Origin of the sequence: Paenibacillus sp. NAIST15-1 (assembly GCF_001894745.1) — a bacterium.
Taxonomy (GTDB): domain Bacteria; phylum Bacillota; class Bacilli; order Paenibacillales; family Paenibacillaceae; genus Paenibacillus_B; species Paenibacillus_B suaedae.
Genome location: NZ_BBYF01000014.1, coordinates 1 through 57671, shown reverse-complemented (window position 1 = coordinate 57671; position 57671 = coordinate 1). Strand labels below are relative to the sequence as shown.

Here is a 57671-nt window from a genome sequence, read left to right as displayed (position 1 = left end):
CTGTCACCCACTTATCATGTAAAGTTCAAACTCTTACACTTAATTTTGAACATCTACAAAGTTTACTTTGTCTTCGCTATCAGGATACACACTTCTGACTTCATCCAAAATCTTGTTCACCTTCTCTTTATTTTTATAATCGTAGCTGTATCTTTGGAAATGAATTAATGAGAGCGTTGACTCTGCTTCCTTTAATTTGTTGTAAGTTTGGTCGTCAACAATAACAAGATCCATAGTTGGCATATACCCGATCCACGCCTGATGTTTCACATACTGTACGGGCACCATCTGACCATTCAAATCAATTTGACCATTCTTCGTTTCGTCAAATAAAGAGAATAACAGATTTTGACCATCCGATAATTCTTTGATGGAGGTAACTGGATCTGAAAGAATAGACACACTGTCAGGTTCTTTTCTGGCTCTAATAATCCCCTTCTTCATGAATTGCTCAGCTGTAGAACGAGTAATAACCGAATACTTCTCAACTCGAGTATCAAATTCCATACCCAATTCCTTCTGATCCTCCTCTGACAATTTCTTGGATATTGTTGTTGTTACCAGCTTCAGTTTGTAATCGATCATTTCTTTGCTTATATCTTTGTACTTCTCTTTGACTTTGCTCACATCTTGATTCGTTCCAATCACTACAATTCCATCGGCCGGTTGCGATGGTCCTTCTATATATCGTTTTACCCCAAATCCTATTCCTGCAAAAATAGCGATAACCAACACGAAACCAATTATTTTTTTCATCATGTCTGCTCCTTTTATCAAATTCATCTGATGTCTGGATTATAGATGACTTTGCTTCTCAAGTTAATGACTCTTGTCTAACCATTTTCATCATCTTCCTTACTTTTTAGTAAGAATCGAAATGAACACGTGACTTTTCCAGATAAAAATAGCGACAGTCATGGACCAAAATCGCCAGACTGCCGCTGTTTTATGTGTTTACGGACTTCTCTATTGAATACCACGCACATCAAATCGAACTATTCACTCGGCATAAAGCCAGATCCAAAAGCTTTCCTCATCTTCTGTTGAACAAGAAGCGCATCTTCATAAGAATCAGCCGTGACAATAAAGTCCACATTCTCCTTCATCTCTTTGAAACACTCTATGTTTATATCCTGAAAATCATCATCAAACCAAATCATGCCTGCCCAGATAGCTCCTTCCGCTTTATACTTTTTTAGGTCTGGGCTATGATAAAGCAAACTTCCTGAATTAATCCCTTTTATTTTTTCAAATATATACGTATCTAATGATATATACTTGTTCGAAATATCGATGCCGTCAATTCGAATGGAACCTACGAATTTATGTTGTCGTAGAAAAGGCCGAACGAATGTCCCGGATATGTAAATCGAGGTTTTCTTAAAAGATGAAGGGTCTTTCTCATTATAAGTTATAGCAGATCGAACCACATCGATCTTCTTAGGAAATTGGTAGACTTCTAAGAATATGAACGTTGGGATTCCAAATACAATTAGCACTGATAACAAGATGATTAAGGTAGTTTTGAATGTATCATTCAAATGTGGTTCAACTCCTATATGAAGTAATATAGATGAAATAAATACATATTTAACTATTCCGCTCAGAAATCGGAATCCCTTCAACCTCACTGTTTGATTAAGATCTATATGCTAATCATTTGGTCATATGAAAAAAAGCAAAAGAAGCCGATTTTCTATTTCAGAAAATCGGCTTCTGTCTCTATGCAGTAGCACTTCTAGTTGCTATGCGTTTACATTGCTTACTCACTCGAAATTCGTCTGCTCACGATAACCATAATAGCTGCCAGCACGAAGAAGTACATAGGCATCGTCACTAATGAGTCATTATGCAAATAGCTCATTCCGCTCGTAATCAGACTCACGATGAGATAATACCCTAATCCAAAAATAGCTCCTGCTGTCCCCAATACATCGCTGTAGCGCACTAGCGCTAAGCTTAGGCAGTTCGGAATGGCCATACCAATCCCAAGCAGAAGGATGAAGACGCAGGCGACAAATACACCCATGCACAACAGCGACGAGCTTAATCCACTAAGCGTAAAGCCGACCAACGCTCCAGCACCGAGTGCAGTTACGAGGCAACCGATCAGAATGATCTGCTCTGGCTTGTAAGTGGACAATAGTCTTTTCGACAGCATGGCTCCTATTATTGAAGACAACGCTACAAAAATACCAAAGAAGCCATAGATGCCAGGCGTCATCTCAAAGTATTCAATAAAAACGAAAGGCGCTTCTGCATAGTAACTGAACAGAATGCCATTCGTTGCGCCGATTAGAAAGCCAAATGCCCATACTCTGCCGTCTGCAATGAGGCGCTTGGCGACAGCTATTGTACTCACATTCGAGGTCGTCGTGGCAACTCTCGTCTCAGCTAAAGAAGCGAACGTGTACGCGAATATTGCCACACTCATCACGATAAGGGTTAGAAATACAGCCCTAAAGCCTAGCGACTGGTCAACCCAGCCCCCAATCAGAGGCCCAAGAGCCGGTGTAAAGGCAAGAGCTGCTGAGATTTGAGCAAATACAGCATGACGCTTCGAACCGTCGATGCTTTCTCGCAATATCGTTTGCGTCACAACCGACCCTGTACTTGCACCGAATGCCTGAATGAACCGACTTACCAATAGCCATTCCACGGAACCTGACAGGTAACAGCCTAGGCTACCGATTCCATATACGAAAATGCCCCACAGCATAGCAGGACGTCTGCCAATTGCATCCGATAACCTTCCCCAGCACAACACGCCAAATGCAAAACCAAGAAAATAAATGCTGAGCGTAAGCTGGATCATGTTGTTGCTTGCCTGCAATTGACTAGCAATGTCCGGCAAGGAAGGCGTGTATATCGTTTCACTGATTTGTGGAAATCCCACAAGAATAATAAACAAAAGCAATGATGGAGTTGAGATTTTTTGTGCCAAGTTGCATTCCCCCTATAATTTCGGAAATCTCAATTACATCATCGAAATGTCAGGGTATCGGGGGTTTGCATTTGATTAATCTTGCAAATGAGAGTGCCATAATAAGTGATCACCTTACAATGTTATAGGGGGGAATTCATAATATAACCCCCATTATAGCAAAACTTCTTAGCAAGAACCACCTATATCTACCCGTTCTAACTCCAATATGCTAGGCACCATTTAACTACGTTTCGATTTACCAATATTTACACAGGACAAATATGATAAAAATCACTCTATAATGTGAAATATGTCACAATCATTGTATTAATAATTGATTAAAATTGAAATGAGCATCAAACACATACCCTGTCAGTACGGAACAACACCAGAGATAACCGTAAAACAACGGAGATATTGAGTACATAGCTCACCCAACATCTGGTTTGCTTCGTCTGATTTCATTCGGGGGTATTGAAATTATGTTCATTTATAAAGAGATAGAAAGTGGAGGTTTTCACATGAGAAAGAAAGCAACAGCAACCATGATTCTCCTTCTGTCGCTCATGCTTATCATCGCAGGATGCGGCAGTAACGGGAACCAAACGCAGGGTCAAGACAATGCAGCAAAAACGGAGAAACCAGAAACAGAAGCTGTGTCCGGCGCTTCTAAAGCGAGCTATACCCCTATCGATCAATTGAAAGACAAATATGACATCATCATCATCGGTGCTGGCGGAGCGGGAATGACGGCTGCTCTTGAGGCCAAAGCCAAAGGCATGAATCCGGTTATTTTCGAAAAAATGCCGGCAGCTGGCGGAAATACGATGAAATCCTCTTCGGGTATGAATGCATCTCAGACCAAGTTCCAAAAAGAGCAAGGCATTGAAGACAATAACGACCTCTTCTTCGAACAAACATTAAAAGGCGGTCACGGTACGAACGACAAAGAAATGCTTCGTTACTTCGTAGACAATTCCGCAAGCGCAATCGACTGGTTGGATTCCATTGGCATTCGCTTGAACAACCTTACGATTACTGGCGGTATGAAGGAAAAACGTACACACCGTCCTGAAGACGGATCTGCTGTTGGACAATATCTCGTCAGCGGCTTGGTCAAGAATGTACAGTCCAAAGGAATTCCGGTTTTCGTAAATGCGAAAGTTACTGATATTACAGAAAAAGACGGAAAAGTGAACGGCGTTAAAGTCCTCTTCGAAGAGAAGGATGAGAAGAACATTGCCGCAAACGCAGTTGTTGTCACAACAGGCGGTTATGGTGCTAACATGGACATGATCTCCTCTGTTCGCCCTGATTTGAAAGGTCTCGTAACAACGAACCAAATCGGCAGCACTGGTGACGGCATTACGATGATTGAGAAGCTCGGCGGCGTAACTGTAGATATGGATCAAATTCAGGTTCACCCTACTGTACAGCAAGAGAAGTCCTATCTTATCGGGGAAGCAGTTCGCGGTGAAGGTGCAATCTTGGTTGATAAAGACGGCAAACGATTCACGAACGAGCTGGATACTCGCGATAACGTAACGGCAGCAATTAATAAACTGTCTGACAAAGCAGCTTACCTTGTATTTGATTCTGGCGTGAAATCCCGTGCAAAAGCTATTCAACAATACGACAAAATGGGATTTGTCATCCAAGGCGAAACGGTTGAAGATTTGGCCAAAGTAATGGGCGTTCCGGGCGACCAGCTCAAAGCTACACTTGATACATGGAACGGCGCGGTGAAAGACAAAAAAGATGCTGAATTCGGCAGAACAACAGGCATGGACAACGAATTGTCCGCTGGACCATTCTATGCAATCAAAATTGCTCCTGGTATCCACTACACAATGGGCGGCGTAAAAGTCAACACAAACACCGAAGTTGTAACCAAGGATGGCAAGGCTATAACAGGTCTCTACGCAGCAGGTGAAGTCATCGGCGGCCTGCACGGCGAGAACCGTATCGGCGGGAACTCCGTTGCAGATATCATTATCTTCGGTCGTCAAGCAGGTATTAAATCTGCTGAATTTGTAAAAGCACAATAAAGCTAGTATATCTCCCCCCTCAAACGCTTGGGCTCTTCGTAGTCCAAGCGTTTTATTTATCTGTACACACTCTCCTTCCAATGATCACCCCCTCTTGACGCTGGGAAAGTGACAGTTTGCTCGAATAATAAGCAATTAGAACTATTGATTGTAGACCTTTGTTCCTCTACTATCTAGCTATGATTTCCTTTCATTTGTGTGAATAAAAAGGAGTGGGATGAATTGAGAAAAGCACTAGTCGCTTCTCTAACTAGCGCTGCATTACTAGTCGGCCTAGGCACTGGCGTGTATGCAGGCACCAACCTGAAGAAGATTGAGGCTTACTTGGACAGCACTGCTAAGGTGAAGGTGAATGGAAAGGCAGTTCAGTTCAATGATGACAAGGGATTGGCACTGCAACCGATTAGGTATAACGGCAACGTATATGTACCGGTTAAAGGCATTGGCAGCGCATTGAATGTTGCTGTTGCCATCGACTCGAAAACAAATGAAATCATTGTGGGCGAAAAAGTAAACGGCACTCCTCTAAATGCAGAAATTTTTTCGAACTCTTACTACTCCAAAGACCCTGCACAAACGACCTACAGTGGCAAAAATTATAAGGAAGTCATCTATGATCATTCTGATAGTTCGCAAGCGCCATCCATCATCGTCACTCCTAACAAAAAATATCAGAAGATCGTCATCAAGCTTGCTGCAATCGATCAAGAGTTAACGAATATCGAGATTTCCGATCTCGACAAAAATGCACTGCTAAAGAAAGTAGATTCGATTCTTCCTGAAGATGGACTCAAAGAAATTGAAGCCAATATTGGCGGTGTAAAAAATGTTGTTATCAGCTTCCAAGTCAAAGGCGGCGGTGGATACTTTATTCCACTCATCGACTCCTATTATAAATAATCGTATACATAAAGGATGTGCTGCGGCACATCCTTTTTCTGTACATAATGTTTTCTGCTCCGTTTACAAAATAAATAACCGGCCGCTATTTTCTAGCAACCGGTAATACAATGAAATCCCTATTCTACATGCGTTTATAGCTTAAATCGATTCACCATCTCCTGCAGTTCTTCCGCCATTTGCTTCAACTGCCCGATCGAAGCAGAAATGGTCTCTACAGAGGCAAGCTGCTCCTCAGATGCAGCCGCCACCGATTGTACGGTGGAAGACGTATCTGCTGCAATCTTCGCCATTTCGTCAACTGAAGCAGTAATCTCCTCAGTACCTGCTGACATCTGTTCTGTCGCAGCTGATGTCTCCTGTACTTGCCCTGTCACTTGCTGCACCAGCGCCATGATATGCTCGAACATCTGCCCTGCCTGCGCAACAACCTTCATACCTGACGCAACATCCTGACGTACATAAGCCATTGCATTTACCGTTTCCTGCGTGCTGTTTTGCATTTCCACAATAAGCTCGGCTATTTGCTTGGCAGATTCACTAGACTGTTCAGCCAGCTTGCGTACCTCTCCGGCAACGACTGAGAACCCTCTGCCGCTCTCCCCGGCTCTTGCTGCTTCAATCGACGCATTGAGCGCAAGAAGATTCGTCTGCCCTGCAATATTCGTAATAACATCAATAATGTTCTCGATTTGCTGAGAATGATCATGCAGCTGTTCAACAGCAGATTCCGTTGTTTGTACGGATTGGTTAATTGACTTCATCTGCTCCATCGCATCGACGATCGTTGCATTGCCCTGCTCAGCTTGTATGGCCGAATGATTGGCCAATTCTGCAACGCTCGATGTATTTTCGACAATCGATTGAATACCGCGTGCAAATTCTTCAAGCGCAATTGCATTTTCCTCCGATGCTGTCTGCTGCAGCTGCGCACCCGATGCGACCTGTTCCATTGAAGCAGCAATATGCTCTGTCGCTTGCGCCGTTTCATTCGCATTGTCAGAGACTAAGCGTGAATTGTGAAGCAGTTGCACCGAACGCTCATGCACCGTGCTCATAATCGAGGACAAACCGTCTATCATCTTGTTGAAGTCCTTCATCAGCACCCCGATCTCATCCTTCGAATCATAGGAGCCGCGAACCGTGAGATCTCCTTGTTCTGCTTGTTTCATCAAGGTTTGCATTTGTCGAAGCGGCTTCACAATCAGATTGGCGATTACATATCCAACCAGCACGCATACAAGCAGTGAAATCATTCCGATGATTACGTTCGTCGTGGTGGAAGCTTTCGTTAGCTCCGTTGATTTCTTCGCTTGCTGCTCCGCCAAATTTTCATTCCACTTTACAAGCTCGGTCAACACTTCTTGTACCTTGCTGCGAGACTCGCGTACATTGCTTACGTAATAGTCATATGCCTCTTCGTTCTTATTCGCGATTGCCAACTCTATAGCACGAATATTACTATCGCGATATGGCTTTAGCGCCTTCTCATACGCAGCTACGAATGTTTTTTCCTCATCCGTTTGCAAGACTTCCTTATATTTCTTCATGAGTGTATCACTTTCACCACGGAAACGAGCAATAGATGCTTTGAGCTCACTATTCCGCCGATCATCACTGCTTGCCATTAATTCGAAAATGGCGGAGTCAATGGAACGGTTATTCACCATAATCTGCTTCACCCACATGATCGACATCAGATTATGCTTGAAAATGGTGTCGTTCTTATGATTGATCTCATTCATGGCGCGATACGAAGTCAGCGTACTTAATGCCAGCAGCAAAATGCCTACACCAACCAGTATAAAAATTTTAATTGAAATACGCAGATCCCTAAATCTAAACTTCATGCTTTCTCTCCCCTCTATTTAACTTTATCATTATCGACAAAATCAGACATAATTTTTATAGATGCTATGACTTTTTATCTGTTTTTCTGAAAATTTACTGCAAATACATCATATTCAAGGTACTCTGATCGTCAAATAAACACAACAAAAAACCCATCATTGAATGTACGCTGCCAGCCGCTGCAATCCAGCTCACGCACGTATATTCATGATGGGTCTCGTCTACAAAAAGAGAAGTACATTTGAATTTGTGATCGTAGAGGATCATGTTCCCTTGCTGCATCTTCATTCAGGTGAAGGACGGTCTTTTCATTTGAAATGAAGTCGTCGTCTTCTATCCATGCATCCCTGCCGCATACTTAAGCTTGATCGACATATTGTGCACACACCGCAAGTACCGTATGGTTCCTGTGTTCGCACGCATGATGACCGAGTGCGTCTCCACACGCTGACCAGGTAAGTTACGAACCCCATTCAGCAAGTCGCTATTCGTGATGCCTGTCGCTGCAAATATGATATCGCCTGTACCTACAAGCTGTTCCATTCGAAGCAATGAATCAGGCTGTTGAATCCCCATCCGCTTGCAGCGCTCTAGCTGTTCTCGACTCTGCACCATGAGCCGACCCTGCATTTCTCCTCCAAGACAGCGGAGAGCTGCTGCAGCCAGCACGCCTTCCGGTGCTCCGCCAGAACCGACGTACAGATCAACGCCACTCTCGATAATTGCCGGTACAATCGCACCGGATACATCCCCATGATCAAGCAACTTAATCCGAACTCCACTGCTGCGTAGGGCTTCAATAAGTTCACGATGGCGATCTCGTTGAAGAATCATGACCGTGAGATCTTCTACAGACTTGCCCAGCCTTGCTGCGGACTTCTCCAGTGTTACCTCAATCGGATCATCTAAATTGACGTGGCCTGCGAGCAGCGGGCCTACAGCTAGCTTCTGCATATACATATCTGGAGCGTGCAGAAGATTGCCCCTCTCTGCAATAGCGATGACTGACATTCCGTTATTTAATCCATTCGCAACAACTTCTGTTCCTTCTAGCGGATCCACTGCGACATCAACATCCGGCCCGAAGCGGCTCCCAACCTTCTCTCCAATATAGAGCATTGGTGCCTCATCCATTTCACCTTCACCGATTACAACCGTCCCATTAATCGGAACGGAATCGAACATTTCCCGAATAGCAGAGGTAGCGGCATAATCCGCGCCATGCTTGTCACCCCGGCCGATCCAGGAGGCTGACGCCAGAGCGCCTGCCTCTGTAACACGTGCGATTTCCAGAGCTAGCTGACGATCCATCTCCACTTCTCTCCCTTTTATCTACGACAAGTTGATTTCACTCACGTAATCAAATCCATGACAATGCCTGCAGTTTCCTCAATTGCTTTATCCGTCACATCGATGACAGGGCAACCTAATCGGTCGAACAATGAACGGGCATATTCCAATTCCTCGACGATGCGATCGAGCGAAGCATATCTAGCTAAGACAGGAAGCCCCATCGTCTTCAGCCGCTCAGAACGGATCTTCAATAGATGCTCAGCGTTCATCGTCAAACCGATTATTTTACTTGGGGAGATGCTGTACAAGTGCTCCGGCGGCTGAATTTCAGGCACTACCGGGTAATTGACAACCTTCTTCCCCTTATGAGCCAAGAAGACGCTCAATGGTGTTTTGGAGGTGCGAGAGACCCCTAACAGCACAATATCCGCCTTCAGGATCGCATGCAGATCCTTGCCATCATCACACTTGACAGCGAACTCCACGGCTTCAACGCGCTGAAAATAATCGGCATCCAAACGATGCAGCAATCCTGGCATTCGCTTCGGCTGATCCGCAAACGTATCGACGAAAGCTTGAATCATCGGCCCCATAACATCCACAGCTCGAACATTTAGACGGATTGCATGCTCTTTAATGGCTTCCCGCAATTCAGGCTGAACGAGCGTATACGCGACAAATCCTCCGGATTCGGCAGCCTCCTCCATCAACATGCGGAGCTCTTCCTCATTGCGCACATTCATATAGCGCTTAATCCTGATTTGCGGCGCTTCGAATTGGCGTATTGTCGCCTTCACTACAGCCTCTGCCGTCTCCCCGACGGAATCTGAACACACGGTTATCGTATATGACGCGTTCCCCATACGCTTCGTCCCCCTGCTAATCCTGGTCTACTTTGTCGAGCATCAGCTTGATGATCGTCGTCTTCGTTATTCGTCCTACGACATTCCCTTCCAGATCAGAACGATTCTCTGGGTAAGATACGACCGGAAGGCTGTCTACTTGGTGATGTATCATTTTACGCGCAGCTTCCAATACAGATTCCTCTGGCGTAATCGTTACAATATTCGGTTGTCTGGTCATCACCATGCTGACAGGCATCGAGGACGCATTCGGATTGCCTAATGTAACCTTAAGCAAATCCTTGCGCGAAATGACACCTGCAAGCTTGCCGCCTTCATCGGTTACAATGAGACTGCCGATATTCTCTAGGAATAAGGTGACAACCGCATCCTGTACTGTCGTCTTCACATCAACCACAACTGGCATGCCCTGAACCTGTCCGACCTTCATGTTGCGCAGGACGTAGGAATCCGACTCCTTCTTCTCCGCCTTCTCCCCGAGAAAATAGCCTACCTTGGGCTTTGCCGCAATATAATCGAGCATGACCAGCAAGGATAAATCCGCACGAATCGTAGGTCTACTGACCGTCAACATCTCCGCGATTTGTTCTCCCGTAATGGGGGCATGCTTCTTGACGATTTTAATAATTTCTAACTGTCTCGTTGTTAGTTCGATAGCGCATCCCTCCGTTTCATGCTATAAAGGTCGCCTTGAATCACGATCCCTGCCCATACGTGAAATACGTAGGATTCTGTTCATCATCTGACAAGATTATAGCATTCTGGGCGGACAGTGCGTAACTCCTGATTGCAGAAGATCACGCACTCCGCCCCGTAAGTCATGCGCAGGGTTATAAAGTCAAGCTAATCATACCGCTGCTTCTTGTGATGATTGATCTACTGGCCGTTCTCCTGCATGTGATTCTGCTTGTCGCCTTAATGCGCCTCCCAGACGGATCTGCGCCTGTGCCGCTGCAATACGAGCGACTGGAAGCCGATACGGAGAGCAGCTAACATAATCCAAGCCGATCTGATGACAGAACATAATGGATTCATAGTCACCACCATGCTCCCCACAAATGCTGGTCGTGAGCATCGGGTTAACGGAGCGGCCTTGATTGACCGCCATCTCAATCAGCTTCCCAACACCTTCCGTATCCAGCACTTGAAATGGATTATGAGGAAGCAGCTTATTTTCCACGTAATGCGTTAGGAATTTTCCCTCCGCGTCATCTCGACTGTAGCCAAATGTCATTTGCGTCAGATCATTCGTACCGAAGGAGAAGAAATCCGCCGAACGAGCAATTTCGCCTGCTGTTAATGCCGCGCGAGGCACTTCGATCATCGTTCCTACCTTATACATGCAATTACGTCTCTCTTCACCCAATACCTGTTCCGCCACGAGATCAACAATGTTACGCAGGAATTGCAGTTCATTAACGTGACCGACAAGTGGGATCATAATCTGTGGCTGAACTGCAACACCATCACGAAGACAACGCAGCACAGCTTGGAATATTGCTTCTACCTGCATCTCATAAATTTCGGGGAACATAATTCCAAGTCTACAGCCACGCTGTCCAAGCATTGGATTCGTTTCTTCCAGATCCCGAACTCGGCGGATCATCCGTTCAAGCTCCTTGCGCTCATATTCCTGCTCACGTTCTTCTTCTCCCGAGGAACGAAGTGCATCCAATCGCTCTGTAAGCTCCTCAAGATTCGGGAGGAATTCATGCAGCGGAGGATCAAGCAGGCGAATGGTAACCGGCAATCCGTTCATCTCACGGAACATATCTTCGAAGTCTGCACGCTGCATTGGCAGAAGCCGATTCAATGCCAGCTGACGATCGATATCCTTATCTGCCATAATCATTTGTTGTACGATAGGCACTCTTGCCGGTGACAGGAACATGTGCTCTGTTCTGCACAGGCCGATACCTTCCGCACCGAATTCTCTTGCTTTGCGGGCATCAGCTGGTGAATCCGCATTCGCGAGTACCTTCATCGCACGAATCTCATCCGCCCATTGCAAGATGAGCAGCATCTCGGGTGATACATTGGCATCTTGAAGCTCAATTCTCCCCGGTATTACCTGTCCACTGCCCCCATCAATCGTAATCCAATCTCCCTCTCGAAGGACATTCCCCTCGGCGATCAGCTGACGCTGCTCCTCATCAATCTGCAGCGCTTCACAGCCGCACACACACGGCTTACCCATCCCCCGAGCTACAACGGCAGCATGACTGGTCATACCGCCACGCAGTGTTACGATCCCTTCTGCGGCAACAATACCATGGATATCTTCCGGTGTTGTCTCCATCCGAAGGAGAATAACCGACTTCCCTAGTCGCTTCCACTCATCTGCTGTGTCGGCGTCGAATACCGCTTGCCCACATGCCGCGCCTGGTGAAGCAGGAAGCCCAGTCGCGATTGCACGATAGCCCACAGCTGTATGAAGCGAACGATGAAGCATATGATTCAGGTGCTGCACATCAATTCTCATTACGGCCTCTTCCTTGCTAATCAGGCCTTCCTTCACTAGATCGGCTGCAACTTGCAGGGCAGCTCTAGCATTGCGTTTGGCATTGCGGGTCTGGAGCAAATACAACTTCCCGTTCTCGATCGTAAACTCAATATCCTGCATATCCCGATATTGAAGCTCTAACTGCTTAGCGCATAAAGCCAGCTCCTCATAGGCATGTGGCATCGTTACTTCGAGCTGCGAGATAGAAACTGGCGTTCTTGTACCACCAACTACATCTTCACCCTGCGCGTTCATGAGGTATTCACCAAATAAGTCGGGTTCTCCTGTTGATGGGTTGCGTGTAAACAACACGCCTGTTCCACTTGTCTCCCCCATATTTCCGAATACCATCGACTGTATATTGACAGCAGTACCCTGATCGTGTGGGATGTGATGCACCTTCCGATATACCTTCGCTCTTGGACTCGACCAAGACAGAAATACAGCCTCAACTGCTTCTTGAAGCTGCTGCTTCACATCCTGAGGGAATAGGCGTTCCGAACGCACTTCAATGAGCTGCTTGAACTTCTGAACAAGAGAACACAGCGATTCTTCCGTAAGCTGTTGATCCTCGGTGCACCCAGCGAGCAGCTTTTCTTGCTGAAGTATGCGTTCGAAATGGACAGCCTCGATATTATAGACAACAGAGCCATACATTTGAATGAAGCGGCGATAACAGTCATAAGCGAATCTGCGATTTTGCGTGAGCTTAGCCAATCCTTCTACTGTCTGATCTGTAAGCCCAAGATTGAGTATCGTATCCATCATTCCAGGCATTGATGTCACAGCGCCTGATCGAACCGATACAAGCAGCGGGCATTCAGCACTGCCGAATCGGCGCTGCTGCACTCTTTCCAGTTCCACCATTGCACGCATTACTTCATCCATTAATCCCACGGGAAGTCGGCATCCATTGCTGTAATACTGTCTGCACATTTCTGTCGTTATGGTGAAGCCTGGCGGGACTGGGAGTCCCGCCTTCGTCATTTCAGCCAAATTAGCACCTTTGCCGCCCAGCAGCTCAGCATCCTCTTTGCCACCATTTCGGAACGAATTCACGCGCACACTTATCAAGCCGTAGCACTCCCCTCTTGCTCGCGGCACGCTTCTTTGTCACACACCATATATTTTGTCTTCACGCCATTCGTAGGCAGTGTATCAATAATGTCATCACAATATCGGCAAATGATTGTGCCCAAGTCGTTCTCTTTTACATACTGATCAATGAGCTCATCGATTTGGTTCCGCATGATTGTTCTACCTCCTCGGATTGGACGAACATATACTTAACGAAATCCGTTACACGGCATGCGTATGCCCATTCATTGTCATACCATGCCAGCAGCTTCACCTGATACCCTGATGTTTGAATTGATAACCCATCAATAATTGCAGATTTGTTGTTGCCAATATAATCGGAGGAGACAAGCGGCTCCTCATTGTATTCTACATAATGCCCCATGCCTTCCTTAATCGCATTTGTAAATGCGCGGACGATGTCTTCCTTCGTAACTTCACAGTGCAAATGAGCAGTAAGGTCGACTAAGGATACATTTTGCACGGGAACTCGCAAGGACAGACCCTGAACCCGCTCCGCCAGATGGGGCAGAATATCCTTCAAGGCTTTGCCAACTCCTGTTGAAGTTGGAATAATGGAGCTGCCGCAAGCACGGCCTCTTCTCCAGTCCGAATGTGCATTATCCAGATGCTTCTGATCATTCGTATACGCATGGACCGTCGTCATCCAACCGTAGCCCAAGCCAAATTCCTGATCAAGTACATGAAGAAGCGGAGCTAGACAATTCGTTGTGCAGGAAGCAGTAGAAATAAGTGTATGCTCCTGCGGATCATATGCGTGCTCGTTCACGCCCATTACGATAGTACAATCCAGATCCTTACCTGGGGCTGTCACGACAACCCGCTTCGCTCCCGCTTGCAGATGCAGGGATGCTTCTGAACGACTCTTAAACTTCCCTGTTGCATCAACGACAACATCAATTCCGTGCTCTCTCCATGGCAGCAGTTCTGGGTTGCGTTCGCTTACTAACGGAATCCGATGTCCCCGAATGATAAGGCATTGATCTCCCGCTTTAATATCTTCCTCCCAGCGACCGTGAATCGAATCATACTTCAAGAGATGCGCCAATTGATCAGGTGCACAGGTAGAATTAATAAGGCCAAGTGATGCACCGTTTCCATTCATGAACAGACTGCGAATAACTAATCTGCCGATTCTTCCTGTACCACTCACACCGAGTCGTTTCAGCATATATCGTTTGAACCTCCTTTGCTCAACTCATATATTACGTCATAATAAATTGAATTTCAATATATAATACACACTATATTCGATTTTATTTCCGTAATCAACGGTTTAAATGTGTATTATAATGAAAATTGGGTGCATATAATACGCATTATACACAACATTAAGCATGTCTTAATGACCACAAACAACCGAACATTCCTAGCCATAGGCTAGATCCCACAAAAAAGATGACCTCTGATCCATTCAGAAGTCATCTTTTGTGTATTCCATAGTAAGAAAGTATATTTTCCGTCTGCTTCTCTAGCCTTTACTCACAACCGCCGTTACCTTCTCTTGTTCAAAATACAAATGATCGTGGTTCTTGCATCCTGGGTTAAATGAGGTTCGACATATCGGGCACTCATAGTTACAACTAAGATACTCATGAATCGTGAGCTCCGTATGGCAATTGCCACATAAAATCGCCTTCGTACCCCATTCCGCTATTGGCCATACCATAGGCTCGTGATCCTCTGCCTCCTCATGACAATAATAGCAGCCATAATATGTATCACAACATTTGAACTTAATCGCAATTACGTCCACCTCTGAATGATAATGACGGCATCTCGTATTCGCGTCAATTGCGCCTTTCACCTGAATCATGCTCAACCCTCGCTTTAGGCTTTCTTCCTATTACTTTCTTATTGCTATCTTCAAATTAGCATGCTTCATATCTATCGCAAACATCATCTATCGTGCTAGCCCCTTGTATAGTACCTTGTCTCGTTTCTTCCTGTACAAGCATACCATATCTGTGAATGTTATTCCCTTAACCATAAGTAAATTGAAGAAAGACGGTTTTCTTTCTGAAAAATAGGTGAACACTGTTACCGACACGATATAACTCAAGGAGGTCAACATGAAGAAATTCGTATTCGCGTGCCTGCTGACAAGCTGTCTGCTGCTTAGCGCATGTGTAGCTAAGGAAACAATGGCCGGAGTGAAGTCTCCCAGTGTAAACGTAAATATAATTAACACGAAAGGAGATTCCATCGGTACGGCACAGCTATCTCAAGTCGGCAATAAGGTTCAAATGGCGATCGATGTCCAAGGTCTGTCACCAGGTAAGCATGGCATACACTTTCACGCGGTAGGCCGTTGCGATACCCCTGATTTCAAGACCGCCGAGGCCCATTTGAACCCAACTCATAAGGAGCATGGCTTTGAGAATCCGAAGGGCTACCATAGTGGCGATTTGCCAAATCTGGAGGTAGGCGAAGATGGCAAAGCTCAAGCCACCTTCACAACTGAGATGGTTACGCTGGAAAAGGATAAGCCGAACTCGCTGTTGAAGTCAGGCGGCACAGCGTTAATCATTCATGCACAGCCCGACGATTACAAGACAGATCCAGCAGGCAACTCAGGTGATCGCATTGCATGTGGGGTTATTCAATAGCAACTTGGTCATAACAATAAGGGGCTTCCATCCGTCATCCTTGATGATGTAATGGCAGCCCCTTATTATTTGCTAGACGCCATCTCCTATTTATGTGTAAATAGGTTTACCGCCTCATCCAACGATTTAAGCTGGCCAAGGGCCGAGTAATCTAACCATGGCTGCTGTTCAATCGCATGAACATTGCCGTTTTTAACCGCCTTTAGATGTTTCCAGATGGAGCTATCCTCCAACTCTTTGAACAGCTGCTGCGCAGCCTTGTCAGCAGATACCTCAAGCAGAATGTGATCAGGATCGAAATCCGGCAGCAGCTCGCTGGAGATGGATTGCGGCCCTTCCTTTCCTCGGCCTATACTTTCTAAGCCCTTGGCGGGTTTAATCCCCAAATCTTGATAAAGCAACGAGCCATAATTGCGATCTAATCCGTATACTCTGAGCTCTTTTTTCATGACGCGCAGCACTAACACCGTCTCGTCACCAAGCACTTGCTTGATCGTTTCTTTTGCTGTAGCGGCTTTTTGCTTATAATCGGCAATGAACGCTTCGGCCTCCTTTTCTTTGCCTAACGCCTTACCGAGTTGCTGCAACTGTTCTTGCCAGGTCGATTGCTTGAAATTAAGCACAATTGTCGGCGCAATCTTCTCAAGTTCATCCTTGCCCTTTATCAGCTCTTCCTGCGCGATGATAAGGTCTGGTTCCACGTTCACGAGCGCTTCAAGGTTGGGATCTTGGGAATTCCCTAAATTTTGCGTATGTGGCAAGAGATCAGTTACATGTGGGAGAAAATCTTTACCTTTTTGCGTTACCGCTCCTATCGGGGTAATTCCTAAAGCAAGCAAGTCGCTCGTAAAAGGAATAGATAATACCGCAATCCGTTTGTCTGCTCCTGCAATATCAGCTGGCGGCTTCGTATCGGAAGTGGCCGTTTGAACCTGTAATGATTTCCCCGATTCACTCTGTTTATTTGAGGGCACTTGCCCGCTGCATGCTGCAGTAATCATTACGAGTAATGTGCAGATACAAGTAAGTATCTTCATGCGATGACGTGTAATCATGATGCCAAAACCCCTTTATATGTTGTTTAAATGAAAATGATAATCATTATTATGATCGAACTCTATCCATTAATCCATGCCATATCTTTAGATATCTATTTGTATAATTTTTATTTTGCAGCCATGAGCAGACTTACGGCCTCGCTGAGTTGACTTTCAATTGACCGTGGAGAATACATCATCCATTTGTCCCAATCCAACACATGCACATTACCATACTTCACGGCAGGGAGACTGCGCCAGCCTTCGCTCTGCTGTAACTCTTTTATGGAATCTCTCGCCCACTCTCCAGACTTCGTTACAAGGAACAAATAGTCCGTATCGCAATCAGATAAATTTACTGTGGTCGCAGACATCCAATTAAAGACCGTTCCAGGCAAGTGCTTATCTATTTCTCTTCGAATTTGTTCAGGTGGTGATAAATTCAAAGATCGATAAAACACATGTCCAATGTTGCGCGCGCCATATAGTTTTACTTTATGATCGACAAATGTAAGCAGCCCAACCGTACCTTCCCCGATCATTGCTTTTACTTTTTTTTGGTCGCGCTCGACTCGTTCTTCGTGACGTGCTATCCATTCATAAGCTTCATTTTCTTTACCCACAAGACGGGCAATCTCGCGCATGTGTCCGAACACGTCTAAACGCTTCCAAGGAATCGTTACAATGGGAGCGATATCCCCAAAATACCTGTTCATTTGCTGGGAAATGTGATCCTTGCACAAAATCATATCGGGCTTGTTCATCAATAACGTTTCTCGATATCGTTCCCACATTCGATCATAGACTGGCATAGACATCATTGGCGCTTCTTTATCGATATGTATGGCTAATGGCTTCACGCCCAGTGTTAAAAGATGATCTGTGTATGGCTGAGAGAGTGACACGATATGCATATGCTGCTGCTTCATATATGCGGTTGGTGCGATTCCGCTGTATGTCTTAAATCGCCTGCTGAAATAAAACTCATCCTTGTATCCGACATCTTGGGCAATGTCGCGTATTTTACCGTTTGGCTGCAGCAATTGCTTCTTCGCCTGATTCATGCGCAGATCGGTCAAATACTCGATTGGACTCTTCTTCATTTTCCGTTTGAATAGTTGAGAGAAATAAGAAGGATTCATACCAGCCTGATCTGCTAGCTTGGCCAAGGTAATTTGCGTGGAAAATGCCTGCTGCATGTACTCAATTGTGTAATCCAGCAAATTGTCGGTGCTCTCTAATTTCGTGGACGTCCTGTTGTCAAATATGACGCTTAATATATCATGTAGATAAGACTGATAAGGGGAATGAGCCATACCCGTTATATAGGGGCTGTCCTTGCATAATAATCCAATCAACCGTCTAATGCGATGCTGCTCGACCCGTATTTCCCCGCTAACAGGCAAAGTCAACTCCTTCTCATATACTCTTCTCTTATCGCTCCATTCCATTGCGCGATAGATGTCGAACTCGATTTTATAGAGGTGCAGTCCATGTTCCGCGGCGCATTCAGCTGCAAGTACGGATCCGACCGGCAATAGAAAAACAGTATTCGGCAGCAGCTCGGCAGCATCACATCCGTCGTTCATGTACAATTTTCCCTTACCGTTCACCACATACAGTAACATATGAGATATAAGCTCTTGTTTCGCCCATCGACTACCATCGTGAATCTCAACCTGCTCCATTTGTTTGATTTCCAACAAGGTCTTATGTAAAAAGGCGTTGTGTATATCCTCTTTCACTACTTTCCTCCTACTCCTATCATTCGTTAACCACGAATGTTTAATTAATAATGATTCTCAATATCAGGGACTTATTTTCTCATGTTCGTTTTCATTTGTCCATAGATGATGTATGATGACCGTTCAACAAACGTAAAAAGGCTGCCCCTTGTCACACTAGTGACTTGGGCAGCCCTTCGTTATTCAATTTAGAAGTCGAAATTGTCAGGATCTGGACCGACACGATGATGTTGATTCAATCCGTCAATGCGCTCCATCTCTTCTGGTGTCAATTCAAAATCGAAAATGGAGGCATTCTCTACGATCCGATGTTCCTTAATCGATTTCGGAATGGTAATGACGCCATGCTGCAAATCCCAGCGCAAGATTACTTGCGCAACCGATTTTCCGTGTTTGCTAGCAATTTCTTGCAATTCAGGTTGATCAAGCAGTTGTCCTTGCATAAGCGGAGACCATGCCTCAAACTGAATGCCTTGCTCCAAGCAAAATTCGCGCAGCTCTTGCTGTGTCAAGCGTGGATGGAATTCGACTTGGTCGATCATCGGCTTGATTTCTGCATCCTTCATTAAATCTTGCAAATGATGAATGTGGAAGTTGCTCACCCCAATTGCTTTCACGCGGCCAGCTTTATAAAGGGTCTCCAACGCTCTCCATGCGTCTTTAATCTTACCTTCTACCGGCCAATGAATCAGATACAAATCCAAATATTCGAGACCGAGCTTCTTCAAGCTTGCATCATAGGCTGCAAGTGTAGATTCATAACCCAAGTCCGCATTCCACACTTTCGAAGTGATGAACAAGTCTTCTCTCGCGATACCCGCTTCTTTCAATCCGATTTGGATTCCTTGTCCTACGCCTTCTTCATTTCCATATATAGCTGCAGTATCAATACTGCGGTATCCATTCTTGATTGCTGCCGCAACGGAATCAACAACTTCGGAACCGTCATTCACCTTGAACACGCCAAGTCCGAACCACGGCATTGTCACTCCATTATGCAATGTAACTCTATCTTGTAAATTCGATGCCATTTCACGTTCCTCCTAAGTCTTCTTCATAAGAATCCACCTGTACACGTCATGTGATCGGCGAATTTCGCCATAACGTGATACATGCATTATGGCTTACATGGAATCGAAATGGAAGTACGCACTTTGAAGTGTTCTAGTAACCTAAAAGTAACCTTGTTACCTTCAAGTAACTGTAATTGGCTCTGCCTGTTTTCTTTTAATTTCTCGGGTATACCTAACTATAGCATCAACATACCTACATAATTGTACGATTAATGCCATAAATCAAGAATTCCAAATTACATTATTTTGGTATGGTAATAACTATAAAATTACACATTGTGCTAGTATTGTTATGGAGAGGAGAATTCATATGGATGTCATGGATGTGGAGTCTTTTTTGCAGCGTGAGAACAAGATTCTTAAAGAGCTAAGCGTAAAGATTGGTCAAGCAGGATGGATGGTAACTTCTACAGGTGAGGAATCATGGAATGATGCGTTGGAGGTTGCTCAAAATGAATGGAAGCGTTATTTATCAGATACAGAGCGGTTCGCCCTCATTACGAAGCACCTAGAGAATAAGCAGCTTACATCATTACAACAACGTCAGCTTACAGAGCTTCACCACTTGATGATCAATCAACAGTTAGATCCGCAGCTGGCTGAACGCTCTACTCGCATGACGAAGGAACTAGTGGACATTTTCAATTCCTACCGTCCTACCATACAGAACCAGCATGTATCGAATAATGATATTCGCACGATTCTGGAAACGAGTCTTGATCCGGAAGAACGCAAGCAGGCATGGCTCGCTAGCAAGCAAATCGGCAAGCAGGTCTGCGATCGCGCACTGCAGCTTATCCAGCAGCGCAATGAAGAGGCTCGCACACTTGGTTACGACAATTATTATCAGATGCAATATAGCGCGCAGGATCTCGATCTTGACGTCGTGTTTGCCTTAATGGATGAGCTGCTTGTCCAGAGTGAAGAACCGTATCGGCTCGTGAAGCAGCAAATTGACGAGGAACTAGCTCAAAAGTTTCGTATTACGGTATCGCAGCTTAGGCCGTGGCATTATTCAGATCCGTTCTTTCAAAGTACGCCTGCCGTCAGTGAATGGAGTATGGCTGAGTATTTACAAAATGAAAGGATGGAAGCCATTACAGCAGAGACGTTTCAAAGCATGGGGCTCAATATCACAGATGTAATCGCACGCAGTGACCTATATCCGCGCGATAAGAAATATCCATATGGGTATTGCACGGATATGGGACGTACGGGCGAACCACGCGTCATGATGAGCATGAATCCGAGCGAATTTTGGATGAGTGTGATGCTGCACGAGTTCGGTCATGCGGCATATGAGAAAAATATTGACGCAGCGCTGCCTTTCCTTCTACGCAAGCCTGCCCATACGCTTACTACCGAAGCGATTGCGATGCTCTTTGGCCGAATGACAAAGGATCAGGATTGGATTACCCGCTTCATCAAGCCGGAACCCACCGCCTTTTCATCCCATGCCTCTGCCCTGCGCGATACTCTTCAACGCGAGATGCTGGTCAGTATGAGATGGTATATTACATTTGTGAAGTTCGAGCGGGAGCTGTATGAGCGTCCGCATACCAATGTGAATGAACGTTGGTGGCAGCTCGTAGAAGAGATCCAGCACTTGCAAGCGCCAGAGGATACCCGGCATCCGGACTGGGCTGCCAAGATGCATTTCACGCTCGCTCCCGTAAGCTATCAAAGCTATATATTAGGTGAGCTGACCGCTTCCCAACTGCATCATTATATCATGACGAACATTTCGCGAGACTTGTTCTCTCTAGAAGCTGGAACTTATGTAAAGGAGCAAGTTTTCTTCCCTGGCGCGACATGGACATGGAATGATCTATTGAAACGTGCAACGGGCGAGCCACTTCATCCTAAGTATTTTGTCCAACAGTTCGTAAGCTCGCACTGCAAACAATAATACAACAATCGTACTCGTACATATGGGGAATGCAAGAGAGAATAATATCTCGCTGCGCATTCCCCTTGCACGTTCTAATGAGAAGTGATGTTCACCGGGTTCACTGGACTTCCTATTTGAACCGGATCAACTCGGCGGAATAAAAACGACGAATCTTGCAAAAAGGCATGCAAATACGTTTGTGCAAATACCTGTTCGGATTTCAGATTTTCCGTCTCTTCCGGATTTGCAGCATGATGACAGTAGTTCTCGATCATAAACATGATAAAAAAACACTCCACCTGCTGAATATAGCCGCTAGACAGCTTTTTCACATTTTCATATCCTGCAATAAACTGCTTGCGCTGCTTTACACCAAGTCCTAATAGTGCACCCGCCATATCATAAAGATAATAACCATAACCGCACCGACCAAAATCAATCGGACGTGGCTCTTCCCCGGTATATACAACATTCCCTGTATGCAAATCAGCATGAATCAGACCATATGTGTCAGCACTTCGTTCCATCCCGGCAACTTGAGCAATAACCTTATCGGCCGCTGCTTGATAGAGATCCCAACCTTGCTCGGCTAAAAATCGAGGGTAATATCGTTCGAGCTTCTTGAACTCCTTTCTAAAACTGTCAATGCCCCAGGCGGGACGTGTGAAATCAGAGGAAGGAACATAATGTGCAGCTTCCTCATGGAGTCGTGCCATCATCGTACCCGTTCGATACGCTTGGCTATCCGTTAATGCCATAGCATGCTCCCCTTCTACCCATCTCATCAACGTGACATCGGGCCTGCAATAACCCGTTTCCGTTTCCACTTCAATTACATAGGATCCATCCTTGCTCGCCACCCCAGTCGGCACTGTCAGCTCCGTCGAATGATGCAACATCTGAAGAAAGGCGAGTTCGGAAGCAATCTCATCTCGACTGCACCGATCCGAGTGAATACGCATTAGATAACGTTCTTGAGGAGTCGCTTCAATCATATACGTAATCGTATCCGACAACTGTATGAACTGGATTTTTTCCCATGCGATGTCATACTTCTGAATAGCATTTAGCGCCACATTTCTCGCACGTGCCAGCAGCACATGTTTCTCTTCGTTCTTGTCGAATTGAAAGAATGAAATCATTTTTCTCCACTCCAATATTGAGCATATTCGAGCACTTTGCCACATGAAGTTCGTGTCGAAGCTTGGATGTTCTTGTCGAACTATTTCTCGGTCGACACATTCATAAGCTGCTCTTACAGCCTTTATTGTAGTAGGTGCACTCCAAGCAACATAGGGAATAAATCATTTAAAACAAACATTACAAACACGCTGCAAGAAGCTGCAACATGTTGCTAATAAAAAAGACTGCACCAGATCCCTCTGATGCAGTCTTTACATCCAAATCACTATGATTTTGTATATACAATCTTCTTAATGGTGTCCGAGGATAAGCAATATTGCTCTGCAAGCTCATCTACCGTTGAGCCCGTTGCAAAGGAATGACGAATAGCCGTGTTCCGCCTGTTCAACATCTTCCTGCTTCCCGATTGTTCGCCCCATTTCTTATGCTGCGACTTCGGCGCAGGGACATACAGCAGTCCGCCTTGTATATATTTTTGAATCTCTTGTATCAATGAATCGGGTAATACTCGATCTGCATTTACATATTTCATCTTCGCTCTACTCCTTACAGAAATGTACTGTGAAGAGAGCAAAGTCTAAGCTATCAACTTCATAACTTCATTTGAAGTCATGGCGGTATCTATATCGTTCAGGCTTCAGCTCTATACAAACAACCGCCGTTGTTCATAGTTCAGACTTTGCATAGAGCGCATCTGTAACCTACCGTTATCAGTCATGGCGATTCTCCTTATCAAAGAAAATAAAGAAATAAACTAGCGATAGCCCTTAGCTGATTTTCCCCATATATTACTCCTCGCTTTGTAAGAGTCTCTCGTTTATATGATGTACCTCCATATAATTGCGTCCATGATCTGCAGACTACTCTTCAACCCGCTTCAGCACTTGAATGAGCAGAATCATCAGTAGCACCGCATATCCAATAGATAACCCGATCGTACCAACAGTTGATGCCATCGTATAACTGCTATAGTTCAGCAGCATATTCATCGTATGATAGGCAGGCGGAAATACCCATGATAGCAGCGCACCTGCTATGCCTGCTTTTGCGATAAGTGCTCCTTGACAGAAGGACAGTGCAAGAATAAGCAGTATCCCGCCAATTGCATAGCTAGCACGCTCCACCCGCTTCGCGAAGTACAGCGATATCGCAATTCCGAGGAGTGCAGAGCTGAGGTGCGTGAACAGCCCGACAATGAGATGCTCGAACCGAATAGGCTCGTCAAATTTATTGAAAACGATTGGGTAAGCAATTGCAACCACAACAATGAAACACATGATAAGCGCAACCGAACAAATAAGCCCGATCAGATAGAGTGCTCGGCTCTTCACATGCAAGATCGTCAATTCCTCCTGAACCGAGTGCTCCGTCTTCAGGAAGCTGTAACTGAACCAAGCTGCAATGACATAAATCAGCATCGTCGTGAACGAGAAGCTGCCCATAATCGGGTTCGGTGTATACGTATAGAACAATCCCAAACTAATCAAGAACGTAAATAACGGCGGTATGTAGCGATATGATCGACTGTAGTTCCGCAGCAAGTACCTTATGGTTGCTTTAAACATATTCGCGTCCCTCCTGTCGAGAAGGCTGCTGCGCATAATTTGAACCAGTATATCCATGGGTGGCACTTGCTTGAACGGATACAATCGAACATTTCCGCATTAGCAGCTCTAACAGCACGTGATCTGAATCATGCTGCCTCGAACGTATGACATACCTGCCCGAGATTGTATCATGATCTTTATAACCGAGAATCCCTTCGATTTGACCGATATCATCACTTATAGACAGAGATGTCGGTACCATCACCTCAATCCGCATATCTTCCTCGAGCGGACGAACCTCTGTAATTGCAATAGATCCACGGTGAATGCTTACGCATCGATCCGCCAGCTGCTCGACCAAAGATGCCTCATGACATGACATTACCATTGCAATGCCTTGCTGCTTCATATGTCTGAGCAGACGAATAAGCTCTCGCTGTGAGTCCGCATCCAATCCGGATAGAGGCTCGTCCAGCAGCAATATATCAGGCTTATTCAGTACAGCTTGCATGAGGTTTACCTTTTGCAGCATCCCTTTGGAGAAAGTATTCATTCTTCGTGCAGCTGCATCCTCCATTTTGAACAAGGCAAACAATTCATCCAGCCGTGCAGATATGGCTTCCTTGCTCATCCCTTGCATACCACCCATGGAAAATAGGTACTCTTCCGGTGTAAGCCGCAGCTTCGGCAGTCGATCAGGAACGAAGCCAATACGCTGCTTGCTGCCCCCTTGACGATGAATCATCCCGCTCGTCGGCTTTGCTAGTCCGGCAATTAAGCGGAGTAGCGTACTTTTCCCCGAACCATTCTTTCCTGTAATCGATACTGCTTCATGCGCCCCGATAGACAATTCTACATGTTGCAGGATGACACGACGATCATAGCTCTTTGTCACTTGCTCCAACTTTACTAACCCTTCCAATCAGATATCCTCCCGAATCTATCATTTCCACTAAAAACAAACATGCACATCCTATATAATACCAGTATTTTCACAGGTTGTAACAGCAAGTATGGACGAACATACGTTGTCTATCCACAGCACTGTCATTCGATATCCAGCTCATGACCGAACCGTTGACAAAACACTTTGTTCTGTTCGCTATTTTCCATTGAGCATATGAACATCTTCTTTCTTGCCCGCGTAAGATTACATCGTCAGATGGAATCAATATCCTTCCTGCGATTGATGTTGTTAGCTTTAAGGTTCGCTACAATTAGATGTTGTAGCTACTAATTGTGACGTACGTTGATCAAAGAAATCCTTCCCGTTCGCTCGGAGAGTGTGCGGAGAACTAAGCAAGCAACCCTCATAATTCTTGTAAATTACGATAGAGAGGACTACAACCTATGCTTACGATCATCATGACAACTTTGGGAACGGTAATGCTCCTCGTCATTATTTTTGCTTGTGTATCTATACACTGGATACGTAGAAGCTTTCGGATTACACCTGCAAATCGCAATCGTTTCGATTTCCCTCACCCAGAACCAATGACGAATCATCAAGCGAAGTACGTTTTACGGACGATACAGACAAATGCAATTGCAGATTGGGAACGACGATACGAAGCTCTTCTACTGCACATGATCTCGCATGGAGATTTGGTAGAGGCATGGGGATTCCGTACCTCTCTCGTTGTACAAGGAAGAACGAACAAATCACAATGGAGCGATCTTTTCATTTACAAGCTTCCTCCGGACATGAGCGCAGCGGAATTTACGGCGAAGGAACAGGCGTATGTAAAGGATGTCGATCCTTGCATGACTGAACAGCTCCGCTCACACAGCCGAATCGTACAGGCTCATCTTATCCCTAGCTGTGTAATCGGAGATGAGTCGAACTTGCCGCCAGAATGTGCATTCTATGTTGAATATATCTCGGTACAGCCTGACGCTATACAAAACTATACGCACAGTATGAACGAAATTACCGCACCAGCGATGTCTATGCTCAGCAAGCAGGGAGATATACACTCCTTTACGGTATTTGAAATGGATATCGATACGGATGTTACAACTACTGCTACCCACAAAAGGTGGAACCAAATTCATATTACCGCCGGTTCACCGCTCTCGTTCATTCCATTCAGTTCCCGCTTCAACCGTGCAATTACAACAGTGCATCCGCAGGTCGGAGGAATAGAAGGCGCAATCAAACAATGGGAGAAATGGTGCTTGTATGAGCGGGTTGATGTAATGAAGCTATTATGGCACTGTCGCGACTCCAAGCAAACCGAATAATACACGAACAGAGCCCATGATGCATACATGGGCTCTGTTTTACCTATTTACTATCCACAATTTTCGCGAAACGACTTCCCTGAACCATGGTTAGGCTCGTCATAAGCGGCTGCAGCAGGGTGAAGATTAACACGCACAGTACAGTGGTGAATACCGTAATCTGAAGCGGCATTCCCGTATATAACAGATGAAATAAACTTGTTGTCAGCGTCAATGGAGCAAGCGCGAATACAAGACTCACCCACGGCCGCTGCAAGACCATAACCGGATTGCGCTTATTCAGTGTACACCCGATGACGATGCAGTGAATAAGAAGCGGGAGCAGGAATAGGTAGCTTGCTCCAGGGATAAGCCCTAACACAACGATTAGAAGCAGGAAGTAGAACAGCATTCCGGTTAGGATCATTTCCAAGACGTTGACCCTATGCCTAGTCAGACGTGTGAATACGAGATGAACTAGCAGTGCGATCAGTACAAAAGCAAGATTGACCTGAGCCGGTATGAAAGCCGATTGCAATGGCATCCCCGCCACTGAGCTTCCAATATACATAATCCCTACAAACAGCAAGTAAGCGACCACAACAGATGTAATGATGCTTCCTAGTGTAAGCAGGAAGCTGAGCGCCATTCCCTTCAATGCAATTGCCTTCTTCCTGAAGAGCACCACGATACAGAGAAGCCACCCTATACCAATGAGAATGGACATCGGGATCGTCCAGGAAGCAGGATAATGAAGAAGCATCGTAAACCAGTTAAAATAGACCCGATCGGAATCATTCACTTCCTCTAAATCCATACTTCCGAACCGCATAGCTGCCCCAAGTGCATTCTCGCCATGGTGCTGTAGTGTTGCTAGTGTTACATTGTCGGGCGTATCTTGATCGGTATGGTATTTGTCCCAGCCATCGATATATGCGAAATTAAGACCTGGTATGCCAGCATTCAGTGAGACGGTCAAATCCGTATCATTCGGCATCGTCCGATACAAGTCGCCTAACAGAGAACTGCTAACTGGAGACACCGCGAACGAGGCAAATTCAGAAATAAGCTGCCCATTATTTCGGCTCGTTTGGAACATGATTGACGGACCTCTCGAACCTCTCGCCTCGAAATTCACGACAAGGCCGATCTGTTCACGAACTTTATTGTCAAACCAGAAAGCCTCTGCTCCAAGCATCCCTTTCTCTTCACCATCAGTCAGCACGAACCAAATGTCCCGATCCATAGGCGGACCAGCCTGTAGAATGCGTGCCGTCTCCAAGAGTGCCGCAACCCCAACCGCATCGTCATTAGCCCCTGGGCCAAACGGTGTAGAATCGTAATGAGCCGTCAGCATCAATGCTTTACCTGGTTTGGTTCCTTTATGTACTCCAATGATATTGTGCAGCTCAAACGACTCGGAGATGCCTCTATACTGCCCTGTCCATGGATACGTGTTCACATTTGGCTGCAGCCCTAATAACTCCATTTGCTCAACTAAATATGTTCGCACCCTCTCATTCTCTACCGAACCTGATGGATGCGGCAGCTGTGCGATGGCCCTCACATGCTCCATAGCTCTAACCGCTGAAAATTGTTCTATCGGTGCATTCTCTCCTTTTGGCACCGGCGGCTGCTCAGACCATAGTGTTGCGAGAACAAGCATTATACAGATGACGGCAATACCAAGCGTACTCCATCTTGTCTTATACGTCTGTTTCACTCTGACCGTCTTCCCCACATTCGACTACCCCCTAATCATCCTTTTATTTTTACTTTTAGGAATAATTTACCTAGTAAGATAGAGCTATCATATATGACCTCCCCTACAAGTACAAGACTTAAATCTGAGCGCGTACTACTTCAAATTCATTAAGAAATTTCTGTTTTTCTGAACTTAGCAATACTTACAAAACAACAAACCTTCTTACCGCCTACCTCTCAGCAGCTTAAGTACCGATTCTTGTCTTACATTCATTTGTAAATCATTTATTAACATACTATGTATTATGTAAACTACTACTACCACAATGTGCAAGATCGCTATATAATACAATCTGTGCTATGCACATTCTATTTTACAGGCCTTACATAGGAGAGTGACTATCGTTGAATTGGTGGGACATGTTTGTTGGATTTATTTTAGGCGTGGTAGAAGGCCTGACTGAGTTTGCTCCGGTCTCTTCGACCGGGCATATGATTCTAGTGGATGATTTTATGCTTCATTCAAAAGAGATATTCAGCCCTCAAATGGCGAATATGTTCAAGGTCGTGATCCAGCTCGGCTCCATCCTTGCGGTTGTTGTTGTGTTTTGGGATCGTTTTTTCCAGCTGCTTGGGTTGAAGCGCGCTCCAATTGATCCAGAGCTAGGTAGAGCGGGACATTCCAGATTGAAGCTCACACAAGTGCTCGTTGGATTAATCCCAGCAGCAGTGCTTGGATTACTGTTCGAAAAGTATATTGATCAATACTTATTTTCCATCCAGACTGTGCTGATCGGCCTTGTGCTCGGAGCAGTGCTCATGATCGCAGCAGACTGGTTCCGCCCTGCAAAGCCAACGGCAAAGACGGTGGATCAGGTAACATACAAGCAAGCATTTGGCATCGGCTTGTTCCAATGTCTTGGCCTATGGCCAGGATTCTCCCGTTCCGGTTCTACAATCTCAGGCGGGGTACTGCTGGGGATGAGTCACCGTGCGGCTGCTGATTTTACATTCATTATGGCCGTACCTGTCATGGCTGGAGCGAGCGGATTATCCCTGCTGAAGCATTGGAAGGATTTCTCTATGGATGCGCTGCCGTTCTTCATCGTCGGCTTCATTAGCGCATTCCTATTCGCTCTCATCTCTATCCGCTTCTTCTTGAAGCTGATTAATCGAGTGAAACTCGTACCATTTGCTATCTATCGCATCGTATTGGCAGCCGTCATTTACTTTGTCTTCTTGTAAGAAAACACATGTGACTTATACAAGAACAAGCCTTTGACCCTATTGTCAAAGGCTTGTTCACTGTTATAGCATCTATATTCATTATGATGTCTTTATTCCCTATCTGCCGCACATTACCGTGTGACCTTCACTACGAATCCATCCAACTCGGCTTCTGCATCTTGGAACAAATGCAGCACCTGCTCGCAATACTCTCCCAATTGCCTTTTGCTTGCCTCATAATGGCTCCAATGGATTGTTAACGGACGTGCAGTTGATTCCGTCAAGCAATCCCACAGCGCATCCAGATTACGTCCATAATGTTCAGGGAGCTCTAATTCCTTGCTGAGGACATCATGCAGCATCGTACGCGAGGCTAAGAGTCGTCCATCCAATTCAATAATTTGTCTGGTCATCGCTCTCCATCCTTCCCTTTCATCTGCTGGAATGTATCATAATGATCCTCTGTTTTATAGATCAGCCCGTCATTTGAGAAGAGAAGGCGATCTTTCCCACGGAATCCCTTGGAGTAGTTTATATCTGCTTCATACCAAATGCGTCCCTTCTTCTTCGGCAGCTTGCCTTCCCGATTGCGGAAGATGTCTCCGCCAATACTCTTGCCTGGAGCTACTTCATTTAGATTTCCTTCCTTCGCATTCCAGCCCAGCTTCTCTGCATCCTTCTTCGTAATGAAATTATCAGGCAGAGAATGATGCTTCCGTATATAACTCGCCACTTCCTCGAAGTCTGTAAGGGGCTTCGATTGGACTGGTTCGTTTGTTTCTACTGTTGTCGAAGGGCGATCTGTCGCAACCTTCTTCTCATTTCCAATCTGTGTCGTGCCGCAACCTGCCATTACCATCAAGGTAAGGAACAGGACAAACAGCGATTTCATCCATCTCAACGTATTATTCCCTCCATATGCCTATCTTACAGCTAGTGTGATCAGGCACTATTGTAACATGAATGAGCTATGAGAATAAAATTCTCTTAATTCTTATTATGTAACGATATCGAAGCAGAGATTTGGACACGGGTAATGTATAGATGTTTCTCATGTAAGCGAACAGAAGGCATGTCTATTTGCCAAAATTAAAAAAGAAAGTCCAGCAAATTGCTGGACTTCCCGAGAACATCATCATGTTCGATTATTGAATTTGAATAGTAGGAAGAGAATAAGTGAAATCGTTGTAAGGCGACATATCGAAGCCTTGAACACGAGCGTTCGTTGCGAACATATCACGACGTTGGTACATGAAGATATAAGGAAGATCTTCATTCAACTCTTTATAGATGGAATGGAAGATTTCTTTACGCTTCTCAACATCAAGAGTCGAATTGGATTGCTTGAACAGATCATCGATCTTCGGATTGCTGTATCCGATATCGTTCTGGAAGCCCTTCGTTGTGAATACACCTTCAGAAGATTGTGGATCTGGTGTCAAGCCCCATGCCATGAACAGCATGTCGAAGTCGCCCTTCTTACGCTTATCGATAACGGCATTGAACTCCATTTGGTCAGCGACGAACTCAATACCGAGATCGCCGAAGTTCTTCTGTGCAACTGGAATAATTGCATCGTTAACTACGTTAGGTGTAGATGCTGTAAAGTGGATGACGAATTTCTCGCCATTCTTCTCACGCTTGCCGTCAGCGCCGACTTTCCAGCCAGCTTCGTCAAGCAATTGCTTTGCCTTCTCCAGATCGAAGTTGTACTTCGTTACATCGTCTGTGTAAGACCAGGATTGCTTCGATTGTGGAACATCGATAACATCTGCATAGCCTTGGTATACAGCATCAACGATCTCTTGACGGTTCAATCCGTATGTCAGCGCTTGACGAACACGCTTGTCCTTGAATTTATCAAGCTTGTGGTTGAATGCGATGTAGCCGTAGCCATTTGTACGGTACAATGTGGAATCCAGAAAGGCCATTTCCTTCAATTGCTCAACTTGGTCTTTGGATACTGCAGGAGCATCCATATCCGTCTCACCTGTTTGCAGCAATTGAACGTTTGTTTCGTCAGTTGTAAATTTATAGATAAGCTTCTCAACCTTAGGCTTGCCCAAGTAGTAGTTCTCATTCGCCGTAAGCTGAGCTTCTTGTCCTGCTACGAACTTATCCAGCTTATATGGACCAGCACCGACTGGCTTCGTGAACAAGTCGTGCATGTAGCCAAGGTTGCCTTGCTTATAGTCCTTGCCATAGTAAGCCTTGGACATAATCTCTTGTGTACCTATAGCAGCGAGTGCTGTCGCGCCCACTTCTGTAGTTGTGAATTCGATTGTCAACGGATCGATTACCTTGATCCCCTCGATGGAAGATACTTTACCGTCGCGGTAGTCTTGTCCACCCTTAATATGTGCATCCTTCACGATATCAGCCGGACCGTCGTAGGATTTATCATGGAAAACAGTGAATGTGAACGCTACGTCTTCTGCCGTAAGAGGCGTTCCGTTGCTAAATTTCAAGTCTTTCCTCAGCTTGAATGTATATTTCAAATTGTCAGGAGACACTTGATACTCTTCCGCCAATGCTGGCTTCACTGTACCGTCCTTATCATATTGTAACATCCCTTTGAACAAGGAGCGCATAACGTATACATCATATGCAGACTCCGAGTAAATTGGATGGAAAATCCCCTTTGGAGCTGTAATGCCGATAATCACCATATCTTTACGGTTGTTCGCCAATTCTGGAGACTTGGAAGGATCTGTAGCCTTAATGACACCCTCAGAGACGATTTCGCCTTCTCCAGCCGCATCATCCTTCTTCTCTTCTTGGCCAGAACCCTGTTCATTCGATTGTGCATTCTTCTCTGGTTCCTTCGCCTTGTCGCTGCCGCACGCAGACAACGCGATCGATACAGCAAGAAGCGTACTCAAGAACAAACTCCACTTCTTCTTCATACAAAACTCCCCCTATTTCTGGAATAAATCCAATGATGTGATGTTTTTTTATGCACTATTTTAAACATGGAAGCAGCGGCAAAAAAACGAGAATTCCGAGTGTTCTCCAAATGATTTTTTGCATATATATCCACTTACCATAAATAGGCATCTCAATATTTCTCACTATACTACTTTATCTATTTTATTTTGTAAAGTAGTTTTTTAGATTTTCTTGCAGGAGTAGTCGTGGAGAGGATTTTCATACAGATCGATATCCCCACGGAAGACATATGAATAATTAACCATATGTCTGAAAACAAAATACATTATTACATAAAAAGGGATCTTGATATACAAGATCCATAATAGTAATTTTTTGTTGTGATATTATCTTCTTACTCACGTTCCGAATCCATCTCAATGGATACGGCATGAGCAATACATGGTATGCTCTCACCTTGTTGATATGAGAGTGGCGACAGCAGTGAACCGGTGGCCACAATTAACATTCGTTTCAATTGTCCTCGAATCATCCGCTTCATCAAGTGCCCATAGGTGACAACAGCAGAGCAGCCGCAGCCGCTCCCTCCAGCTTGTACGGCTTGCTTGTTGCGGTCAAATATCATTAAGCCGCAATCATCGAATACGGTACCCTCCATTGACACCCCGGACTGCCTCAATAAGTCTGAAGCGATAGGATGGCCCACGGCAGACAAATCCCCGGTTACGATCATGTCGTAATAGCTAGCCTCTCTCCCGGTGTCTGCGAAATGCGCCCGCAAGGTATCCACTGCGGCTGGGGCCATAGCCGCTCCCATGTTGAACGGATCAGTTATACCTAAGTCAATGACCTTCCCAATTGTAGCGGCGGTTACCCGCGGTCCACTCCCGCGATTGCACAATACCGCAGCGCCTGCCCCGGTTACGGTGAATTGCGCAGTAGGCGGCTTCTGGGAACCGTACTCCGTAGGGTAACGGAACTGCTTCTCCGCTGTGCAGTTATGACTGCATGTTCCTGCAAGAGCATAATGCGCATTCCCGGAATCAATAATCATCGCTGCAAGCGCAAGTGATTCCATGGAAGTTGAGCATGCACCGAATACGCCAATATAGGGAACAGACAGCGTTCGAGCCGCGAAGCTGTTACTCGTAATTTGGTTCATCAAGTCCCCACCGATAAAATACTCGATATGGCTTGTGTTAACGTTCGCTTTCGTGATCGCAAGACTCGTTGCTTGTTCAAGAAGCTTGCGTTCTGCCTTCTCCCAGCTCGTCTCGTAAATATCAAGCTGTTCGTGGATAAGGTCATAATCAGCGGCAAGCGGCCCCTGCCCTTCCTCAGGCCCAACGATGGCCGAAGTGCCTATAATATAAGGAGCTCGCTCGAATTTCCAAGATTGCTTACCTACCAGCATGTAGCCACCTCACTTTATCGCATACCTTCGATTATTGGATGAGTAATGGTCGTACCTTCTCAATAATGTGCTGCATCGTGCGAGAGCACTGTCCATACATTTGTTTTGCTTTCTCATCTTCCGTTGACAGACAGAACATTTCCAGATCAGCTTCGCACTTTTTCATCGTTGCTAACGTATTAGCCCTCTTCTGCGGGACCGTAACTTTAATTTGATCGTTGAACAGATCGACATACAACTCTCCGAAACTGTCCACTTGTGCCAAATATACATCTTGAACAGTCTTCACGCCTAGCGCTGTCAACTGTTCGCTCAACCACTTATTATCACGGCCAATCGTAGCAAGCGGCTGCTCCATAACCTGCCCGTCCATAATAACTGCTTGCGGTTCATACTCAGGAGCAACCTTAATCCCTAGATGTTTTGGAGTAAATGGCATATTTTCGCTTTTGAGCAAAACACTTACGTCACCGCTTGATTCCATCATCGCAAATTCAACATCAGCCACTTTGAATACATCCTTCTTTCGAAGCAGCAGCAGCAATTCATCGGAGGTCAGACGTTCCTTTTTCAAGTTGTCTTCAAGAATTTTGCCGTTCTTAATCAAAACTGTTGATTTTCCGTCTATCCAATCCCGCATCGTCTTACTCTTCAGTTGCAAGAATTCAATGCCGAACGAGACCGTGACCCATACACCCAGCGACACAAGCCCAAGATACCAGTTGTCCTCTAAATCCAGAGAAACATAAGCAGCTAGGCTCCCGATCGTGATGCCGGTTATGTATTCAAATACAGATAATTGGGTGACCTGGCGCTTCCCCAGCATTTTGGTCAGCAGGAATAAGGTTACGACTGCAACCAAAGTCCGAAGCATTATCTCTAGCCAAAGTGGCATCATACATCCTCCTTGATAAGAAAAAGTTCCATTCCACTACGTCATTATTTGTAAATGCTCATGATTTTATGAAGTGAGTTAATTTAATTATTTGAGGTATGGCTGCTCCTCTTTCGGGACAAATTATCCTCTGTAGTTCGGAGGAGGAAGGGAGGTGTACAGCATGACCGTTGGATCTCAAGTGAAAACATGCTTAGCTTCGTTAAAAGGTGTACAAGCTGACTTGGAGTCTTTCGCATTGGCCACTCAGAACCAAGAAGCAAAGCAATTATATACGAATGCCGCACAACAAACGCAGCAGATCGTCGACCAAGTGGAAAACCGAGTGCAGCAATTAGAAACGGAGGAGCCTCAATATAAAGGCTTCTAATCCTAACAGAACATACAAGCCATGCAGGAATTGCATGGCTTATTTACATAGCAGACGCGATGCAACCCGTCAAACGTCCAATCAACTCCACAGTTTCCTTCATACAAATATACGGTAATACATCATTACCAAACGAAAGGGGATTTGAACATGTCTGATGTAAGAGGCTGTGGAAGCTGCGGTTTCGGTGGATTTGGCTTTACAAGCACTGGCGTTATCTTGGTACTTTTCATTTTGCTCGTAATCATAAGCCGTTCTTTCTGGTTCTAAGAGCTGCGCCCAGGCGACCACCCAGGCATTGCTTGGGTGGTTTTCCTTTTGCCATCGACGTCATTATCCATTTTCCGGAGCAGACCAATACGGATAAGATGAATCATAATATTCTTCAAGCGTGATCCCCTGTGCTGTCAATAGAGCGGACAATTTCTTCCCAACATAACGGATGTGCCATGGCTCATATTGATACCCTGTAATATGCTCTTTTCCTTTTGGATACCGAACAATATACCCATATTCATGTGCATGATTCTGCAGCCATTTTGCCTCTTTCATGTCCGCGAAGCAAGCTTCCGCTGCACATCTTCCATCGCTGCGCGTGAGGTCTACGGCGAGCCCTGTCTTATGTTCGCTATGCCCCGGTTCCGCACAATACAACTCCGCCTTTTTCTTGCCATAACGCCGTACATTGCTATGATATATGGCCGTCTGAGCAGCATGAGATCGGAACGCAGATACACCTGCCAAATAAATACCGTCTTGTCTAGCACCAGCGATTAGCTGCTCCAGAGCTCTAGCTGCTTCCTTGCGCAATTTGCGCTTATCTACCCGCTCGTCAAAAATAAAGGGTGCGTTTGGATAAACCAGATCATCTGGCCGGTAATCAAGAGGGAGTTCGTGAAATTTATTAACTAGGATCCCGATACTGCCGATTTGAGCCTTATCCATTTTGACATTAAGTTCACTTGGGATCTGATGCATCTTCAACTTCGTATGCTGGAATGACTTCAAATCATCCAGTTGCATCGTGACAACATCTATTGCTTGTCTTGGATGAAGAGCGTTCATCTGTGTATCAGTCACTGTCACTTCATATCTTGGGTGTTCCATCCCTTGTATCCTGCAGCTGCTGCATAATGGAATCAATAACAGCATGGACATTACTCGTGCAAATCGCAATCCATCACCCCCATCGCCTATCGTTAGTATGGATCGATGAGACATGATTCATGTGAGCCAATTAGCAGTTGTATACCATGAAAAAAGAGCCTGCTGTGTGCTCGTCCATTCGCACTTGGCAGACTCTACATTCTGTTTACATTTAATTTAGTTAAATGAAATAAAGTGCTATGCTTCGACAGAAGCCGGTGCTGCTGCCGCTTCTGATTCTTCATCCTCTACCTCTTCAATGCCCCGCTGTGTAACAATGGAAACCAATAGCTCATTCTTATGGGACAAGAGATGGATATGTTCTGGAATTTGTACGTCTTCCACCAACATCTTACCGCCTATGCCCAAATGGGAAATATCCACTTGAATCACAGAAGGAAGATGTGCGGGCAGACCCTCGATTTCCAAACTTGTTTCTTGTGTTTGCAAAATACCACCTTTTTTGACCCCAGCAGGTGTACCGATATATTCTATTGGCACATGAATACGGATTGGGTGATTTGCAGATACCTGTTGGAAATCTACATGCGCATAAGCACCATCTTGTTTGACAACGTCTTTGATTAGCGCTTGGACTGGCTTCATACCTTCCACCTGCAGTTGGAACACTTCTGTCCGGCCAACATGTGCAAGCTTGACGAAGTCTCTTGAATCGACATGCAATGCAGTACTCTCGATATCCGCACCGTATACGACGCCCGGGATCCGGCCTTTCTGACGTAATTCACGAAGGGAAGAGCGAGTAAAGTCCGTTCTTCTCTCTGCTTTCAGTTGATAAGTTTTGCCTTGTGCGTTCATATGGAAACTGCCTCCTTGTAGCAATCCTCTCACTTCACCAGAGTGGCGTCCTGCGATGTGTGTTGCAGGACATGTCTATTATTAACCTCGTTAATCTTATTTGAAACAATTTTTCAGTATTTTTTCACAATTTTCTGAAAATAACGATATAGCCTGATCGCAACTCCTTTTCTGTCATTGCACATAAACAATGCCAGCATTCGCAAGGAACACTGGCACTGTCTCTCGTATGCTTCTATTTCCGCTGAATATGCTGTAACGAATATCGTGCTGTGATATGTCCGACTACTTCTGTGACACTTTAATTTGCATTGTGCTCTGCAAGAAACTTCCATACTTTACGGTCACAACAGCGGTACCCGATTTATTCGCCTTCACCATGCCTGCCTCGTTAATGGACAACACCGAAGGCTGATTGGATGTAAAGCGAAGATCATTCGTCAACTCCACTCGATTCCCACTCTTGCCAACTCCGAACACCTTCAGTTGCTGTTGTTTCCCCGCTGTCATATTCGTATCGCCCTTCAACTCAATTGAGACAAGCGGTTCATTCCAGATCCATTTGGATTGGCTAGGCGCACTCTCGTTGTGCAGACGGTCAGCCGCCGTAACCGCATACGTATATTGTTTGCCTGGCTCACCTGTCGTATCTAGGTAAAATTGATATGCGCCGTTCATTTTACGGATAGTCTTCACGATTTGCTTCGGATCATTGACATTCATCGACTCGCTGCCCTCTGCCCGATAGATCACATAGTAAGCAGCCGAGCTGTTCGAAACGTCCTCCCATGACAGGTGAACTCCTTTATCGGTGACATGTGCAGTTGTAAGCTTCGGTGCAGATGGAGTATTGGCTGGAAGCCACGGCATCTCTGGCACAAGGGCTTTATACCGGTAACTGTCCCCGCTTAGTCGATCCTTCAACCCAAGCGGATTATTGAGAATATCGACGGTGCTGAAATGCATGCTCCCCTTCACCGTATCGAAGTTGAGCAGGTATTTCAATTGATTTGGAAGCTCATCGGGATTGAGCCAGGCTGGCGTGTTCGGATCATTCACCTTGTAATCGGCGTGACCGACATAGAGCTGGGTATGTGTTCCTTCTGTTTCCTTCACCCACCAATCCACAAGCTTCTCGAAGGCTGCAGGAGTAAAGCCAAAATACCAGTATATCTGTGGCGTAATGTAATCAATCCATCCCTTTTGAATCCACAAGCGTGTATCTGCATAGAGGTCATCATAATTCTGAACCCCAGCTGTTGTATCCGAGCCTGTCGGATCTGTCGCTTTGTTGCGCCATACGCCGAATGGGCTAATGCCAAATTTCATATAAGGCTTCGCCTGCTTCATTTCATTGGACAATTCCTCAATGAAGGTATTCACATTATTGCGTCTCCAGTCCGTAATATCGGAGAAACCAGCTCCATACTGCTGGTAGGTCGCGCGATCAGGGAACTCTACCCCATCCACCTTATACGGATAGAAGTAATCGTCGAAATGAACCGCGTCAATGTCATAATTGTTGACGACCTCCATGATGCTGTCCATTACGAATCGCTTCGCTTCCGGCACCCCTGGATTGAAGTAGAGCTTGCCGCCATAAGAAACTACCCAATCTGGATGCAATCTTGCAGGATGGTCGGGAACTAACTTGTTGATATCTGGCTGCATACTTACACGATACGGATTGAACCATGCGTGGAATTCCATATTGCGCTTGTGTGCTTCATCAATCATGAATTGAAGCGGGTTATAGCCAGGATCCTTGCCCTGTACGCCAGTGAGCCACTCCGACCAAGGTGCATATTTAGACGGATAGAAGGCATCTGCAGTCGGTTTAATTTGCATCACAATAGCATTCATGCCTGCTGTTTCTAATTCATTGAGAAGATTTACAAAGTCTTGCTTCTGCTCTCTTTCCGTAACTACGCCTTCACGCGGCCAATCAATATTGACGACGGAAGCAATCCAAGCTGCTCGCAATTGCCGCTTAGGCAGGATTGTATCCTTGTTCACGACAAGTGTGAAATCAGCAGTCTTGCCTCCGTAAGCAGCAGTTATGGAGCTAATGCCTACTTGAAGAGCCATGACGTTCCCGCTAGCATCTATCGTTGCATTGTGCGGCTGACTGGATTTGAACACAACGCCTGTCGATACTTCTGAGGAAGAGCCATCGGAATAGTATGCTGTCACCTTCCCTTGCAGCGACTCACCGATAGTCATTGCATGCAAGCCGGTCAGCTCAAGTCGTTCCAGCTTCGGCTGAGGCACGGATACCTTCAATTCATAAGCGGAGGAGAATTCGCCATATACCGCCCGCATAACAGTCGTTCCGTTCGCTTGTGCAGTGACCATACCAGCTGCATCAATGGAAGCAACCTCCGGATTGCTGCTATTGTAGCTAACTCCTTCCAGCATGGATACAGGCTTCGCAGCACCTTCATATCGCGCAAATGTATGGGTCTTCACGCGCTCACCTATCTCCATAGCTGGTGCTCCATACAAGTTCAACTGCTGAATGACTGGAGCGGCTTGGCTGACGACTACATCAACTACGGATTCTGGTGCTTGCATGTAGCGAGCCGTTAGTCTTGTGCGCCCTTCGGCCACAGCAGTAAGTGAATTGTCTGGATTTACAGCGACAATGGAAGGATCATCACTGATAAGTACGGCTTCCTTCGTCACATCTACTTGTTCTGCTTCACCAGCAGAAGTCGCTAACACCTGAACCCGTTTTGTCTCTCCTACCTGCAAAGGAGGCAAGCCGATCATCGTTAGCTCATATATATTTGTCGATCCATAGAAAGCTCGCAGGCTATCAAAATAAATAGCGCCGCTATTTTTATTCCGATCATTCGTTTCTACCACATAGAGCTGATTCAATTTGATAGGCTGAACAAGATTAGTAGGCAAACTCGCAGTAACGTACTTCCAGCCATTCCAGCTGAGCCCGCTGCTAGTAGTAAGGTCAATCGTGGGCTTCGCTCCGCTTGCATCCTGCAGTTGGCCTCGCAGCCAGTGCTTATTTCCATCCCCATACACCCACACTCCGATTGAAGATGGATATCCTTTTATCTCACGCCCTACTCCCCCAGATGCGTTCAAGAAATTCAGATAAGCCGCTGATGTTCCCGTCGTTTCCGTGAAATTATAGGTAAGCTTTACTGCATGTTCATCATGTTGTACCGGTTCCGGTCGTGAGGTTAGAACCGCCTTAACAGAACCAGGGACTACTCTTACTGAGGTTGCAGACAGCTGTTGAAGCTGCTCGAAGTCTTCAATAATCTGGGATGAAGCCGTACTGCCTGATGCGAGCGGTTCTGCCTGCGCTTCAGATGACGATAAGGATGAAGAGGACAAATCAGAGGAACTCATTGCGGAAGCGTTTACAATTGTGCTGAACATAAGCACGACCGACATCATCGACATGAGTAAGATACGAGCCCGGTTCTTTGCAAAATACAATGTTAATTCCCTCCCTTTGGATATCGAGTAATGAGAACATCATCGTATGTCGGCTCTAGATGAATGAAATTTTATTTCAATCTTTGAAGCAGTTTAAGTTTAAAATATTTCAAACCGAATGTATATAGCGACAAAAGTATACTTTTGTCTAATGAATAGGACTGGGGACGTAATTCTATATCACTGTTCTCTGTGGCTGAGAATTAATAAAAATACCCCAGCAGCTGGCAGTGCTAACTCATAAGTACCGTTACGACTTACGAACCAGCCTAGCCAACGCTAGGGTATTACTTGAGTATCGAGGTATCTGGCTATTGAAAGCAACCACGTTAACAAGATTGTTCATTCGTAGATTGCATCCTTCTATTGTTACTCCACGCGGTACCATCGCTGTCCTGTGCGCGGATTGTAATAAACCGTTACCTTTTTCCCTGTTGACGGGTCGATACTAACTTCCGAAGTCTTCTCGAAGCCTTCCGGCACATGTTCATGTTCATTCGCTTGGTGACGGCGATCTCGGATAGCTGAGACAATAAGAAATACGATAAAAAAGAACAGCTGCAATGAAAAATAAACAATCAAAAACGTTATCATCTTACTTCACGATTAGGCCGAAGCGTTACAGCCGTGCCGTATGCAACAATTTCACTCATATTGGTTCCGACTTCACCAGAGTCAAAACGCACCATAATGACAGCATCCGCACCCATCGCTTGTGCGTTCGCTACTAAGCGATCCAGCGCTTGCTTCCGTGCATCCTCTAGCATTTCCGTATATTGAGTGATTTCGCCTCCTACCAATCCTTTGAATGCAGCAGCGATATCCTTCCCCAACCCTCGTGCGCGAACGGTCAGTCCGAATGCTGTACCGAGTACTTCCTTTACTTCATAATTGGCCACTTGCTCTGTTGTTACGATAATCATCGTCAATACTCCTCCTCAACCGCCTTTTCTAGACGGAAACCCATAATGAATCATAAAGTATCTATAGTACGGTTGAGACGATCCTTACGTTCAATCTTCATCATTATTTATTTTAGTTTACAATAATTAAGTTTATATGATTAGATAAGTGACCCTATCTCATCGATTTTTCACGGTAATTATTACATCACTTTTCGCTTATAGTAGACGCGTGTCCATAGGAAGATGGCGTTCCCGATTAATAGGATAGTAAATTGCAATCCGCTATTCCCCTTGACAGTAAAATCATACAGCCCCCACAGCAGCAATGCGATCGTATAGAACATGTAGCCGTTCTTCGCTGACTTGTCATTATGATAACGTTCCATTTCATCTTGCTTTCTCATCGTGATGCCTCCTCATAAGTAAACAGCTGATCGACTGTGACCTCTAACGTTCGTGACAGCTTGAACGCTAGCGCTAAGGTTGGATCATACTTATCATTCTCAATCGCGTTAATCGTCTGCCGACTCACTTCACACCGCTGAGCCAGTTCTTGCTGTGACATGCCCATTCGCTTGCGCAGCTCTGAAATCTTGTTTTTCATAACGAGTTCTATCTCCTCAAATGTAAAAAACATTTTACATCTTTTATTATAATGATCAATAGTCTTATGTCAAATACTTTTGACACCCTATCATTCGGTGACATTCTTATTCTTTACCCACATCGCAATCAAATGGATAGCTCGCTCCATTTCTTCAAAGCTTGCGTAAGCGTACGATAGTCGGAGTTGATGCTTGCTTGAGCGATCATAGATATAACCTGGATTCAGCAGAATTCCACAAGCAAGTGCATGCTTGAACAAGGCTTCGATTGCAATAGACTTATCCATGGTCACCCATATGTAAAAACCGCCTTGGGGAACTCTCCATGCTGCAAAAGATGACCAATGCTGTTTCAACTGATCAAGCAAAAAGTCCCTTCGCAAACGCAGCTGAGCACGAATGTATTGAATGCGCGCCTCGTGAAGGCCCGATCGGAGCCACTCCGCTGCAACTTGTTGCGATAATGAGCTGGAGCCGTAATCCATCTGCATTTTAATATCTGCCAAGCGCTCTATCACCTGCTGCGAACCAACAATCCAGCCCATTCGCAGGCCAGGGCAAACACACTTGGACATCGTTCCCACATAGAGCACTTGTCCATGCTCATCCATAGACTTCAATGATCGTGGCGCCGGGGCATCCAGCCATAACGCTTCGTAGGCACTGTCTTCAATAATCGGCAATCCAATGCGATTGCTGATGTTCATTAATGCTTCTCTTCTGTCCTGCTCCATCACCGTACCCGTTGGATTATGGAAGCTTGGTATCGTATACAGCAGCGAAGCCTTATACCGTAATGCATACTGCTCCAGAGCATTCACTTGTATACCGCCTTGATCCATTGGTACACCAACCATTTTTAGTCCGGCCGATTGGAAGGCATGAATAGAATATAAATAGGAGGGCTTCTCTACGAGCATAGTTGATCCACGACCAACGAGGCCTGCTGCAATGAGCTGCAGTGCTTGAAGTGCCCCCGAGACAATCAGTATCGAATTAGGCGCGGCTTCGATGCCTTGCTCCGACAACTGCTTGCTGAGCTGTTCTCGCAGCGGATAGTGCCCAAGCGGCTGTTCATACCCAAGTGATATTCCATGATCGATTGCACCGCGTATCGTTTTCTCCATCTCTTTTGTTGGCAATAAGTCAGGGGCAAGCTCCCCCGTGCCCATGCGAATCATTTGCGGAGAAAACTCCATGTTATTTATCGTCTGAATAATCGGTAAATTGGGATAATGTGAGCCTTCTTCCACATACGCATTCCAATTCGGCAGAATAGGAGACATGCTATCGACACGATGAGCCATGTCCGTTATAACCGTCCCCCCTCCGCTATTCCCTTCAATAAACCCCGCATCAGTCAAGCAATCCAAGGCCGCCACCAGCGTGCTGCGATTCACACCCAATTGCTTCGCAAGCTTACGCTGTGCAGGGAGTCTCGCCCCCTCTTCCCATTCCATAGACAAAATTTTAGATTTCATATAATGCTCGATTTGTTTATACAGCGCGATCGATGAGGATCGTTCGAGTCTCCAATCGCTGTAGTCAATGCTGCACGTCTTTGGCATATGTTCCTCTCCTGCACCATGTTGATTGATAAGCTTATTATAGAATTTGGTTGGTCTTGAACTCAACCAAATGGTCGGGGACAATTGTAAATTGCTGCGTTATGATATTGTCTTAGAACCGGTTCTATGGATGATGACATACGGAGGTAGATATCAATGGTCGAGGCATTCGTTCACGGAATATTGCTCGCACTTGGCCTTATATTGCCGTTAGGCGCACAAAATGTGTTTATTTTCAATCAAGGGGCTTTATCTAAGCCGTTCATAAAGGCCATCCCTGTCGTGATAACAGCTGCATTATGCGATACCCTGCTTATTCTAGCCGCAGTTCAAGGTATCTCGCTATTCATCTGGAAGTGGAAATGGCTTCAATTCGGGCTGTATCTATTGGGATTCTTCTTTCTGTTATATATGGGTTGGAGTCTGTGGAAGTCGTCAAGCAAGTTAAATGGCAATCAGGGGAATGCTATGAGTATCCCGAAGCAAATGATGTTCGCCATGTCCGTCTCTCTTCTGAATCCACATGCGATTCTCGATACGATTGGCGTTATTGGAACGAACTCTTTGCAATATTCCGATGAACTCAAGTGGATGTTTACGATAGCCTGTATCACAGTATCGTGGCTGTGGTTCCTGGGACTAGCTGTAGCAGGTCATTTTACCCGCAAAATCGATGCTGACGGCCGCATCCTCACTTGGCTGAACAAAATATCCGCGATTACCATTTGGTTGATTGCGCTATACATGTTGGTTCAACTGCTAACCGGTAGCCTGACTGTAATTGGATAACTGCGATCCATTTATGAGGAACGTAATACAAGCAAGACTCCCTGCTCTTCCAGCGAGCAGGGAGTCTTGTTCATTTTTAAACCGTAAAGATTCGAAGTTCTTCTTGCAGATCTTGCATTTTGCGATTCAATAAGGTAGCTGTATCCGATATTTCTTCCACAATAGCAAGCTGCTCTTCGGTCGATGCAGCAACACTCTGTGTATTCAGTGAGGAATCCTTTGCTAGGGTAGCAAGGTTGTCCAAAGTGGCAGCAACCTCCTCACTTCCAGCAGACATTTCTTCAGCGGCTGCCGATACCTCTTGAATTTGCTCCGTGACCTGCTGCACGGATGTCCATATTTTGTTGAAATGCTCCCCAGCCTCCTGCACAATCAAGGTACCTTGTTCAGCCTGCTCCGTATTTTCTCCCATCGCTTCGGCCAGTTCCTTCGTATGTGCAATTACCGTATTCAGCATCTCAGCAATTTGTTCCGTAGAGTCCTTCGTTTGCTCTGCAAGCTTGCGCACCTCTTGGGCAACAACGCCGAAGCCTCGTCCATGTTCGCCTGCCCGTGCCGCTTCAATAGATGCATTGAGCGCCAATAGATTGGTTTGCACCGCTACATTGCCAATGATACTGACGATATGCTCTATCTTCTCGGATTGTTTCAACAAAGACTGCGTAATCCCTTCAGAACGACTGACGGAATTTCTGATCTGTGCCATTTGCTTCACCGTCAGCTGGACAACCTGATTGCCTTGATCAACCGACTCTGTTGCGTCGATGCTCAGTTCTGATACGGCAGAGGATGATTCAGCGATCCGCTGGATGCCGATTGCAATTTCCTCCATAGCAGCCTTACTTTCTTCAGCCCCTTGCATCTGCGATTCTGAACCAGTTGCAACCTCTTGAATAGAATTGGATATTTCATAGCTAGACTGAGACGTTTGCGTGGCGATTACCGTTAGTTGCTGTGACGATTCCGCGACCTGATCAGCTGTCGTCTTGACATTGGTAACCAAGTGCTTGATTTGAGCAATCATCGTGTTAAAACTATCAGATAGAACGCCGATTTCATCTTTCGAGCGAACCGGAATAGATACCGTCAGGTCACCGGCCGCCACTCTCGTGGACAGAACGGACAGCTGTGTAAGCGGCCGAACTAATCGGCGTATTAAGAAGGCAATCACGATAATGAATACGATACCTATCGATGAGCCAATACCAATAATTTCCCACAACATGGCATTCAGATCGCCGTCAATCTTCTTATTATTGAAATCTACGGCAAACACCGCTATCGTCTCATTCCTGTCATTATTGATCGGCTTCAGCACCGTAATCCATTCGCCATCAAGATCTTCATAGATGTCACTAAAGCCAACACCTGTCCGCTCCATCTCATGGATCGCATCGACAAGCTCTGGCTTGATCTCATACTCGCTTCCTGGCGCATTTCCTAATTCAACGAAGGAATCGTTGCCTTGAAGCACCTTCAGATAGAACTTTCCATCACGTTCCGTGAAACCGGGAGCAAGCAAGTACGAATTCGATATGAAATTGTCGCGTACCATGCTGTTCAAGCTCTCCTGAATCCAAACAATATTCTTATCCTTTGCATATTGTGAGGAATCCATTGACTTGAGCTTGCTAGCAGCTCCTGCAATACCCTCCTTTTCTATCTCGATATTCTTCGTAAGCGTAGTATGAAGGGATAGTAATTCATCATTATAGATTCTTCGCTCCATCATATATGAGGATGATATGAATACAATAGACATGACCATAAGAAGAACGGTCACGACGATGATAGATTTCATCACTAAGCCTTTGTTTTTCATTCAATAGCCCCCTAGTTGACTGACAAACAGGTTATATACAGGAGTTCTTTCCATTCGAATCCTTATTGCCTATAAACCTTGTCCGTATTTACTGACCAATCAGTCTATGTCAATGAGCTATATATCGTCATTTTTCGACAAAAATGAATAGACACGTTTAAAATTGTTGTAGAATTTTTCAGAATACAAGAGCATATATATCCGAGTAAGGAGAAAAAACGCCCCCTTTTAAACGAAGTCATCTACAAAAAAACATCCTTACCTAATCGGCAAGGATGTTGATGGTAAGATTCTGCATGCACAGACAGCATAACTACTAAGTCACTAACCACTAACCAGATAACGCCATATCAATTCGATATTGAGTCGCTTTTACACATTTTTTGCAAACTTTAAGAGATGTGCCATCGCTTTTTGTTTGCGTGTACAATACTTTAATCCGTGTGCTTCCACACACTGGGCATGTTCCCCGTCCATGTGATGGAACGTTCCATAATGCTTTACCGCGTTTTGTTTTAGCCATTTCGTTTCCCCTTTTTCGTATCTATTATCGTAAATGTGGTGTGGCTCCGCGCGCTTCGCGAACGTCCTTCACCACCTGTTTCATAGCTTCTATAGCATCTTTTTCAATTTGTTGGGCAGAGATAAGAGTGGTCACCATCTCGTGACATAGCCCCTCTTCATGCGCATCATTCCAGTCGTGTCGTAATCTTCGGAGGATTGCAACAATATCATCGTATAAGTCAGCTAGAACTCGATATTTCTCTGCCAGTTGCTCCAGCCCATCCATCGATTGCTTCATATCATGCAAATAACGAGCAATGTAATGCTTGAAGGTACGATACATGGACAATGTTTGCTCCGCCCCATTCCAATCCGCCGTACCCGACTGGATTTCCTCTATCATTGCATCATAAGCTTGTTCGCCACATGCAAATTGCTCAGGCGGCAAAATGCTATCATGCTGCTCCCATTTATAAATCGCCTGCACCAGCGATTCCGTAATCAGATCACGTACATCTATGGAAATGCTGCGTTTGGATATCCGCTGTATAAATACAATCGACGAATTTCCCGTTTGCCCAAGTGTCTGATAAGACTCCTTGCATCCGCTATTCCCGCACGAATCTACTGCGAAAAAACACTGCTGCGCTTCGTCATAGCCATAGATCGTGTAGTACTGATCGTGCCAATAAATGAGTCCGACACCTTCTTGTAGAGAAAGCTTCATTTCTTCGATTGCATACTTACGAGAGACCGGGAAGACCGGATCTGTATTGTAGCCTGCATACGTCTCTGAGTAGAGACCAAGCAAATCCGCAGCAACGAAGTGTTCGGCAGGCCAGTTATAGGCCGTCACAGATATAGCATCCAACTGACGATGAACGGACATACGGAAGGCCAATGATGACATACACGCAATCGTATGCTTCGGATACTTGGTTAGCCCGCCGGCCAGCAGTACACTATGGATATGATGTATAAACGTTTTTGTTTCCGGTACGATTTTCATATTTTCAAGGATAATAGACGTCATCTCTTCACCTGCACCTATTCTTAGTTGTTGACCACAATTATCTTGGCGCCGCCGATCCCCAGTGGAGACTGTTGGAACGCGAACGCATGACTTCCTCGTAACCGATTTCAGTGCGCAGTATTTCAATCGCTGCTCGTTCATGTTCCATCGCAAGGTGAGCCTGCTCGATTAGCTGTGGTACATGGTCTGATTGGATGCACAGCTCATGTCCCGTACCATTCTGAACCGTCGCTTTCATGACTTGAAATGCCTCATCTACAAGTTGATAAAGTTGAACAACCTCTGCAGATATGCCAGCCTCTTCTTGGATAGAAGCCAAATACTTCATCATGTCACGCTTGATACCAGCATAAGAGCTAATGGTATAAGCGCTACCATGCGGATGATATTGTTGACTAGACAGTGCGGCAATCATATAATCGTATGCTTTACAGCCTGCAGCAAAGTCCAGATCCGGCAAAGTTCGATGCGGCGTATCCCAATCTGTAACTGCTGTAATTAGCGACTCTCGGTAGATTTCTTGGTACGGCATGTCCACTGCACCAATAATCGTTTGATAGTACCAGAATGGCGTAGGATTATCGATGATGCCAAAATTCCGATACAGCAGCACTTGTTGTTCCTTCGAGTAACCGTCTAGATAGAAGAACACTTCGTCCTCATCGTCATAACCCGTAATCACGGCAAACTCAGGCTTCCAATAGACGACGCCTATTCCTCGATCGATGCTGTGCTGAATATGACGTATCGACTCCTGCTGCGCCAATTCAAACGTACGTTGACGCGTATGCCAAGCAAATTGATTTGATTCAATCCCAATTCGAAGGAGCGCATTGCCATGTTCTTCTCCCAAGTTGCCGTACGCTGTAACTGAGCTCCTTGATAACTCCTTGTGAATAACAAACTTAGATAATAGACCTGTCATTCCGCCTAGCATATATTTCGAACCCTCGTACAGACCAGCACCCGTGAGAACAGCATGCAGGGCATCCACGTAAGAACGATGTTCAATTTGAAAAGAAAGAGATAGAGTAGTTCCTATACTCATGAGCGGCCGCTCCTCTCTTATCGCGATAATCCAATTATAGTAAAGAAGGTACGACATATAATGTCATACCTTAAAATTCGTATTGTTTTTTGTCTTTCCTGTTATATTTACGCCTATTCGCTAAGCATCCCCATTATTTGTTCACATCTTGCTTTTACCTTCTCTTTCAGCCATTTCGGTTTCACAATCCTTGCCCAATCTCTTGTTGACATAAATAAGGACACATCGAAAAATTGGATCTCGAATACCACCGAATCTTCTCGTTTCATAAGATTGTAATCTCTCCATGCTTCCGAAGGCTTATCTATAAACTCTATGATTGCCGTAAATGGCTGAATAGGAAGATTCGATGAACCGAAGGTAGAGGGCAGTTCACCATTTAGCCAAGATATTCCCGCTGCTCGTTCCATTCGGATGATTCGATCCAAGCGAAGCATCTTCTGCTCCTCCTCCTGCTCGCACCATCCAATGACGTAATCGACGTATTGCTTGTAGCACAGCTTATAGGGGTGAAACGTATACGTCTCTGCTCCTTCCATGCCGTCATATTGAATGGTAAGCACTTGGTTGTTCTGAATGGCCATGCTTAGTTGATTTGCTATGTCAATGATCTCGACATTGATCTCATAAGCTGGAATTTGCTGAGACTGCAGCTCATTAACGTCTGACAAGCGACGGAACAATTCTGATATTTGCAGCATAATTGGCAATTTCGCTTGGTATTCATCATAACCGCCATAATTGTAATCCTGATAACGATGAGACAAGAATGCTAGCGTTCGTCTTAATTCTTCCGTAATATACGTGCTAGGCAAAGCAAATGTCGCATCCGTATACCGATAGCCTCTTTTTTTGGCGTCATACTGAAGAGGAGCTCCAAGAGAGTTGACCATATATTCAATATCTCGATTGGCTTGTCTGGTAGACAGCTCGAATTGATGTGCTAATTGAGTACAATTCGGAAAATGATTCGATCGTACTTCTTGATCAAACCATAAAATTCGATGCATATTGCTCAAATCCAAGTTCCCCCTTGTAGACATAGACAAAACAACAAAATCACTATGTTGTGCATAACTTCGTAATTGTTGGAAGTTGGCCTTATCGTCGCTATTGTTAGCGTTGCAACCATCCATATGACTTCAACGTCAGCAGCCGACTGACGGTTACGTATCCCCGCCATTCCATCTCGCCTGCTGGACTCACTGCCGGCCAGCTTATTGACCAACCGCCATCCTCCTGCTGCTCCTCCACAAGGGATTGCAGATGCTCTTCGATTTCTTTCTCAGTGACAAATTGTACGCAGTAGCTGTGACGCGTTGGTGCCCAATCCAGCACCTTATGAACATACCCTTCCGCCTTCGTATTGCGTTCAATGACACCTGGCAGCTGCAGCCATTCGTTCACCTTCTGCAATGCCCTCTCTGCTCGTTCTTTATCCGGATGACCAGTTAAGAAGGAGATATATTGTATATTGCTGTGATAGCCTTCATTATCGGCTGCCTCTAGCTGATTCCACATGAACTGCTCAGCCTGCTGGAACCATTCTTCTCGGGTGAGCTCAGGAACGGTATGCTGCTTCATCAAATACCCGAGAATATGTCCCGTAGGATTTATGGAGGCTTGACGATCATCGGCGACTGTCCACCAAGGCGCATGTGGATATTCATTCGCTGACGTCTGAATAAGAGGGAATCCTCCAGTGTCGCCCACTGTAACCGATTTCAAATAGCTGCCGATTCCAACAATTAACTTGCGGTCATATTCATCAATCTCGTGCATAATGGATAGTGCTACTTCTGTCGGTACAGGCTGACTATGCGGACAACGAATATCAGGCTCCAGCGCTTGACCGAATCCTCCATCCTCATTTTGAAAACCTGTAAGAGCCATGATAACAGCTGCCTTGCTCCCTTGGCCGAAATGATATTCAAAACGTCTGCGGTCGAGCAGTCTCGCATTCTCGTAAATAAAGCGCTGCGCGCGATTGAAGCTGTCTACACTCAACATTTTTATCAACTCCATTATTATTTAATGTGATTAATATATTTCGTGAATATCATTTTCTCGCTTCGTCACTTGCCTTCTTCCATCGATTTGCTCGTCGCAGTCCATATCGACTCATTTATTTAATGAAATTAAATTGATGGACGATTTATTGCAGCTTTAGGATTTTATTAAAATAAGTTAACGCTTCCGAAGTCGTAGAACGAGCAAGACGTTCATAGAGCTGTTCCTTCGCATCCTGTACAGATATCATTGACGTCTCGATACCCAGATTCTCCAGCCAATGGTCAATCGTCTCATAGGAGGTGCTATTCCATCCGTTCACTTCGCCAGCACTATTGCGCCGTTCTGTCACACCCGAGATGACAATATCCATCGTCCCCTGCAGCTCATTTAACGCATTGTCGAATGCCTTCTTCTGATCAGGGGATTTCATATCTGCCTTCACTCGCAGCAGCCTCGTATCGATACCGGGATGTTCAACAATGATGCCATACAACAGTTTCGCCTCCGGCGACATCTCACCTGCTGCATACCGTTCCTTGACGGAACGAGTATCGCCAAGCACGGAGCGGACAATCGGTACCCACTCCAGCGAGATAAACACCCCTTTCTTCTTGATGAACTTGCCGTAGGCAGCAACCCCATCCCCAGGAAATTGAACCCGCCAACGCCACGGATCCGCATCGGTGTCACTATGCCATGCCGATTCTTCTGTCACACCCGCAAGTGAAGGATGATGGGGAGCGAGGTTGGCCAGCGGCAGAATACCCACTTGGCGAATAAGCTCAACTGCTTCTTTATAATTGTGAATCAAATTCGTATTCGCGCTCATCTTCGATCTCATCCCTTCTTCGTCTGATCTAACATCTTCTTCCTTCCTCTGTTCCAAACGCTATGTATCAAAAAGAAACCTAAAGGCCTACCTTGTTCCCTTATACCTCTCACATACCTGATGAGCATGCTTATAAATGGCTTCTCGCAATTCCACAGGCTCCAACACCTCTGCATCCAAGCCAAGGCCATAGAAGAAGCGCTGTGCCCATTCCCATTCTGACTGGGGACAGTTAAACTCAACCTCTCCCACATCTTCACCGGTTTCATGCACCAATTCCCCAATATGTTCATCTTGCTCGACAAGCAGCATGCCGCGATAGGTCAGTTTTGCCCGGATTCGGATCGGGTCTTCCTTTTTCACGGCTTCTAGATTACGCTTTATTTGGCTGCCCTTGCCGTTGTCCCCGTTGCCCTGTACTGTGCGTACATCTTCATCTTCGGCTATCGAGATTTGAGACATACGATCGACACGGAATGATCGATCTTCACCATGTGTTAACGAATAGGCTTCACAATACCAGAACCCATGTGCCGAATATATCCGCTTCGGCTGGATATACAACCAACGCTGATGCTTCTGTGAACGATAGAATATATGGAGCCACTTGGGCTTCGCCTGTGATAGAAGCGCAATCAGCTGCTTCAACTCCGGAGCACGGTAGTTTCTTGTAGGTACGGACAGCTCGACACGCTCTAACATCGGTTCCACCTCAGTCAGCACTTCACTGGATACGATCTGCTTCAGCTTGTCCATGACCGTCCAACGCTCCTGATTGAATGGTGAATCGGGAAGCTGTGTCATGCCTTGCAGCGCGAAGAGCACGGTTAATGCTTCTGTGGTCGATAATTGAAGCGGCTGGAGCATGTAGCCATCCATTAACCGATAGCCCCCGCTTGAACCCGCTGTCGCATATAACGGTATACCCATCTCGCTCAATGCTTGCATGTCACGGATAATGGTACGGCGCGAGACTTCGAATTTCTCTGCTAACGATTGAGCCGTTTCGGAACGGTGCTGTAGGGCGATAATGATAGCAACTAATCGATCGATTCGTTTCAATGGCTTCTCCTTAGCTGGATGATTTTCACGGTTTGACCTGATTATATCATGTGAATGGTGACAGCTTGTATGTCACCATTTATGATCGGGTAACAAAATTTTTGCGACGATTTCCCGGCTGAAATTGTTACATCTCATCGACATCGTCATCAATGGTACATACCAAACCGTTAGAATTTGATATAGTTAATCCGACACATTACGGCGCTTACGCCGCAAGGAAGGACATCGGAAGATGAATGTACACGCGAAGCATACGCTTCTAGAAGAAGCTTCAACATTTATTAGGCAATGCTATCAAGAGCTCGGCAAGCTCCCTGCTGACATAGAGGGGCGCTTATCACAAATACATTCCGAGATTGAACATACTGGCACTTATTCGCATACTGCAGAAGAACTAACTCACGGAGCTAAGATGGCTTGGCGCAATAGCAATCGCTGTATTGGCCGCTTGTTCTGGTCATCCTTGCATGTGGTTGACGCCAGACATATAACCGAGTGTAAGCAGATCGCAGACGCGTTAGTCCAACATATTGACTTCGCAACAAATGATGGCCGGATACGTCCTGCAATCACGATTTTTCCACCTGCTCATCCAGACGGAATGCATCCTGTTCGGATATGGAATCATCAGTTGATTCGCTATGCCGGCTATGAGACTAACCAAGGCATCATGGGAGATCCACACTCGCTCCCATTTACTCGAATATGTGAATCACTTGGATGGCAGGGAGAACACACACCGTTCGATGTACTGCCTCTTGTCATTCAGACAGGTACGAACCCACCACAGGTATTTGAGATACCGAAGTCCTCCGTTACAGAGGTGCCGCTTATTCATCCCGAGTTTGAATGGTTTGCTGAGCTGCAGCTGCGATGGTATGCCGTGCCGCTTATTGCTGATATGCGCCTTGAAATCGGCGGCATCTCCTATCCTGCCGCGCCATTCAATGGCTGGTACATGGGAACAGAAATCGGCGCACGAAATTTGGCCGATGAAGGACGATATAATTTGCTGCCAGTCATCGCAGAGCAAATGGGGCTGTCTACGGTGTCGAATACATCACTGTGGAAGGACAGGGCTCTTGTTGAGCTTAATACCGCAGTGCTTCACTCCTTCAAGGAAGCGGGTGTTAGCATCGTAGACCACCATACGGCAGCACAACAATTCGTTAAGTTCCAGGAGCAGGAACAAAGTTGTAACCGTGCTCATACAGGCGACTGGACATGGCTGATTCCACCGATGTCACCCGCCGCAACGCCTATTTTCCACCAAAGCTACGACAATACGATTGTGAATCCGAATTTCTATTATCAATCTGTACCGTATATTAACGAAGCATGATCATCAATTATTCTGTTCTCACAAGGGCCTGCTCGCCAAAATAGTCGAGCAGGCTCCTTTCTTTTTATTCCGTAACACAAAACATTGGGTCAACTAATTGCAGATGCACGCAGCGTAATGAGTCTCAGAGTCTCATTCTAGCGCCATTTGACAACTTCTACGTACAGGTCTATATTAATTTCTGTAATCAATAGTTTCCTCTATCAACTATTGAACTATTCAAATAATAAGGAGGAATTAACATGACTGCATCATCACACGAATGGATCGTCATTCAAGGGGCTCGGGAACATAACTTGAAGGATGTCACTGTTCGTTTTCCACGCAATCATTTGTCCGTTGTAACCGGTGTATCTGGTTCAGGGAAATCAACCCTGCTGTTTAACATACTTGTCCAAGAGGGTGAGCGCAAATTTGTTAGTGCTTCCGGACATGCAGCAGACAACGTGCAGCGGCCGGATTATGACGACATCTACGGTCTGTCCCCTATCGTCAGCGTTAGTCAGCATCATCATAACTTCAGCCGACGCTCTACCGTTGGAACATATAGTGAGATTTATACATATCTGCGTTTGCTGTATACGGCAATTGGAGAACGTGCTTGTCCGCATTGCCAAGTAGTGTTCAGTTATGCGGATATACGTACGACCCCTGTTCGTCTGTCTGAGGAAGAACATTCCCATCAGGAGCACTATGCGTGCCCTTCTTGCGGACAACCCGTTGAAAATATAACCATGGCTCACTTTTCCTTCAATTCACAGCTTGGTGCGTGCCCGGCGTGTACGGGTCTAGGTGAACAAATAGAGCCCATTCTCGATGCAATTGTACGTCCTGATTTGTCGATTCAAGATGGAGGCATTCAAGTTTGGAAAAAGGGATTCCTGTGGCACTTTGCCCCGCTTCTCCTGCGTGCAGCCAAATATTATCGCCTTCCTCTGGAGGAGGAAGATCTTCAGCGGCCGATCGGCGAATTGCCAGACATCGTCCGTCACATGCTGCTGTACGGCACGGATGATCCACGCATTCGCGAGCTTCGCCCTGATGCCCCTGCCCCATCCAATATGAAGCAGGGCAAATATGAAGGTGCAGTGAATAGCCTATTGCGCCGATATTACGAGGGTGACGATGACGAGGAATCGCAGCTGGAATTCGCCCGCTTCCTCCGTACAGTTCCTTGCGAGTCCTGTCACGGTTCGCGGTTGAATGCAACAAGCTCGTACGTCCTGGTGAACGGGACGCCGATCCACCATCTCATGTCTATGTCTCTAACTCAACTGCTGAATTGGCTTGAAGGCTTGCCTTCTGCTCTGCCTGATCGATACGTCGAATCGGCTCAGCCTATCTGTAGGGAATTGCGGGAACGTACGCGAAGTCTCATGAATGCGGGACTGAACTATCTATCACTAGATCGAAGCTTTTCTAGCCTGTCTGGCGGAGAAGCGCAACGTATGCGGCTGGCCTCCTTGCTGAATTCGAACTTGAGCGGCATGATCTGCGTTCTTGATGAACCTACGACAGGATTGCACCCGCAGGATACCGACAAGGTGATGCATTCGGTACGTAAGCTGGCCTCTCTCGGCAACACCGTAATTGTCATTGAACATGATATCGATATTATCCGACAAGCCGATTATGTAGTGGACATCGGCCCAGGCGCAGGAGAGCTTGGAGGAGAGCTTGTCTTCCAAGGGACGGTTAACGAGTTGCTGTATCACCCGCAATCCATGACGGCTCAAAGCCTTCGTGAATCTCTGAATCGGCATCGTTCAACCGCTCGAAGCTGGAACCGCACATTGACCATCCGTGATGCACACGCAAACAACTTAAAGCATATTACGGTGGACATTCCCCTGGGCATCATTACCGCCATTGCTGGCGTGTCGGGCTCCGGAAAGTCCACGCTGGTCATGGAAGAACTGCTTCCCCAGTTGCAATCAATTGGTTCGCCATCGAATGCTTCCAGCCGAATTGGCGGTTTAGAACATATTCAGCATCTCGTCGTTGTCGATCAGCAAGCGATGGGCAAAATGTCCCGTTCTAATGCTGCAACCTATACAAAGGTATTCGATGACATTCGGGAATGGTTCAAGGAATTGGCCTCTAGACAAGGCTTGCGGTTGAAAGCCTCTGATTTCTCCTTCAATGTAGCTGGAGGAAGATGCGAATCCTGCAAAGGCACGGGCAGTCTTAAGGTTCAGATGCACTTTATGGCCGATCGCTTGATTCCTTGTCCAACTTGCCACGGGAAGCGTTATTGTGAGAAAATACTGTCTGTGCAATGGCATGGACATTCCATAGCCGATGTATTAGGCATGAGCATCCAGCAAGCAAGAGAACTGTTCCGCGATATTCCGAAGATCGCAGCCAAGCTGGATTGCTTATGCGATATAGGCTTAGGATATTTACGGATGGGGCAACCATCCAGCACATTCTCTGGAGGCGAGGCGCAGCGCGTCAAGCTGGCAGCAGAACTGTCCAATGCCCGCAGCGGCCACACGCTGTACATATTGGATGAGCCTTCCGTCGGATTGCATGACCAGGATACGAGCAAATTGCTTGCCGTATTGAATCGGCTCGTCGATCGCGGAGATTCGGTTCTACTAATCGAGCATAATACCCAACTTATCGCAAATTCGGATTGGGTGATCGAGCTTGGCCCAGGAGGAGGGCAAGAGGGTGGTACCGTAATCGCCACCGGTACGCCCGATTCATTGAAATCCAGCAATGACTCCATTATAGGGGCCTATCTATAAAATATAGCCATAGGAAATGGCGTGCCAAGTTCCCGAAAAGGTGCGAGTAGAAAGGACGAGATAAAAATTGACCGAACATAATAATTGCGATTTCGAAAAGGAATTTACGATGCTCCAATGCAAGCTGGTCGCAGAGCATAATCGGTTCAATGTGGAAGGAATCACTTCCGCGCAGTACAATATATTGGACCTGCTTGCTACGAATGGAGCAAAAACGACTCGAGAGCTTGCAGATTCGATCCATACGACATTATCCGCGATTTCCAAATTAACAAAGAAACTTATCGATAAAAACATGATTACACAAACACGCGATACTCAAGATCGACGCTATATGTATCATGAAATCACCGAACAAGGTCACGCCTTCCTCCAGAAGGCAGCCTACTCTCGCCATGGCGTCATGAATCGAATTCGTGATGGGCTCAGTGAGGATGAGCTGCAACAGCTGGCAAGCTTATGCGGTAAGATAAATCAATCACTGACGGGAAATATGGAGTAGGAAGTAAACTGTAAACTACGTATAGCAATATCGAGCATGCTAATTATTCATATAACCGAAACTACACCCGTCCAGCATAAATATCTGCTATGAATTGTAATCCTGCCGGATTCTCATGAATTAAGTTGGAAGGTAAATCGTTTGTTGCTCCGAATGAAATGGCAAGAAAGGGGGTGTCCCAAAAGTCTAAAAAGATTTGGGACGCCCCCTTGTT

The 57671-nt window shown here is 45.7% G+C and carries 51 protein-coding genes; 11 read left to right on the top strand and 40 right to left on the bottom strand.

Translation table 11 applies throughout. The features are described from left to right. Window positions 1–39: 39 nt before the first annotated feature. From PBN151_RS22975 to PBN151_RS22965, 3 genes are all read right to left on the bottom strand, one after another. Entirely contained in the window at window positions 40–756 is a 717-nt protein-coding gene (locus PBN151_RS22975) for a lipoprotein BA_5634 family protein (RefSeq protein ID WP_072730851.1), read from the bottom strand. Window positions 757–995: 239 nt separating this feature from the next. Next, a complete protein-coding gene (locus tag PBN151_RS22970; RefSeq protein WP_072730850.1) occupies window positions 996–1541 on the bottom strand; it encodes a hypothetical protein in 546 nt (181 codons plus the stop codon). Window positions 1542–1762: 221 nt separating this feature from the next. Then, window positions 1763–2944, bottom strand: coding sequence for a multidrug effflux MFS transporter (locus PBN151_RS22965; RefSeq protein ID WP_072730849.1), 1182 nt, complete (start codon window positions 2942–2944; stop codon window positions 1763–1765). 503 nt (window positions 2945–3447) lie between these two features. Between PBN151_RS22965 and PBN151_RS22960 the strand changes: the two genes are divergently transcribed. Next, entirely contained in the window at window positions 3448–4974 is a 1527-nt protein-coding gene (locus tag PBN151_RS22960) for a flavocytochrome c (RefSeq protein ID WP_072730848.1), read from the top strand. Between the two features lie 222 nt (window positions 4975–5196). Then, window positions 5197–5874 (top strand): hypothetical protein, encoded by a 678-nt coding sequence (locus tag PBN151_RS22955; RefSeq protein ID WP_065291740.1) that lies wholly within the window; start codon window positions 5197–5199, stop codon window positions 5872–5874. A 134-nt stretch (window positions 5875–6008) separates the two neighbouring features. Here the strand turns inward: PBN151_RS22955 and PBN151_RS22950 are convergent, their stop codons facing one another. From PBN151_RS22950 to PBN151_RS22915, 8 genes are all read right to left on the bottom strand, one after another. Beyond that, a complete protein-coding gene (locus tag PBN151_RS22950) occupies window positions 6009–7724 on the bottom strand; it encodes a methyl-accepting chemotaxis protein (RefSeq protein ID WP_072730847.1) in 1716 nt (571 codons plus the stop codon). 334 nt (window positions 7725–8058) lie between these two features. Beyond that, the gene (glpX, locus tag PBN151_RS22945) at window positions 8059–9036 is read right to left on the bottom strand and encodes a class II fructose-bisphosphatase (protein WP_065291738.1); all 978 of its coding nucleotides are present in this window, start codon (window positions 9034–9036) and stop codon (window positions 8059–8061) included. Window positions 9037–9077: 41 nt separating this feature from the next. Further along, window positions 9078–9881, bottom strand: coding sequence for a pyruvate, water dikinase regulatory protein (locus tag PBN151_RS22940; RefSeq protein WP_021253774.1), 804 nt, complete (start codon window positions 9879–9881; stop codon window positions 9078–9080). A 16-nt stretch (window positions 9882–9897) separates the two neighbouring features. Beyond that, window positions 9898–10506 (bottom strand): helix-turn-helix transcriptional regulator, encoded by a 609-nt coding sequence (locus PBN151_RS22935; protein WP_227774997.1) that lies wholly within the window; start codon window positions 10504–10506, stop codon window positions 9898–9900. Window positions 10507–10728: 222 nt separating this feature from the next. After that, window positions 10729–13458, bottom strand: a complete 2730-nt coding sequence (gene ppdK / locus PBN151_RS22930) for a pyruvate, phosphate dikinase (RefSeq protein WP_072730846.1) — start codon at window positions 13456–13458, stop codon at window positions 10729–10731. After that, window positions 13455–13634, bottom strand: a complete 180-nt coding sequence (locus tag PBN151_RS22925) for a GapA-binding peptide SR1P (protein ID WP_021253777.1) — start codon at window positions 13632–13634, stop codon at window positions 13455–13457. The genes ppdK and PBN151_RS22925 overlap by 4 nt, the downstream gene beginning before the upstream one ends. After that, window positions 13595–14653: a type I glyceraldehyde-3-phosphate dehydrogenase gene (gap, locus tag PBN151_RS22920; protein ID WP_021253778.1), complete on the bottom strand. Its 1059-nt coding sequence runs from the start codon at window positions 14651–14653 to the stop codon at window positions 13595–13597. The genes PBN151_RS22925 and gap overlap by 40 nt, the downstream gene beginning before the upstream one ends. A 300-nt stretch (window positions 14654–14953) precedes the next feature. After that, on the bottom strand, window positions 14954–15298 hold the full coding sequence (locus tag PBN151_RS22915; RefSeq protein WP_072730845.1) for a CHY zinc finger protein: 345 nt from the start codon (window positions 15296–15298) through the stop codon (window positions 14954–14956). A gap of 256 nt (window positions 15299–15554) precedes the next feature. Between PBN151_RS22915 and PBN151_RS22910 the strand changes: the two genes are divergently transcribed. Continuing rightward, the gene (locus PBN151_RS22910; protein WP_072730844.1) at window positions 15555–16091 is read left to right on the top strand and encodes a superoxide dismutase family protein; all 537 of its coding nucleotides are present in this window, start codon (window positions 15555–15557) and stop codon (window positions 16089–16091) included. Between the two features lie 86 nt (window positions 16092–16177). Here PBN151_RS22910 and PBN151_RS22905 read toward each other — a convergent pair whose 3' ends face one another. The 3 genes from PBN151_RS22905 to PBN151_RS22895 all read right to left on the bottom strand — a co-directional run bounded on the left by PBN151_RS22905 (window position 16178) and on the right by PBN151_RS22895 (window position 19904). After that, a complete protein-coding gene (locus PBN151_RS22905) occupies window positions 16178–17146 on the bottom strand; it encodes an ABC transporter substrate-binding protein (RefSeq protein ID WP_072730843.1) in 969 nt (322 codons plus the stop codon). 110 nt (window positions 17147–17256) lie between these two features. Beyond that, entirely contained in the window at window positions 17257–18873 is a 1617-nt protein-coding gene (locus PBN151_RS22900; protein WP_072730842.1) for a helix-turn-helix domain-containing protein, read from the bottom strand. 188 nt (window positions 18874–19061) lie between these two features. Beyond that, window positions 19062–19904 carry an aldo/keto reductase gene (locus PBN151_RS22895; protein WP_072730841.1) on the bottom strand — a complete coding sequence of 281 codons (843 nt, stop codon included), beginning with the start codon at window positions 19902–19904 and terminating at the stop codon, window positions 19062–19064. A 352-nt stretch (window positions 19905–20256) separates the two neighbouring features. Here PBN151_RS22895 and PBN151_RS22890 point away from each other — a divergent pair, with 352 nt between their 5' ends. Beyond that, window positions 20257–21855, top strand: coding sequence for a M3 family metallopeptidase (locus PBN151_RS22890; protein ID WP_227774980.1), 1599 nt, complete (start codon window positions 20257–20259; stop codon window positions 21853–21855). Between the two features lie 74 nt (window positions 21856–21929). On the opposite strand, the gene PBN151_RS22885 is transcribed toward PBN151_RS22890, so the two are convergent. The 4 genes from PBN151_RS22885 to PBN151_RS22870 form a co-directional block, all read right to left on the bottom strand. Further along, window positions 21930–22979: a phosphotransferase enzyme family protein gene (locus PBN151_RS22885; protein WP_072730840.1), complete on the bottom strand. Its 1050-nt coding sequence runs from the start codon at window positions 22977–22979 to the stop codon at window positions 21930–21932. Window positions 22980–23245: 266 nt separating this feature from the next. Next, window positions 23246–23512 (bottom strand): CD3324 family protein, encoded by a 267-nt coding sequence (locus PBN151_RS22880; RefSeq protein WP_072730839.1) that lies wholly within the window; start codon window positions 23510–23512, stop codon window positions 23246–23248. 328 nt (window positions 23513–23840) lie between these two features. Further along, window positions 23841–24545, bottom strand: coding sequence for a hypothetical protein (locus tag PBN151_RS22875; RefSeq protein WP_072730838.1), 705 nt, complete (start codon window positions 24543–24545; stop codon window positions 23841–23843). Continuing rightward, window positions 24538–25449, bottom strand: a complete 912-nt coding sequence (locus PBN151_RS22870) for an ABC transporter ATP-binding protein (RefSeq protein ID WP_072730837.1) — start codon at window positions 25447–25449, stop codon at window positions 24538–24540. The genes PBN151_RS22875 and PBN151_RS22870 overlap by 8 nt, the downstream gene beginning before the upstream one ends. 428 nt (window positions 25450–25877) lie before the next feature. On the opposite strand from PBN151_RS22870, the gene PBN151_RS22865 reads away from it, so the two are divergent. Beyond that, window positions 25878–26771, top strand: coding sequence for a hypothetical protein (locus PBN151_RS22865; RefSeq protein WP_072730836.1), 894 nt, complete (start codon window positions 25878–25880; stop codon window positions 26769–26771). Between the two features lie 43 nt (window positions 26772–26814). Here PBN151_RS22865 and PBN151_RS22860 read toward each other — a convergent pair whose 3' ends face one another. Further along, window positions 26815–28491, bottom strand: a complete 1677-nt coding sequence (locus PBN151_RS22860; RefSeq protein ID WP_072730835.1) for a M28 family peptidase — start codon at window positions 28489–28491, stop codon at window positions 26815–26817. A gap of 383 nt (window positions 28492–28874) precedes the next feature. Between PBN151_RS22860 and PBN151_RS22855 the strand changes: the two genes are divergently transcribed. Beyond that, window positions 28875–29699: an undecaprenyl-diphosphate phosphatase gene (locus PBN151_RS22855; RefSeq protein WP_175560783.1), complete on the top strand. Its 825-nt coding sequence runs from the start codon at window positions 28875–28877 to the stop codon at window positions 29697–29699. Between the two features lie 113 nt (window positions 29700–29812). Here the strand turns inward: PBN151_RS22855 and PBN151_RS22850 are convergent, their stop codons facing one another. The 5 genes from PBN151_RS22850 to PBN151_RS22830 form a co-directional block, all read right to left on the bottom strand. Next, window positions 29813–30094, bottom strand: a complete 282-nt coding sequence (locus PBN151_RS22850; RefSeq protein WP_072730834.1) for a barstar family protein — start codon at window positions 30092–30094, stop codon at window positions 29813–29815. Then, the gene (locus PBN151_RS22845; protein WP_072730833.1) at window positions 30091–30582 is read right to left on the bottom strand and encodes a ribonuclease domain-containing protein; all 492 of its coding nucleotides are present in this window, start codon (window positions 30580–30582) and stop codon (window positions 30091–30093) included. Before PBN151_RS22845 ends, PBN151_RS22850 begins: the two co-directional genes overlap by 4 nt. 244 nt (window positions 30583–30826) lie before the next feature. Further along, on the bottom strand, window positions 30827–32587 hold the full coding sequence (locus PBN151_RS22840) for an ABC transporter substrate-binding protein (RefSeq protein ID WP_072730832.1): 1761 nt from the start codon (window positions 32585–32587) through the stop codon (window positions 30827–30829). Window positions 32588–32964: 377 nt separating this feature from the next. Continuing rightward, entirely contained in the window at window positions 32965–33984 is a 1020-nt protein-coding gene (gene spoVAD / locus PBN151_RS22835) for a stage V sporulation protein AD (RefSeq protein WP_072730831.1), read from the bottom strand. Between the two features lie 31 nt (window positions 33985–34015). After that, the gene (locus PBN151_RS22830) at window positions 34016–34879 is read right to left on the bottom strand and encodes a DUF421 domain-containing protein (RefSeq protein ID WP_072730830.1); all 864 of its coding nucleotides are present in this window, start codon (window positions 34877–34879) and stop codon (window positions 34016–34018) included. A 163-nt stretch (window positions 34880–35042) separates the two neighbouring features. Between PBN151_RS22830 and PBN151_RS22825 the strand changes: the two genes are divergently transcribed. Further along, the gene (locus PBN151_RS22825) at window positions 35043–35249 is read left to right on the top strand and encodes a DUF1657 domain-containing protein (RefSeq protein WP_065292053.1); all 207 of its coding nucleotides are present in this window, start codon (window positions 35043–35045) and stop codon (window positions 35247–35249) included. Window positions 35250–35582: 333 nt separating this feature from the next. Here PBN151_RS22825 and PBN151_RS22820 read toward each other — a convergent pair whose 3' ends face one another. The 8 genes from PBN151_RS22820 to PBN151_RS22785 all read right to left on the bottom strand — a co-directional run bounded on the left by PBN151_RS22820 (window position 35583) and on the right by PBN151_RS22785 (window position 43757). Beyond that, window positions 35583–36356: a M15 family metallopeptidase gene (locus PBN151_RS22820; RefSeq protein WP_227774978.1), complete on the bottom strand. Its 774-nt coding sequence runs from the start codon at window positions 36354–36356 to the stop codon at window positions 35583–35585. A 237-nt stretch (window positions 36357–36593) separates the two neighbouring features. Next, window positions 36594–37214, bottom strand: coding sequence for a 50S ribosomal protein L25 (locus PBN151_RS22815; protein ID WP_072730828.1), 621 nt, complete (start codon window positions 37212–37214; stop codon window positions 36594–36596). Between the two features lie 285 nt (window positions 37215–37499). Further along, the gene (locus PBN151_RS22810) at window positions 37500–40679 is read right to left on the bottom strand and encodes a glycoside hydrolase family 10-like protein (protein WP_072730827.1); all 3180 of its coding nucleotides are present in this window, start codon (window positions 40677–40679) and stop codon (window positions 37500–37502) included. A 369-nt stretch (window positions 40680–41048) separates the two neighbouring features. Next, entirely contained in the window at window positions 41049–41273 is a 225-nt protein-coding gene (locus PBN151_RS22805; RefSeq protein WP_227774976.1) for a hypothetical protein, read from the bottom strand. Beyond that, entirely contained in the window at window positions 41270–41602 is a 333-nt protein-coding gene (locus PBN151_RS22800) for a YbjQ family protein (protein WP_021261483.1), read from the bottom strand. The genes PBN151_RS22805 and PBN151_RS22800 overlap by 4 nt, the downstream gene beginning before the upstream one ends. 182 nt (window positions 41603–41784) lie before the next feature. Then, window positions 41785–41988, bottom strand: coding sequence for a hypothetical protein (locus PBN151_RS22795; protein ID WP_072730826.1), 204 nt, complete (start codon window positions 41986–41988; stop codon window positions 41785–41787). After that, window positions 41985–42188: a helix-turn-helix transcriptional regulator gene (locus PBN151_RS22790; RefSeq protein WP_021253811.1), complete on the bottom strand. Its 204-nt coding sequence runs from the start codon at window positions 42186–42188 to the stop codon at window positions 41985–41987. Before PBN151_RS22790 ends, PBN151_RS22795 begins: the two co-directional genes overlap by 4 nt. A 90-nt stretch (window positions 42189–42278) precedes the next feature. Next, the gene (locus tag PBN151_RS22785; RefSeq protein ID WP_139295407.1) at window positions 42279–43757 is read right to left on the bottom strand and encodes an aminotransferase-like domain-containing protein; all 1479 of its coding nucleotides are present in this window, start codon (window positions 43755–43757) and stop codon (window positions 42279–42281) included. A 156-nt stretch (window positions 43758–43913) separates the two neighbouring features. Between PBN151_RS22785 and PBN151_RS22780 the strand changes: the two genes are divergently transcribed. Continuing rightward, the gene (locus tag PBN151_RS22780; protein WP_072730825.1) at window positions 43914–44546 is read left to right on the top strand and encodes a LysE/ArgO family amino acid transporter; all 633 of its coding nucleotides are present in this window, start codon (window positions 43914–43916) and stop codon (window positions 44544–44546) included. 76 nt (window positions 44547–44622) lie between these two features. Here the strand turns inward: PBN151_RS22780 and PBN151_RS22775 are convergent, their stop codons facing one another. The 8 genes from PBN151_RS22775 to PBN151_RS22740 all read right to left on the bottom strand — a co-directional run bounded on the left by PBN151_RS22775 (window position 44623) and on the right by PBN151_RS22740 (window position 52857). Beyond that, complete coding sequence (locus tag PBN151_RS22775) at window positions 44623–46368, bottom strand: methyl-accepting chemotaxis protein (protein ID WP_072730824.1); 1746 nt, start codon at window positions 46366–46368, stop codon at window positions 44623–44625. Between the two features lie 331 nt (window positions 46369–46699). Then, the gene (locus PBN151_RS22770) at window positions 46700–46891 is read right to left on the bottom strand and encodes a hypothetical protein (RefSeq protein ID WP_021253815.1); all 192 of its coding nucleotides are present in this window, start codon (window positions 46889–46891) and stop codon (window positions 46700–46702) included. A 24-nt stretch (window positions 46892–46915) separates the two neighbouring features. Further along, window positions 46916–47881, bottom strand: a complete 966-nt coding sequence (locus tag PBN151_RS22765; RefSeq protein WP_227774974.1) for a hypothetical protein — start codon at window positions 47879–47881, stop codon at window positions 46916–46918. 61 nt (window positions 47882–47942) lie between these two features. Then, window positions 47943–48953: a hypothetical protein gene (locus PBN151_RS22760; protein WP_072730822.1), complete on the bottom strand. Its 1011-nt coding sequence runs from the start codon at window positions 48951–48953 to the stop codon at window positions 47943–47945. A gap of 113 nt (window positions 48954–49066) precedes the next feature. After that, window positions 49067–49963, bottom strand: a complete 897-nt coding sequence (locus PBN151_RS22755; RefSeq protein WP_227774995.1) for a helix-turn-helix transcriptional regulator — start codon at window positions 49961–49963, stop codon at window positions 49067–49069. Between the two features lie 106 nt (window positions 49964–50069). Next, window positions 50070–50963, bottom strand: a complete 894-nt coding sequence (locus PBN151_RS22750) for a hypothetical protein (protein WP_072730820.1) — start codon at window positions 50961–50963, stop codon at window positions 50070–50072. A 145-nt stretch (window positions 50964–51108) separates the two neighbouring features. Then, window positions 51109–51807: an AlkZ-related protein gene (locus PBN151_RS22745; protein ID WP_227774972.1), complete on the bottom strand. Its 699-nt coding sequence runs from the start codon at window positions 51805–51807 to the stop codon at window positions 51109–51111. A gap of 75 nt (window positions 51808–51882) precedes the next feature. Continuing rightward, window positions 51883–52857, bottom strand: a complete 975-nt coding sequence (locus tag PBN151_RS22740; RefSeq protein ID WP_072730818.1) for a helix-turn-helix transcriptional regulator — start codon at window positions 52855–52857, stop codon at window positions 51883–51885. 235 nt (window positions 52858–53092) lie between these two features. Between PBN151_RS22740 and PBN151_RS22735 the strand changes: the two genes are divergently transcribed. The 3 genes from PBN151_RS22735 (at window position 53093) to PBN151_RS22725 (ending at window position 57457) form a co-directional block, all read left to right on the top strand. Further along, window positions 53093–54202, top strand: coding sequence for a nitric oxide synthase oxygenase (locus PBN151_RS22735; protein ID WP_072730817.1), 1110 nt, complete (start codon window positions 53093–53095; stop codon window positions 54200–54202). A gap of 242 nt (window positions 54203–54444) precedes the next feature. Beyond that, window positions 54445–56955 carry an excinuclease ABC subunit UvrA gene (gene uvrA, locus PBN151_RS22730; protein WP_072730816.1) on the top strand — a complete coding sequence of 837 codons (2511 nt, stop codon included), beginning with the start codon at window positions 54445–54447 and terminating at the stop codon, window positions 56953–56955. A gap of 67 nt (window positions 56956–57022) precedes the next feature. Beyond that, complete coding sequence (locus tag PBN151_RS22725; protein ID WP_083545292.1) at window positions 57023–57457, top strand: MarR family winged helix-turn-helix transcriptional regulator; 435 nt, start codon at window positions 57023–57025, stop codon at window positions 57455–57457. Window positions 57458–57671 lie beyond the last annotated feature (214 nt).

Excerpts from the sequence above, each read along its gene's own strand:
- PBN151_RS22745 (WP_227774972.1), bottom strand. The coding sequence starts at position 51,807 with ATGAGATCGAAGATGAGCGCGAATACGAATTTGATTCACAATTATAAA.
- PBN151_RS22815 (WP_072730828.1), bottom strand. The coding sequence starts at position 37,214 with ATGAACGCACAAGGCAAAACTTATCAACTGAAAGCAGAGAGAAGAACG.
- PBN151_RS22850 (WP_072730834.1), bottom strand. The coding sequence starts at position 30,094 with ATGACCAGACAAATTATTGAATTGGATGGACGACTCTTAGCCTCGCGT.
- PBN151_RS22785 (WP_139295407.1), bottom strand. The coding sequence starts at position 43,757 with ATGCCAAAGACGTGCAGCATTGACTACAGCGATTGGAGACTCGAACGA.
- PBN151_RS22765 (WP_227774974.1), bottom strand. The coding sequence starts at position 47,881 with ATGAAAATCGTACCGGAAACAAAAACGTTTATACATCATATCCATAGT.
- PBN151_RS22820 (WP_227774978.1), bottom strand. The coding sequence starts at position 36,356 with ATGGAACACCCAAGATATGAAGTGACAGTGACTGATACACAGATGAAC.
- PBN151_RS22755 (WP_227774995.1), bottom strand. The coding sequence starts at position 49,963 with ATGCATCGAATTTTATGGTTTGATCAAGAAGTACGATCGAATCATTTT.
- glpX (WP_065291738.1), bottom strand. The coding sequence starts at position 9,036 with ATGGATCGTCAGCTAGCTCTGGAAATCGCACGTGTTACAGAGGCAGGC.
- PBN151_RS22750 (WP_072730820.1), bottom strand. The coding sequence starts at position 50,963 with ATGTTGAGTGTAGACAGCTTCAATCGCGCGCAGCGCTTTATTTACGAG.
- uvrA (WP_072730816.1), top strand. The coding sequence starts at position 54,445 with ATGACTGCATCATCACACGAATGGATCGTCATTCAAGGGGCTCGGGAA.
- PBN151_RS22905 (WP_072730843.1), bottom strand. The coding sequence starts at position 17,146 with ATGATTACACGTCATCGCATGAAGATACTTACTTGTATCTGCACATTA.
- PBN151_RS22950 (WP_072730847.1), bottom strand. The coding sequence starts at position 7,724 with ATGAAGTTTAGATTTAGGGATCTGCGTATTTCAATTAAAATTTTTATA.
- PBN151_RS22840 (WP_072730832.1), bottom strand. The coding sequence starts at position 32,587 with ATGAAGAAGAAGTGGAGTTTGTTCTTGAGTACGCTTCTTGCTGTATCG.
- PBN151_RS22775 (WP_072730824.1), bottom strand. The coding sequence starts at position 46,368 with ATGAAAAACAAAGGCTTAGTGATGAAATCTATCATCGTCGTGACCGTT.
- spoVAD (WP_072730831.1), bottom strand. The coding sequence starts at position 33,984 with ATGCTGGTAGGTAAGCAATCTTGGAAATTCGAGCGAGCTCCTTATATT.
- PBN151_RS22890 (WP_227774980.1), top strand. The coding sequence starts at position 20,257 with ATGGATGTCATGGATGTGGAGTCTTTTTTGCAGCGTGAGAACAAGATT.
- PBN151_RS22830 (WP_072730830.1), bottom strand. The coding sequence starts at position 34,879 with ATGCCACTTTGGCTAGAGATAATGCTTCGGACTTTGGTTGCAGTCGTA.
- PBN151_RS22790 (WP_021253811.1), bottom strand. The coding sequence starts at position 42,188 with ATGAAAAACAAGATTTCAGAGCTGCGCAAGCGAATGGGCATGTCACAG.
- PBN151_RS22885 (WP_072730840.1), bottom strand. The coding sequence starts at position 22,979 with ATGATTTCATTCTTTCAATTCGACAAGAACGAAGAGAAACATGTGCTG.
- PBN151_RS22800 (WP_021261483.1), bottom strand. The coding sequence starts at position 41,602 with ATGATTATCGTAACAACAGAGCAAGTGGCCAATTATGAAGTAAAGGAA.
- PBN151_RS22895 (WP_072730841.1), bottom strand. The coding sequence starts at position 19,904 with ATGGCATCGAATTTACAAGATAGAGTTACATTGCATAATGGAGTGACA.
- PBN151_RS22780 (WP_072730825.1), top strand. The coding sequence starts at position 43,914 with ATGGTCGAGGCATTCGTTCACGGAATATTGCTCGCACTTGGCCTTATA.
- PBN151_RS22770 (WP_021253815.1), bottom strand. The coding sequence starts at position 46,891 with ATGGCTAAAACAAAACGCGGTAAAGCATTATGGAACGTTCCATCACAT.
- PBN151_RS22825 (WP_065292053.1), top strand. The coding sequence starts at position 35,043 with ATGACCGTTGGATCTCAAGTGAAAACATGCTTAGCTTCGTTAAAAGGT.
- PBN151_RS22925 (WP_021253777.1), bottom strand. The coding sequence starts at position 13,634 with ATGCGGAACCAAATCGATGAGCTCATTGATCAGTATGTAAAAGAGAAC.
- PBN151_RS22915 (WP_072730845.1), bottom strand. The coding sequence starts at position 15,298 with ATGATTCAGGTGAAAGGCGCAATTGACGCGAATACGAGATGCCGTCAT.
- PBN151_RS22795 (WP_072730826.1), bottom strand. The coding sequence starts at position 41,988 with ATGAGAAAGCAAGATGAAATGGAACGTTATCATAATGACAAGTCAGCG.
- PBN151_RS22735 (WP_072730817.1), top strand. The coding sequence starts at position 53,093 with ATGAATGTACACGCGAAGCATACGCTTCTAGAAGAAGCTTCAACATTT.
- PBN151_RS22760 (WP_072730822.1), bottom strand. The coding sequence starts at position 48,953 with ATGAGTATAGGAACTACTCTATCTCTTTCTTTTCAAATTGAACATCGT.
- PBN151_RS22865 (WP_072730836.1), top strand. The coding sequence starts at position 25,878 with ATGCTTACGATCATCATGACAACTTTGGGAACGGTAATGCTCCTCGTC.
- PBN151_RS22975 (WP_072730851.1), bottom strand. The coding sequence starts at position 756 with ATGAAAAAAATAATTGGTTTCGTGTTGGTTATCGCTATTTTTGCAGGA.
- PBN151_RS22960 (WP_072730848.1), top strand. The coding sequence starts at position 3,448 with ATGAGAAAGAAAGCAACAGCAACCATGATTCTCCTTCTGTCGCTCATG.
- PBN151_RS22855 (WP_175560783.1), top strand. The coding sequence starts at position 28,875 with ATGTTTGTTGGATTTATTTTAGGCGTGGTAGAAGGCCTGACTGAGTTT.
- PBN151_RS22940 (WP_021253774.1), bottom strand. The coding sequence starts at position 9,881 with ATGGGGAACGCGTCATATACGATAACCGTGTGTTCAGATTCCGTCGGG.
- PBN151_RS22875 (WP_072730838.1), bottom strand. The coding sequence starts at position 24,545 with ATGTTTAAAGCAACCATAAGGTACTTGCTGCGGAACTACAGTCGATCA.
- PBN151_RS22910 (WP_072730844.1), top strand. The coding sequence starts at position 15,555 with ATGAAGAAATTCGTATTCGCGTGCCTGCTGACAAGCTGTCTGCTGCTT.
- PBN151_RS22880 (WP_072730839.1), bottom strand. The coding sequence starts at position 23,512 with ATGAAATATGTAAATGCAGATCGAGTATTACCCGATTCATTGATACAA.
- PBN151_RS22805 (WP_227774976.1), bottom strand. The coding sequence starts at position 41,273 with ATGATAACGTTTTTGATTGTTTATTTTTCATTGCAGCTGTTCTTTTTT.
- gap (WP_021253778.1), bottom strand. The coding sequence starts at position 14,653 with ATGCTGAAACGACTCGGTGTGAGTGGTACAGGAAGAATCGGCAGATTA.